General features: G+C 71.8%; 50 protein-coding genes (2 of these 50 cut by a window edge). 19 read left to right on the top strand and 31 right to left on the bottom strand.

What is annotated here, in order from left to right; translation table 11 throughout:
• Nucleotides 1–486: the end of a MarR family winged helix-turn-helix transcriptional regulator gene (locus tag K3769_RS20185; protein ID WP_267027805.1), read on the top strand. Its footprint begins 579 nt before the window's first position; only the last 486 of its 1065 coding nucleotides appear in the window; its start codon lies beyond the left edge, outside the window; it ends in the stop codon at nucleotides 484–486.
• 43 nt (nucleotides 487–529) lie between these two features.
• Nucleotides 530–1345, top strand: a complete 816-nt coding sequence (locus K3769_RS20180) for an SAM-dependent methyltransferase (protein ID WP_267027804.1) — start codon at nucleotides 530–532, stop codon at nucleotides 1343–1345.
• A gap of 287 nt (nucleotides 1346–1632) precedes the next feature.
• On the opposite strand, the gene K3769_RS20175 is transcribed toward K3769_RS20180, so the two are convergent.
• Genes K3769_RS20175 through K3769_RS40935 form a run of 6 tightly spaced genes read right to left on the bottom strand, consistent with a single transcriptional unit; the run spans nucleotide 1633 to nucleotide 8635 of the window.
• Complete coding sequence (locus tag K3769_RS20175) at nucleotides 1633–2883, bottom strand: vWA domain-containing protein (RefSeq protein ID WP_267027803.1); 1251 nt, start codon at nucleotides 2881–2883, stop codon at nucleotides 1633–1635.
• Nucleotides 2880–3779 (bottom strand): AAA family ATPase, encoded by a 900-nt coding sequence (locus K3769_RS20170; protein WP_267027802.1) that lies wholly within the window; start codon nucleotides 3777–3779, stop codon nucleotides 2880–2882. The genes K3769_RS20175 and K3769_RS20170 overlap by 4 nt, the downstream gene beginning before the upstream one ends.
• A complete protein-coding gene (locus tag K3769_RS20165; protein ID WP_267027801.1) occupies nucleotides 3776–4831 on the bottom strand; it encodes an XdhC family protein in 1056 nt (351 codons plus the stop codon). Before K3769_RS20165 ends, K3769_RS20170 begins: the two co-directional genes overlap by 4 nt.
• Entirely contained in the window at nucleotides 4828–7227 is a 2400-nt protein-coding gene (locus tag K3769_RS20160; protein ID WP_267027800.1) for an aerobic carbon-monoxide dehydrogenase large subunit, read from the bottom strand. The genes K3769_RS20165 and K3769_RS20160 overlap by 4 nt, the downstream gene beginning before the upstream one ends.
• The gene (locus tag K3769_RS20155) at nucleotides 7224–7739 is read right to left on the bottom strand and encodes a (2Fe-2S)-binding protein (RefSeq protein ID WP_267027799.1); all 516 of its coding nucleotides are present in this window, start codon (nucleotides 7737–7739) and stop codon (nucleotides 7224–7226) included. The genes K3769_RS20160 and K3769_RS20155 overlap by 4 nt, the downstream gene beginning before the upstream one ends.
• Nucleotides 7740–7744: 5 nt before the next feature.
• On the bottom strand, nucleotides 7745–8635 hold the full coding sequence (locus tag K3769_RS40935; RefSeq protein ID WP_267027798.1) for an FAD binding domain-containing protein: 891 nt from the start codon (nucleotides 8633–8635) through the stop codon (nucleotides 7745–7747).
• Nucleotides 8636–8820: 185 nt separating this feature from the next.
• Here K3769_RS40935 and K3769_RS20145 point away from each other — a divergent pair, with 185 nt between their 5' ends.
• The 4 genes from K3769_RS20145 to K3769_RS20130 all read left to right on the top strand — a co-directional run bounded on the left by K3769_RS20145 (nucleotide 8821) and on the right by K3769_RS20130 (nucleotide 12779).
• Nucleotides 8821–9780 (top strand): LysR family transcriptional regulator, encoded by a 960-nt coding sequence (locus tag K3769_RS20145; protein WP_267027797.1) that lies wholly within the window; start codon nucleotides 8821–8823, stop codon nucleotides 9778–9780.
• Between the two features lie 82 nt (nucleotides 9781–9862).
• Entirely contained in the window at nucleotides 9863–10954 is a 1092-nt protein-coding gene (locus K3769_RS20140; protein ID WP_267027796.1) for an SRPBCC family protein, read from the top strand.
• A 242-nt stretch (nucleotides 10955–11196) separates the two neighbouring features.
• The gene (locus K3769_RS20135) at nucleotides 11197–11730 is read left to right on the top strand and encodes a GNAT family N-acetyltransferase (RefSeq protein ID WP_267027795.1); all 534 of its coding nucleotides are present in this window, start codon (nucleotides 11197–11199) and stop codon (nucleotides 11728–11730) included.
• 398 nt (nucleotides 11731–12128) lie between these two features.
• Nucleotides 12129–12779: a DUF4360 domain-containing protein gene (locus K3769_RS20130; RefSeq protein WP_267027794.1), complete on the top strand. Its 651-nt coding sequence runs from the start codon at nucleotides 12129–12131 to the stop codon at nucleotides 12777–12779.
• 113 nt (nucleotides 12780–12892) lie between these two features.
• On the opposite strand, the gene K3769_RS20125 is transcribed toward K3769_RS20130, so the two are convergent.
• The 5 genes from K3769_RS20125 to K3769_RS20105 all read right to left on the bottom strand — a co-directional run bounded on the left by K3769_RS20125 (nucleotide 12893) and on the right by K3769_RS20105 (nucleotide 19977).
• Nucleotides 12893–14164, bottom strand: coding sequence for an alpha-glucoside ABC transporter substrate-binding protein (locus K3769_RS20125; protein ID WP_267027793.1), 1272 nt, complete (start codon nucleotides 14162–14164; stop codon nucleotides 12893–12895).
• Between the two features lie 71 nt (nucleotides 14165–14235).
• Nucleotides 14236–15420 (bottom strand): GlnX family signal transduction membrane protein, encoded by a 1185-nt coding sequence (locus tag K3769_RS20120; protein WP_267027792.1) that lies wholly within the window; start codon nucleotides 15418–15420, stop codon nucleotides 14236–14238.
• On the bottom strand, nucleotides 15417–17735 hold the full coding sequence (locus K3769_RS20115; protein ID WP_267027791.1) for a tetratricopeptide repeat protein: 2319 nt from the start codon (nucleotides 17733–17735) through the stop codon (nucleotides 15417–15419). The genes K3769_RS20120 and K3769_RS20115 overlap by 4 nt, the downstream gene beginning before the upstream one ends.
• Nucleotides 17736–17780: 45 nt before the next feature.
• The gene (locus K3769_RS20110; RefSeq protein WP_267027790.1) at nucleotides 17781–19280 is read right to left on the bottom strand and encodes a metallophosphoesterase family protein; all 1500 of its coding nucleotides are present in this window, start codon (nucleotides 19278–19280) and stop codon (nucleotides 17781–17783) included.
• A 244-nt stretch (nucleotides 19281–19524) separates the two neighbouring features.
• Nucleotides 19525–19977, bottom strand: a complete 453-nt coding sequence (locus K3769_RS20105; RefSeq protein WP_267027789.1) for a RidA family protein — start codon at nucleotides 19975–19977, stop codon at nucleotides 19525–19527.
• A 172-nt stretch (nucleotides 19978–20149) separates the two neighbouring features.
• Here K3769_RS20105 and K3769_RS20100 point away from each other — a divergent pair, with 172 nt between their 5' ends.
• From K3769_RS20100 to K3769_RS20080, 5 genes are all read left to right on the top strand, one after another.
• Nucleotides 20150–20632: a cupin domain-containing protein gene (locus K3769_RS20100; protein WP_267027788.1), complete on the top strand. Its 483-nt coding sequence runs from the start codon at nucleotides 20150–20152 to the stop codon at nucleotides 20630–20632.
• On the top strand, nucleotides 20629–21555 hold the full coding sequence (locus K3769_RS20095; RefSeq protein WP_267027787.1) for an acyl-CoA thioesterase: 927 nt from the start codon (nucleotides 20629–20631) through the stop codon (nucleotides 21553–21555). The genes K3769_RS20100 and K3769_RS20095 overlap by 4 nt, the downstream gene beginning before the upstream one ends.
• 82 nt (nucleotides 21556–21637) lie before the next feature.
• Nucleotides 21638–23332 carry an AMP-binding protein gene (locus K3769_RS20090; protein ID WP_267027786.1) on the top strand — a complete coding sequence of 565 codons (1695 nt, stop codon included), beginning with the start codon at nucleotides 21638–21640 and terminating at the stop codon, nucleotides 23330–23332.
• Between the two features lie 13 nt (nucleotides 23333–23345).
• Nucleotides 23346–25727, top strand: coding sequence for a bifunctional salicylyl-CoA 5-hydroxylase/oxidoreductase (locus K3769_RS20085; RefSeq protein ID WP_267027785.1), 2382 nt, complete (start codon nucleotides 23346–23348; stop codon nucleotides 25725–25727).
• A 187-nt stretch (nucleotides 25728–25914) separates the two neighbouring features.
• Nucleotides 25915–26985 carry a TolB-like translocation protein gene (locus K3769_RS20080; RefSeq protein ID WP_267027784.1) on the top strand — a complete coding sequence of 357 codons (1071 nt, stop codon included), beginning with the start codon at nucleotides 25915–25917 and terminating at the stop codon, nucleotides 26983–26985.
• An 11-nt stretch (nucleotides 26986–26996) separates the two neighbouring features.
• Here K3769_RS20080 and K3769_RS20075 read toward each other — a convergent pair whose 3' ends face one another.
• The 4 genes from K3769_RS20075 to K3769_RS20060 form a co-directional block, all read right to left on the bottom strand.
• On the bottom strand, nucleotides 26997–27419 hold the full coding sequence (locus tag K3769_RS20075; RefSeq protein WP_267027783.1) for a PPOX class F420-dependent oxidoreductase: 423 nt from the start codon (nucleotides 27417–27419) through the stop codon (nucleotides 26997–26999).
• Between the two features lie 130 nt (nucleotides 27420–27549).
• Entirely contained in the window at nucleotides 27550–28362 is an 813-nt protein-coding gene (locus tag K3769_RS20070; protein WP_267027782.1) for an SAM-dependent methyltransferase, read from the bottom strand.
• A 183-nt stretch (nucleotides 28363–28545) separates the two neighbouring features.
• The gene (locus K3769_RS20065) at nucleotides 28546–30000 is read right to left on the bottom strand and encodes a glyceraldehyde-3-phosphate dehydrogenase (protein ID WP_267027781.1); all 1455 of its coding nucleotides are present in this window, start codon (nucleotides 29998–30000) and stop codon (nucleotides 28546–28548) included.
• A gap of 115 nt (nucleotides 30001–30115) precedes the next feature.
• Nucleotides 30116–32302, bottom strand: coding sequence for a discoidin domain-containing protein (locus tag K3769_RS20060; protein ID WP_267027780.1), 2187 nt, complete (start codon nucleotides 32300–32302; stop codon nucleotides 30116–30118).
• A gap of 285 nt (nucleotides 32303–32587) precedes the next feature.
• Between K3769_RS20060 and K3769_RS20055 the strand changes: the two genes are divergently transcribed.
• Nucleotides 32588–32725 (top strand): hypothetical protein, encoded by a 138-nt coding sequence (locus tag K3769_RS20055; RefSeq protein WP_267027779.1) that lies wholly within the window; start codon nucleotides 32588–32590, stop codon nucleotides 32723–32725.
• Nucleotides 32726–32805: 80 nt separating this feature from the next.
• Here the strand turns inward: K3769_RS20055 and K3769_RS20050 are convergent, their stop codons facing one another.
• Entirely contained in the window at nucleotides 32806–36012 is a 3207-nt protein-coding gene (locus tag K3769_RS20050; RefSeq protein ID WP_308216374.1) for an AfsR/SARP family transcriptional regulator, read from the bottom strand.
• Nucleotides 36013–36318: 306 nt separating this feature from the next.
• On the opposite strand from K3769_RS20050, the gene K3769_RS20045 reads away from it, so the two are divergent.
• The gene (locus K3769_RS20045; RefSeq protein WP_267027777.1) at nucleotides 36319–37575 is read left to right on the top strand and encodes a hypothetical protein; all 1257 of its coding nucleotides are present in this window, start codon (nucleotides 36319–36321) and stop codon (nucleotides 37573–37575) included.
• A complete protein-coding gene (locus K3769_RS20040; protein WP_267027776.1) occupies nucleotides 37572–38108 on the top strand; it encodes a transcriptional regulator in 537 nt (178 codons plus the stop codon). The genes K3769_RS20045 and K3769_RS20040 overlap by 4 nt, the downstream gene beginning before the upstream one ends.
• On the opposite strand, the gene K3769_RS20035 is transcribed toward K3769_RS20040, so the two are convergent.
• Nucleotides 38015–40282, bottom strand: a complete 2268-nt coding sequence (locus tag K3769_RS20035) for an ATP-binding protein (protein ID WP_267027775.1) — start codon at nucleotides 40280–40282, stop codon at nucleotides 38015–38017. The genes K3769_RS20040 and K3769_RS20035 overlap by 94 nt on opposite strands.
• Nucleotides 40283–40431: 149 nt before the next feature.
• Between K3769_RS20035 and K3769_RS20030 the strand changes: the two genes are divergently transcribed.
• A complete protein-coding gene (locus K3769_RS20030) occupies nucleotides 40432–41673 on the top strand; it encodes an aminotransferase class V-fold PLP-dependent enzyme (protein ID WP_267027774.1) in 1242 nt (413 codons plus the stop codon).
• A 43-nt stretch (nucleotides 41674–41716) separates the two neighbouring features.
• Here the strand turns inward: K3769_RS20030 and K3769_RS20025 are convergent, their stop codons facing one another.
• Nucleotides 41717–42748, bottom strand: a complete 1032-nt coding sequence (locus tag K3769_RS20025) for a YihY/virulence factor BrkB family protein (protein ID WP_267027773.1) — start codon at nucleotides 42746–42748, stop codon at nucleotides 41717–41719.
• Between the two features lie 149 nt (nucleotides 42749–42897).
• Between K3769_RS20025 and K3769_RS20020 the strand changes: the two genes are divergently transcribed.
• A complete protein-coding gene (locus K3769_RS20020; RefSeq protein WP_267027772.1) occupies nucleotides 42898–43356 on the top strand; it encodes an SRPBCC family protein in 459 nt (152 codons plus the stop codon).
• 91 nt (nucleotides 43357–43447) lie between these two features.
• Here K3769_RS20020 and K3769_RS20015 read toward each other — a convergent pair whose 3' ends face one another.
• From K3769_RS20015 to K3769_RS19980, 8 genes are all read right to left on the bottom strand, one after another.
• Nucleotides 43448–44374 carry an anti-sigma factor RsbA family regulatory protein gene (locus tag K3769_RS20015; RefSeq protein ID WP_267027771.1) on the bottom strand — a complete coding sequence of 309 codons (927 nt, stop codon included), beginning with the start codon at nucleotides 44372–44374 and terminating at the stop codon, nucleotides 43448–43450.
• The gene (locus K3769_RS20010) at nucleotides 44371–44745 is read right to left on the bottom strand and encodes an STAS domain-containing protein (RefSeq protein ID WP_372514987.1); all 375 of its coding nucleotides are present in this window, start codon (nucleotides 44743–44745) and stop codon (nucleotides 44371–44373) included. The genes K3769_RS20015 and K3769_RS20010 overlap by 4 nt, the downstream gene beginning before the upstream one ends.
• 122 nt (nucleotides 44746–44867) lie before the next feature.
• The gene (locus tag K3769_RS20005; protein ID WP_267027770.1) at nucleotides 44868–45152 is read right to left on the bottom strand and encodes a zinc-ribbon domain-containing protein; all 285 of its coding nucleotides are present in this window, start codon (nucleotides 45150–45152) and stop codon (nucleotides 44868–44870) included.
• 39 nt (nucleotides 45153–45191) lie between these two features.
• Nucleotides 45192–46094 carry an STM4011 family radical SAM protein gene (locus tag K3769_RS20000; RefSeq protein ID WP_267027769.1) on the bottom strand — a complete coding sequence of 301 codons (903 nt, stop codon included), beginning with the start codon at nucleotides 46092–46094 and terminating at the stop codon, nucleotides 45192–45194.
• Between the two features lie 6 nt (nucleotides 46095–46100).
• Nucleotides 46101–47513 (bottom strand): STM4012 family radical SAM protein, encoded by a 1413-nt coding sequence (locus K3769_RS19995; protein WP_267027768.1) that lies wholly within the window; start codon nucleotides 47511–47513, stop codon nucleotides 46101–46103.
• The gene (locus K3769_RS19990) at nucleotides 47510–48316 is read right to left on the bottom strand and encodes an STM4013/SEN3800 family hydrolase (RefSeq protein WP_267031453.1); all 807 of its coding nucleotides are present in this window, start codon (nucleotides 48314–48316) and stop codon (nucleotides 47510–47512) included. The genes K3769_RS19995 and K3769_RS19990 overlap by 4 nt, the downstream gene beginning before the upstream one ends.
• Before the next feature lie 64 nt (nucleotides 48317–48380).
• Nucleotides 48381–49574, bottom strand: coding sequence for an STM4014 family protein (locus K3769_RS19985; protein WP_267027767.1), 1194 nt, complete (start codon nucleotides 49572–49574; stop codon nucleotides 48381–48383).
• 36 nt (nucleotides 49575–49610) lie between these two features.
• On the bottom strand, nucleotides 49611–50579 hold the full coding sequence (locus K3769_RS19980) for an STM4015 family protein (protein ID WP_267027766.1): 969 nt from the start codon (nucleotides 50577–50579) through the stop codon (nucleotides 49611–49613).
• 250 nt (nucleotides 50580–50829) lie between these two features.
• Here K3769_RS19980 and K3769_RS19975 point away from each other — a divergent pair, with 250 nt between their 5' ends.
• Both K3769_RS19975 and K3769_RS19970 read left to right on the top strand, forming a co-directional pair.
• Nucleotides 50830–51156, top strand: a complete 327-nt coding sequence (locus tag K3769_RS19975) for a DUF8820 family protein (RefSeq protein WP_267027765.1) — start codon at nucleotides 50830–50832, stop codon at nucleotides 51154–51156.
• A 108-nt stretch (nucleotides 51157–51264) separates the two neighbouring features.
• Nucleotides 51265–52338 (top strand): DUF6745 domain-containing protein, encoded by a 1074-nt coding sequence (locus tag K3769_RS19970; RefSeq protein WP_267027764.1) that lies wholly within the window; start codon nucleotides 51265–51267, stop codon nucleotides 52336–52338.
• A 25-nt stretch (nucleotides 52339–52363) separates the two neighbouring features.
• On the opposite strand, the gene K3769_RS19965 is transcribed toward K3769_RS19970, so the two are convergent.
• The 5 genes from K3769_RS19965 to ligA all read right to left on the bottom strand — a co-directional run bounded on the left by K3769_RS19965 (nucleotide 52364) and on the right by ligA (nucleotide 57482).
• A complete protein-coding gene (locus K3769_RS19965) occupies nucleotides 52364–53305 on the bottom strand; it encodes an endonuclease/exonuclease/phosphatase family protein (protein WP_267031452.1) in 942 nt (313 codons plus the stop codon).
• A 321-nt stretch (nucleotides 53306–53626) separates the two neighbouring features.
• A complete protein-coding gene (locus tag K3769_RS19960; RefSeq protein ID WP_267027763.1) occupies nucleotides 53627–54067 on the bottom strand; it encodes a hypothetical protein in 441 nt (146 codons plus the stop codon).
• Nucleotides 54068–54370: 303 nt separating this feature from the next.
• Nucleotides 54371–54517 (bottom strand): hypothetical protein, encoded by a 147-nt coding sequence (locus K3769_RS19955; protein ID WP_189767551.1) that lies wholly within the window; start codon nucleotides 54515–54517, stop codon nucleotides 54371–54373.
• A 138-nt stretch (nucleotides 54518–54655) separates the two neighbouring features.
• Entirely contained in the window at nucleotides 54656–55228 is a 573-nt protein-coding gene (locus K3769_RS19950) for a hypothetical protein (protein WP_267027762.1), read from the bottom strand.
• Nucleotides 55229–55343: 115 nt separating this feature from the next.
• Nucleotides 55344–57482 carry an NAD-dependent DNA ligase LigA gene (ligA, locus tag K3769_RS19945; protein ID WP_267027761.1) on the bottom strand — a complete coding sequence of 713 codons (2139 nt, stop codon included), beginning with the start codon at nucleotides 57480–57482 and terminating at the stop codon, nucleotides 55344–55346.
• A 73-nt stretch (nucleotides 57483–57555) separates the two neighbouring features.
• Between ligA and K3769_RS19940 the strand changes: the two genes are divergently transcribed.
• Nucleotides 57556–57671 carry the start of a GNAT family N-acetyltransferase gene (locus K3769_RS19940; RefSeq protein ID WP_267031451.1) on the top strand. It continues 448 nt past the right edge of the window, so the window shows 116 of its 564 coding nt (coding positions 1–116); its start codon is at nucleotides 57556–57558; its stop codon lies beyond the right edge, outside the window.

The following is a 57671-nucleotide window of genomic DNA, read 5'->3' as shown; positions in this document are numbered from 1 at the left end:
GAACTCCGTCTCCGGGGCAGGGGACTGCGGCTGATTCCCTCGTACTTCTGCTGGCGCAGGCCCATCACCCTGCTCGACGAGGAGCTGACCCCGGTCCTCGTCTATCCGGCCAACCGCGGTCTGCATCTGCTCACGGGACCCGGACGGCCGGGCAGGACGGCGCTCGCCCGGCTGCTGGGACGCACCCGGGCGACCGTGCTGGAGGAAATCGCCCTGACCGGCGGCACGACGGGGGACGATCTCGCGCGGCGGCTCGGGATGTCACCGGCATCGGCGGGCTCGCACACCGCCGTCCTGGCGAGCACCGGTCTGATCTCCACGCACCGGGGCGCCGACGTCGCACGGCACACCCTGACTCCGCTCGGCCTGGCGATGATCGAGGGGCACCTGCCGACCGACGGCCCGCCGACCGATGCCCCGCCGACCGACGACCCTTCGATCGACGATCGGCCGCCCGGTACAGGTCCGCCCGGCCCGCCGCACTGAGATACTCCACGACCGACGACGTTTGTCTGCAAGGAGGTTGCCGGTGAGTCAGGACTCGTCCGCCCCCCACACAGCGACATCAGCGAAGATCGACTCGACGGTGCCGCACTCGGCCCGGATCTGGAACTACTGGCTCGGCGGGAAGGACAACTACCCCGTCGACCAGGCGGCGGGCGACGCGTTCCAGGAGGTCTTCGCCCAGATCACCGACCTCGCCCGCGGCTCACGGGCCTTCCTCGGCCGGGCCGTGCGCCACCTGGCCGGCGAGACCGGGATCCGGCAGTTTCTCGACATCGGCACCGGACTGCCGACGGTCGACAACACCCACGAGACCGCCCAGCGGGTGGCCCCCGGAGCGCGCGTCGTCTACGTGGACAACGACCCCTTGGTCCTCGCCCACGCGCGGGTGCTGCTGACCAGCACCCCCGAAGGAGCGACGGACTACGTCGACGCCGACCTGCGCGACCCCGCGACCGTCCTGCGTGAAGCGGCGAGAACCTTGGACCTCACCCGGCCGGTCGCGCTGACACTGATGCAGGTCACCGGACACATCGCCGACTACGACGAAGCGCGCCGCGTCGTCGGCACGCTGATGGCCGCGCTCCCCTCCGGCAGCTGTCTCGCGTTCAACGACAGCGTCGACACCAACAAGGCCAACGCCGAGGCCACCCGCCTCTACAACGAGAGCGGCGCGGCGCCGTACCACTTGCGCAGCCCGCGGCAACTGGCCGGATTCTTCGAGGGTTTGGAGCTGCTCGCCCCGGGTGTGGTCCCCATCGACGACTGGCGCCCCGACCCGGAGGCGGCCCGTTCCTCGGGCGACGTGATCGCGCTGGGCGGGGTCGCACGCAAGTCCTGAACCGGGGAGGCCCCGGGGAGGCGCTAGGGTCTGTCTGACAATTCCCGTCTGCCGCGCGGCGCCATGCACGCACTCTCGCCGCACCGGGCGTAGAGCCAAGTACGTCCAGTACGAGGCTCTACGCCCGGCACACCGAGAGCACGCACCTGACGCCGCGCAGCCGCCCTACGGGCGACGACGGGAATTGTCAGACAGACCCTAGGAGGCCTGGGGAGACCCGGACCGTACCGGCGGGCCCCGAGCCCCGGGCCCCGCCGGTACGGTCCGGCGGACATCGGCGGCGCGGCTCACCGGCGGCGGGCCCGCCGGTCGCCGTCGTCCGCGATCGCCTCGATCACCTCGCTGAGAGCCCTGACGCTGTGGCCGCTCACGAACGCGTCGCAGTGGGGGAGCGCGGCGGCCATTCCGCCGGTGCGCGGGGCGTAACCGGGCGCCGCCCTGCGCGGGTTGACCCAGACGATCCGATGGGCGAGCCGTGCGAGCCGGGACATCTCACGCCCGACCGCGCCGGGATCCTCGCCCTCCCACCCGTCGGAGAAGACCACCACCACCGCGCCCCGTGCCATGCCCCGGCGGCCGTAGCGGTTGTTGAACTCCGCCAGCGCGTGACCGATCCGGGTGCCGCCCGACCAGTCGGACACCGCGCCGCCCACCCGGTGCAGCGCCGCGTCCACGCCGGACGCCCCGGGGTGCCGCAGCAGCGGCGTGAGCCGGGTGAGCCGGGTCGCGAAGACGAACGCCTCCACCGCGCCCCCGGCCGCCGCGCGTGGAAAGAGCCGCAGGTAGGCGCGTGTGTACGGTTCCATCGAGCGGGAGACGTCGCACAGCAGCACCAGCCGTCGCCGCCGGAGCCGGTCGCGGCTGCGCACGAGTGACAGCACCTCGCCGCCCGTGCGCCGTCCGGCGCGCAGGGTGCGGCGCAGGTCGACGCGGTGCCCCCGCCCGTCGCTCCGCCGGCGGCGACCTCGGCGCAACGGCGTCCGCAGTGCCAACAGGGCGAGCAGCCGGTCGACCTCGGCCAGTTCACCGGCGGTGAGGGCACCGAAGTCCTTGTGCCCGAGGACCTCGGCCGTACTGCCCGCGGTGGGCAGCGCCTCGGTCCGCGGAGCCGGGCCCGGTCTGCGGTCGCCGTCCGGCAGCGCGCCGAGGCTGCCGACCGGCAGCGGGGCGGTGACGGTGTCCGGACCGGGCCGGGGCGGCGCCGGAGCCCGCCCGCTCACGGGATCCGGCTCGACGCCCGCCTCCGGCACGGGCCGCCCGCGATCCCGGCGTACGGACAGCGACACCGCGCGCGGAAGGCCTCCGAAGACGGTGTCGAAGACCCGGTCGAACGGACCGACCTGCTCGCGTCCCGTCACGAAGGCCAGCCGTGCCGCCCAGTACAGCGCCGCACGGTCCACCGGCGGCAGCAGACGCAGCGCCTCCAGGAACCGCACGGACCGCTCCGGCGTCACCGCCACCCCGGCACGGCGCAGTTCGGCGCCCAGCCGGACACCGAACTCGGCCCGGTCGAAGAGCGGCACCCGCACCTCCGTCACGGCCGGAGGCCCGCGACCAGCCACTCCGGACCGCGCTCGCGCACCGACTCCTGGTCCTCCCGGTACTTGAGCAGCGAGCCCAGGGTGCTCGCGGCGCTCCCCGCGTCCAGCACGTCCACGCCGAGCAGCCGCAGCGCGGAGATCCAGTCGATGGTCTCGGCGATGCCCGGCGCCTTCTGCAGCTCCAGCGCCCGCAGGCGCCGTACGGCCGCCGCCACCGCGACCGCCAGCCCGCGCGACGTGCCGGGCACCCGGCGGCGCACGATCTCGATGAGCCGCTCGGTCTCCGGATAGTCGATCCAGTGGTACAGGCACCGGCGCTTGAGCGCGTCGTGGAGGTCACGCGTGCGGTTGGAGGTGAGCAGCACGACGGGCGGCACCTCGGCCCGTACGGTGCCCAGCTCCGGAATGGTGACGGCGGCCTCGGCGAGCACCTCCAGCAGGAACGCCTCGAAGTCGTCGTCGGCCCGGTCGATCTCGTCGATGAGCAGGACGGCGGGCGCGGGCCCGGGATGGCTGAGCGCGGCGAGCACGGGCCGCCGCAACAGGTACGCCTCGCTGAACAGGTCGTCCTCGCCGATCTGTTCGTGCCGTGCCTCGGCGAGCCGGATCGCGAGCAACTGGCGGGGATGGTTCCACTCGTACAGCGCCTCAGCCACGTCCAGGCCGTCGTAGCACTGCAACCGGATCAGCGGGCTGCCCAGGACCGCGGCCACCGACTTGGCCGCCTCGGTCTTACCGACGCCCGCCTCGCCCTCCAGCAGCAGCGGCTGGGGGAGGCGCAGCGCCAGGAAGAGGGCGGTGACCAGGCCGTCGTCGGCGAGATAGCCCAGTGCGTCCAGTGCCGCGCGCAGACTCCCGACCTCCGGCAGAGCGCGCTCGACGTACTCGCTCACGAATCTCCTGCCTCCGTACCGGTCCGCGTCCGCGCCCTCGTGTGGCGGACGGGGTCCTTCTCGTACGTCTCGCGGCAGGAGGGGCAGCAGAACCACTGCCTGCCCGCGCCGCCCGCGTCCGAATACGGCGTGGTGGCCGCCGAGCCGGCGACCTCCATCCCGCAGACCGGGTCGGTGGCCGTCACCGGGTCCGTCACGGGGGCCGTCCCCCGGACCTCTTCCACTGCCGGCGCCTCGGTCACCGGCGAGCGGAGCTCCTTGATCACCTCCGCCAGGATCGACACCGCGATCTCGCCGGGTGTGCGGGCGCCGATCCACAGGCCCGCCGGGGTGCGCACCCGGGCCCGCTGCTCCTCGTCCAGCTCGTGGGCGAGCCCGGCCAGGACCGCCGCCCCGCGCCGGAGGCCGGCGACCAGACCCACGTACGGCACCCCGGCCCGCACCGCCGCCAGCAGCACCCGTTCCTCGTCACGGCCGTGGGAGGCGATCACCACGGCCCGGGTCCCGGCCAGAGCCCCGGCGGCCGGGAGGCCGGACCCGTCGGCGCCGGACACCGGCGTGATCGCGTAACCGAGCGCCGGTCCGAAGTCGAGCAGGGCCCGTGCGATGGGGGATTCGCCGAACACCAGCACGCGGGGTGCGGGCCGCAGGGGTTCGAGGAAGATCTCCAGCTCACCGCCGGACAGACACGGGTTGCGGACGCTGACCGCGCCCTCCTCGACGACCGGTTCACCGGTGCCGTCGGCCGTCTCCCCGGGTGAGATGCGCAGCAGCAGGGACTCGCCGTCCCGCAGGGTCCGCAGCGCCTGGACCCGAACCGTGGCCTCCGCGCAGACGCCACCGACGAAACCCTCGATCCTGCCGTCGGCCAGGACCAGCGCGGTGTCTCCGGGGCGCGCGCTCGCCGGACGACGGGCGCGGACGACGGTCGCTTTCACGAACGGCACCCGCCGGCCCGCCAGTTCGGACATGCGTGCTTCCAGCGGCCCGGCCCGCGGCGGTACGACGGGGGCCACGGGCACCACGGGTACGGCGGGTACGACGCGACTCATTGCGGTGCCTCCACCTCGCCGCCCTGCAGCGCCTGCCACACCCGGCTCGGGGTCAGGGGCATGTCGGCATGGCGTACGCCGATGGCGTCGAGGACCGCGTTGACGACGGCCGGCGGTGAACCGACGGTCGCCGACTCGCCGATGCCCTTCGCCCCGAACGGATGGTGCGGGGACGGCGTGACGGTGTGGTCCAGCTCCCAGGCGGGCACCTCCAGCGCGGTCGGCAGGAGGTAGTCCATGAAGGACCCGGAGACACAGTTGCCGTCCTCGTCGAAGCCGATGATCTCCATCAGCGCCATGCCGACGCCGTCGGCCAGACCGCCGTGCACCTGCCCCTCGATGATCATCGGGTTGATACGGGTCCCGCAGTCGTCCACCGCCACGAACCGCCGCACCTTCACCGAGCCCGTGCCGGGATCGACGTCGACCACGCAGACGTACGCGCCGAACGGGTACGTCATGCTGGGCGGGTTGTAGACGGTCGTCGCCTCCAGATGGCCCTCCACGCCGTCCGGCAGCTCCAGCGACCCGTGCGCGGCCAGTGCGATCTCCTGGATGGTCCTCGACATCGCGGGATCACCCTTGATCGACCAGCGGCCCTTCGTCCAGGCGAGATCGTCCGGGGCGACCTCCAGCATCGCGCCCGCGATGATCCGCGCCTTGTCCCGCACCTTGCGCGCCACCACGGCCGCGGCGGCGCCCGACACCGGCGTGGAGCGGCTGCCGTACGTACCGAGCCCGAACGGCGTCCGGTCGGTGTCGCCGTGCACGACGTCGACGTCCTCGGGCGGGATGCCCAGCTCCTCCGCGACGATCTGCGCGAACGTCGTCTCGTGGCCCTGCCCCTGGGTCTGCACGCTCAGCCGGACGACCGCCTTGCCCGTCGGATGGACGCGCAGCTCACAGCCGTCCGCCATGCCGAGTCCGAGGATGTCCATGTGCTTGCGGGGCCCGGCGCCGACGGTCTCGGTGAAGAACGAGAGCCCGACGCCCATGAGTTCGCCCCGGGCCCGCCGCTCGTTCTGCTCCTTGCGCAGCTCCTCGTACCCCACGAGATCCATGGCCTTGCGCAGACAGGCGGGGTAGTCACCGGAGTCGTACGTCCAGCCGGTCTTGTTCTCGTACGGGAACTGCTCCGGCCGCAGCAGATTGCGCATCCTCAACTCGGCCGGATCCGCGCCCAGTTCGTCGGCCAGGCAGTCCACCAGGCGCTCGATGAGATAGACCGCCTCGGTGACCCGGAACGAGCAGGCGTAAGCGACACCGCCGGGCGCCTTGTTGGTGTAGACACCCGTGACCCGGCAGTGCGCGGCCTCGATGTCGTACGAGCCGGTGAAGATGTGGAAGAAGCCGGCCGGGTACTTGGTGGGCTGCGCCGTGGAGTTGAACGCGCCGTGGTCGGCGAGGACCTCGACCCGGACACCCAGGATCTTCCCCTCCCGCGTCGCCGCGATCTCGCCTGCCATGTGGTAGTCACGGGCGAAGGACGTGCTCATCAGATTCTCGGAGCGGTCCTCCATCCACTTCACGGGCCGCCCGGTGACGATCGAGCCGACGATCGCGCAGACGTACCCCGGATAGATGCCGACCTTGTTGCCGAAGCCGCCGCCGATGTCGGGGGCCACCACCCGGATCTTGTGTTCGGGGATGCCCGCCACCATCGCGTAGAGCGTGCGGTGGGCGTGCGGGGCCTGGGTGGTGGAGTAGAGGGTGAGCTTCCCGTCGACCGGGTCCATCGAGGCGACCGCACCACAGGTCTCCAGCGGCGCGGGGTGGACCCGCGGGTACAGCATGGTCTGCTCCACGACGACGTCGGCCCGCGCGAACACCTCCTCGGTGGCCGCGCTGTCGCCCGCCTCCCAGTCGAAGACGTGGTTGTCCGTACGCCCCTCCAGATCGTCCCGGATGACGGGAGCCTCGGCCGCGAGGGCGTGCCGGGCGTTGACGACCGGGTCCAGCGGCTCGTACTCGACGTCGATCAGCTCGATCGCGTCGCGCGCCGCGTAGTGGTCCTCGGCGACGACGAACGCGACCTCCTGGCCCTGGAAGCGGACCTTGTCGGTCGCGAGCACGGCCTGGGTGTCCCTCGACAGCGTCGGCATCCAGGCGAGCCCCAGACCGGCCAGGGTCTCGCCGGTGATCACCGCCTTGACCCTGGGGTGCGCCTCGGCGGCGGAGGTGTCCACGGAGAGGATGCGGGCGTGCGCGAACGGGCTGCGCAGGACCGCGCCGTGCAGCATGCCGGGCAACTGGATGTCGTCGACATAGCGGCCCTTGCCGCGGACGAAGCGGGGGTCCTCCTTGCGCTTCATCCGGCCGAAGCCGATGGGCCGCTCGGGCTGCTGTTCCTGGGCCGGCTCCTGCGGTGTCACCGGGGGTTCGTCGACGGCGGTCATGCCTGACTCCCCGTTGTCGTCGTCGTTGCCGCTGTGGCTTCCGGGGCTGCGGCGGCCTGTTCCCCGGCCGCCCACCGGATGGACCTGACGATGTTCAGATAGCCGGTGCAGCGGCACAGCTGGCCGGAGATGGCCTCACGGATCTCCTGGTCGGACGGATCCGGATTGCGGTCCAGGAGCGCCCGGCCGGTCAGCATCATGCCCGGGGTGCAGAACCCGCACTGCAGGCCGTGCTGTTCGATGAACCCCTGCTGCACGGGGTCGAGCCGGTCGCCGTCCGCCAGGTCCTCGACCGTACGGATCTCATGACCGGCCGCCATCACCGCGAGGACCGTACAGCTCTTCACGGGCTCGCCGTCCATCAGCACCACACAGGTGCCGCAGTTGCTGGTGTCGCATCCCCAGTGCGTGCCCGTCAGCCCCAGGTCGTCGCGGAGGAAGCGCACGAGCAGATGACGGGGTTCGACCTCCCCGGTCCGGTCCTCACCGTTGACGTTCACGGTGATCCGCATATGCCTCACGCCTCCCCTGAGGTGCCCTGGGCGGTCCGTGCCCTTGCGACGGACCGCCGCAGGGCCCGCCTGGTGAGTTCGCCGGCCAGATGGCGCTTGTACTCGGCGCTGCCCCGCCCGTCGGTGACCGGCGAACAGTGCGCGGAGGCCAGCCGACCCGCCTCCTCGTACAGCGCCTCTGACGGCTCGCCGCCGTTCAGCAGCTCCTGGACCGCGTCCAGATTCAGCGCGCCGGCACCCACCGCCGCGAGACCCACCCCCGAGTCCGCGATCCGCCCCTTGCGCAGGGCCAGGGCGACTCCGGCGGCGGCGACGGCCCAGTCGCCGGACTTGCGCTCGACCTTCTCGTACGCGCTGCCCGCCCCCGGCAGGACCGGGATCCGTACCTGGACCAGCATCTCGCCGACCCCCACCGCGGTCTCGTACGGGCCCTGATGGAAGTCGGCCATGGCCACGACCCGTTCGCCACCCTGCCCGCGGATCACGACCCGCGCGTGCAGCGCCCCGCACACCGCGGACAGGTCCTCCGAGGGGTCCGCCTGGCACAGTGAGCCGCCGATCGTGCCCCGGTTGCGGACCGGCGGGTCGGCGATCACCTTCTCCGCGTCATGGACGATGGGGAAGTACCGGCCGACCAGCGGGGACTCCAGGAGGGCGCGGTGCCGGGTCAGCGCGCCGATGCGCAGCTCGTTCCCGACCTGCTCGATGTGGTCGAGTTCGTGCAGATCGTTGATGTCGACGAGCAGTTCGGGTCCGGCGAGGCGCAGCTTCATCATGGGGAGCAGGCTGTGACCGCCGGCCACGACCCGGGCCTCCTCGCCGTAACGACGCAGCAGCTCCAGCGCCTGGGCCACGCTCGTCGCACGCCGGTAGTCGAACGAAGCGGGTACCTGCACGGCACGCTCCCTCCCCTTGAGGACCGGTCCTGTGCCCGGCGGTCCTGTGCCCGGCGGTCCGGCGCCCGGTCCGGGGGAACCATCGTGCGGACGTACGGGCCGGTCAACGGCGACTCAAGCGAATGCTTAAGTCGGTCGGCGACGGAACGGGTCCTACCGGCCGGACAGCCGTTGTAATGGCGGACATGACGCTCACTCAGCTGCGCGCATTCGTGACAGTGGCCCGCCTGGGTTCCGTGAAGGGCGCCGCCCGCTCGCTCGGAGTGACCGAGGCAGCCGTCTCCGGGGCGGTCGCCGCGCTCCGCCGTGAACTGGGCGACGTCCTCTTCATCCGGGCAGCGGGCGGGATCAGCCTCACCCCGGGTGGCAGCAGGCTGGCCGCGGGCGCCGCCGAGATCGTCGGTCTCGCCGAGGAGACCCGCCACCGGGTCCGCCAGGCGACCTCCGGCACCGCGCACCTGCGCGTGGCGTCCACCGAGGCCGGTGTGGAACAGGTGCTGCCCGCGCTGCTCACGGCCTTCGGGCGCAGACAGCCCGACCTGGACGTGGAGACCCTCGCCGTGCCGGTGGCGGTCTTCGGCGACCTGCTCCGCGACCGGCGTGCCGACGTCACGATCGGTCCGGCGCCGCGTCCGGCACCGGCCGTCGAGTCCGTACCGTTCCTGCGCTTCCAGCTGGCCGTCGTCGCCGCCCCCGACCACCCGCTGAGGCACCGGCAACGGCTGGCGCCCGCGCAACTGGCGCCCGAGCCCTGGCTGTTGGGCCCGGCCGGCCTCGATCCGGACACGCTGTCCGGCGCCTTCCTCGCCCACATCGGCGTCGAGGCGACCGGCGCGAAGGCCTTTCCCAGCGTCACGGCCTCGCTCAACGCGGTGGCCGCCGGGGCCGGGCTGTCCGTGGCCTTCCTGCACGTCGTGCGCGACGACCTGCGGCGCGGGTCGCTGGTGCGGCTCGATGTCACGGGCGCGCGGCTGGGCGGCGTGCTGTACGCGAGCGCGCTCACCGGTGAACGCCGCTCGACGACGGCCGCCGCGCTGTGCCGCTTCGTGACGACGCCGGCCGCGACGCAGGCGGTGCTGACGCGGTCCAACGGGGTTCCCATGAACGAGTTCCGTCCGCCGGTCCACGTCACGATCTGGAGCTGACGTCGGCCGGGTCCGGCCGTCTTAAGCAATCGCTGAAGAGCGCGTTGACGGTGCGGCGGGCCGCGCCCATCGTGTGTCCGTCATGGACTTCACCAATGAGTTCCGAGTGAACCTGCCGCCCGACGAGGCCTGGGCCCTGCTGACCGACGTGGAGCGGATCGCTCCCTGTATGCCGGGTGCCCAGCTCACCGGCGTGGACGGCGACGCCTACAACGGCGTCGTGAAGGTCAAGGTCGGTCCCATGACCATCCAGTACAAGGGGGTCGTCTCCTTCGAGGAGAAGGACGACGCGGGGCGTACGGCGGTGCTGCACGCGCGCGGCCGTGACACCCGGGGGCAGGGCAACGCCGACGCCCGGGTCACCGCCCGGCTCGTCCCGGACGACTCCGGAACGCGGGTCACGGTGGACACCCGCCTCACGATCACGGGCCGGGTCGCGCAGTTCGGCAAGGGGATGATCGAGGAGATCAGCGGGCGGCTGCTGGCCCAGTTCGTCGACAACCTGGAGACGCGACTCGCGACGGAGAGACGCGGGTCCCGCCCCGCGCCGACCGCCGCGAAACCCCTACCACAGGCGCCCACGCTTACGACCGCCCCGACGCCCGCCCCCGTCCCGGCCCCGACCTCGGCGCCGAAGCCCATGGAGGGGCCGGCCACTGGACCCGCCACCGAGGCGTACGTCGTGCCCGCGGCGGGGCCCGCGACCGGGCCGGACGCCGGACTGGACACGGGGCCGGACAGTGGGCCCGCGCCTGGGCCCGGCACGGGGCCGGAGAGTGGACCGGCCACGGGGCCCGCGCTTGGGCCCGGCTCAAGGCCGGAGGCTGGACGTGCCACCGGCCCGGAGGCTGGGCCTGCCAACCGGCCCGCCCCTGGACCCGGCGCCGAGGTCGCCGCGGCGGCGCCCGCGTCGAGCGCCGCCGCTCCGGCGAACGGCAGCGCGGCGGACGGTTCCGCGGCCGGAGCCGCGCGGGAAGCCGGTCCTGCGGGCCCCGCCCCCGCCACTCCCGGGGCGAACGGTGTCCGCCCCGCCGCCACGCCGACCGCCCCGGTGCCGGTGCAGCCCCTGGACCTGATGAGCGTGGCCCGCGGCGCCGTCCTGAAGCGGGCGCTGCCGGCGGTACTGCTGCTGGCCGTGCTGGTCATCGCCCTGGTCGTCTGGCTCACACGCTAGAACCGCCGTTCCCGAAGGTGGGCCGATCTGGGCAGTGGCGGTGTCCGCCGGTCGGCCGGCCGGTCGGCCCGGCGGCGGGGCGGTCCGGCTCGGTTCGGGAGCCGCCTTGCCCCGGAGGTCTCCCGCCGCGCGCGGCGTACGCACGGTGGCGCCCCCGTCCCGACGGTGCCGCGACCAAGCTCGCGGACCCCGCGGACCCCGCGGATTTCGCGCTCGCGCCCGCGTGTCGACAGGATGGGGGCATGAACGACATCCGTACCCCCCGCCTGCTGCTCCGCCGCTGGCAGGACGACGACCTCGTGCCCCTGTCCGAGATTCACGCCGACCCCACGGTGATGCAGTGGATCGGCGACGGCCGACCGCGCTCCCTGGAGGAAACCGCGGAGGACATCGAGGCCTGGGAGGAGGAGTGGGACGAGGAGGGTTTCGGGGTCTTCGCCGTCGAACTCCTCGGCTCGGGAGAACTCGCCGGAGCCGTCGGCCTGTACGTCGCCGACTCCCCGCCCGAGATCGCGGACCGGATCGCCATCACCTGGCGCCTCGGGCGGGTCTACTGGGGCCAGGGATACGCGTCGGAGGCCGCCCACGCCGCGCTTGAGTTCGCCCTCCAGGACCGTGGCATCGACCGCGTCGTCGCCGCGCCCCGCCCCGGTGACAGCGCCTCCGTGAACGTCCTGGAGAAGCTCGGCATGGAGAGGGAGGGGGCCGTGCAGGACCTCGTCCACGGACACGAGCTCCGGCTGTACACGATCGACCTGACGGAGTACGAGGGCTGACCGCGGAGAGGCGCGGCCGGCGGCCGGCGGAGCCCTTGGCGGACCCGCCGGCGCCCGGGCGCACAAATGGCCGGAGTTCGCCCTGGCTCGTCCGGGTCGGGGTACGTACGATGCGATCGCTCCCGGCCTTCACAGTCCCTTCATCGCTCCTTCACGGCGCCGGGTCCCCGAGCCCGTCCGAGGGGCGGACGTGTAGTTGATTGATTGACATGTGCATGACGACACGTGACGCATGTGTCACGGCGCCACGCCGTGACGCCTCTCCCGCGCTTCCCGCCCCACCGTCCGATCCACAGCACCTGGTCCGCGACGGCCCTCCCGGCACACCGGGGCCGCACCCCCCATTTCGCGGCGGGGCACGCTCCCGCCGGAACACCGACGCAACGGATTGGAGCACCATGACCGGTGGACTGCTGATGAGTGGCGCGATCGCCGCTCTGTTCGCCACCGCACTTCCCGCGCACAACCCGTCGGGCGCGATTGTCGACCCGCCCCCGGACAAGATCGTCATCAACGTCGCCACCGTGAACGGCTCCGGCTGTCCCGCGGGCACCGCCGCCGTCGCCGTGTCCCCGGACAACACCGCCTTCACGGTGACCTACAGCGACTACCTCGCCCAGGTCGGAGGCAACTCCGATCCCACCGCGTTCCGCAAGAACTGCCAGCTCAACCTGGTCGTCGCCGTGCCCGGCGGCTTCACGTACGCCATCGCCAGCGCCGACTACCGCGGCTTCGCCTCGCTCAAGGCGGGGGCGACCAGCACCGAGAAGGCCTCGTACTACTTCCAGGGCTCGTCGAACACGGCCTCCATCACGCACCCTTTCAGAGGCCCGCTCGCCGACAACTGGCAGGCCACCGACACCACGGAATGGGCCCAACTGGTCTGGTCGCCCTGCGGTGTGCAGCGGAACTTCAACATCAACACCGAGATCCGCGTCAACGCGGGCACCTCGGCCCCCAGCAGCACCAGCTTCATGACCATGGACTCGACGGACGGCGAACTCAGCACCATCTACCACCTGGCATGGAAGGAGTGCCCCGCCTCCTGAGGGCCTGAGGGCCTGAGGGCCCGAGGGGGCGTGATCGAAGATCCTGAACGGGTCCCTCGGCCGGCTCCTCCGCACCGGGAGCCGGCCGAGGCCGTACCACCGGCGTACGGGATTCAGCCGCCGGGGCCCGCGCAGATGTCCTCGGGCGGCCGGAACGAGCGGGCGTCGTCCGCGTCCTCGTCCACCTGGACCCGGATGGTCTCCAACTGCTCCAGCAGCGAGGCGAGATGCTTCTTCGCGGGGTCGCGGAAGAACTCCAGGACCGCCCGGTGGAAGGCGTCCCGCAGCTCGGGCGGCATCACGTCCGAGGCATCGAAACACAGGGTGCGGGCCGTCGAGTTGAGCAGCCCGTCGATCTCCTGCTCGACGGCGTTCGCGGGCTCCGTGGGCGGCAGCCCGGTCACGGCCGGGAACAGCGGACGCACCGCCGGGTCCGCCTCGGCCCGCCACCGCTTCCGCCCGGCCGGGCTCGACAGCCGCTCGACCAGTTCCTGGGCGTCCGGGTCGTCGCTGAAGACGGCGGCCATGTCACCGGCGACCTCGAACGCGTCACGGTTCTCGGCCCGCCCGCGCAAGAACCGGGCCGACGGTTCCACGCGGATGTCGTCGCCCGCGTACACGTACCGGATGAAGGCGCTCTGATGTTCATGGGTGCAGTCGAAGCCGGGGGAGTTCAGCAGCCCGCGCGGCCCGGCCGGTCCCGTCGTGCCCTCGTACGACGTGGTCAGTGACTGTTCGACGGATTCGTCGGTGCGGCCGGCCAGCAGCTGTGCCCAGGTCGTCCACGCCCGTACGACGTCCGGATCGCGCCAGCTGAGCCTGCTCGTGGCCCACTTCTCGTACGGGCCGGGACCCGCCTGGTGGAGCAGGATGTCCTCGATCCAGTCCGTACCGGGCCAGCCCGAGGTGGCCTGCGAGGCGAGCCCCACGCACCACGTCGGACGGTCGCTCGGCGTGCCCTTCTTGCTCCACACCAGGCTCTTCAGGTCGACTTTCAGCGGCACCCAGTAGGTGCGCTGGCTGCCGTCCACCAGGAGTTCGGGCGCCCACGGGGAGAAGGCGCGTTCGCGGGTCGGCTCGGCGAGCGGCCGCAGCTTGCCGCGGCGGGCGTACTCGGTGAGTTCGCCGATGCTGTTGAGGACCGCCACGTCCGGCGGGGTGTCCGCCTCCAGTTGTGAGACGAGGGTCTCGCGCAGGGAGCGGGTGCCCTCGTAGGTGTAGGTCCTGCCGGTCCCGTCGTCGAGCCGCTGGAGCGCGGCCTCGAAGGCCTCGCCCTCCTTGCCGGTCCACGGCCCGAGGACGACGAGGGGGTCGGGGGCGTCCGAGGCGCAGCCGGGAACCAGCGCGAGCAGACACCCGGCCATCAGGACACGCAGGCCTCGCACGACACGCAGGCCTCGCACGGCACTTGGCGCACGCGGCCCACGCGTTCCGGGCACGGCACGCGGCGGGCGGTTCATGAGACGGCTCCCGGGCGGGCGACGACGAGGTACTCGCGGCGGTACGCGTGCAGGGCGCCGCCGACGACAGCGGCGGCGAGCAGACCCGTGGGCAGGACGAAGGGCGCGACCCCGTCGAGGAAGGGGAGCCGGCCGTCGGCCAGCGTGTCGTCGAGCCGGGACTCCAGCACCTCGACGGCCTGCGGGTCGGGGTCGTCGAAGGGGCGTTCCTCGGCGGTCGTCTCCGTCTCCGGAGAGGTCCGCTCGGCGAGCGCGTCGGCCAGCGGAGCGGACCGCGTCTGGGCGTCCTGCGCGAGCAGCGCGTCAGCCGTCAGAAGCGGCACGGCGAGCAGCGGCAGGGCGGCTGCCGCCAGCGGAACGCTGAGCCGGATACGGAAGCGGCGGCGCAGGAACACCACGGTGCGCCAGAGCCCCACGGTGGCCAGGACGAGGGCGAGACCGCAGACCACGGCCGCGCCGCGCACACCCCCGCCCCAGGCGGCCCGCTCCGCGAGCCGTTCGCGCAACTGCCGCTGCAGCCCGGTGACGCGGTCCACGATCGAGGTCGCGCCGGACCCCGTCGCCGGCGGACACGGCGGGTAGCGGTCCTGCCGGTCGGCGGCGGCGACCGGCTCCGAACAGAGCATGCTGCGCGCGTACGTCAGCTCGGCGTCCCGCAGTACGGGGTCTTTCGCGTGGCCCTGGGACCGGCCGATCCACCCCGTGTAGTCGACGACCAGCGCGGACACCACCCGCAACTCCTGCTCCTCGGCCACGGTCAGGGCTCCGCTGCGGGTGACCTGGTTGAGGCTCTGCGTCGCCCGCGCCACCCGGGTGCGGTACCGCTCGCTGAGGCCGCCGAGTTCGGCCGCCCCCGCCTCGGCGAGGTTCTTCTCGGCCTCGCCCTGCGCGATGAACAGGGACGCCTTGGCGTTCGCGAGGCCCACCAGCGCGGGCGCCAATCGGTCGCGCAGGTACTCCGAGTCGTCCCGCACGTCCATGTACGCCCACCCGAGCGTGCCGAACGCCACCACGATGAGCAGGGGCAGCGCGATGAGCCGGTCCCGCAGGAACGCGCGGTTGCGGCGGCCGGTGGGCGAGGGCCACAGACAGCGCCAGAGCCGGCGGGCGAGTTCGGCGACGACGGCCACCGCTCCGCGCGCGCCCCGGGCCGTACGTGCGCGTCGTGCCGTTCCGGTCATTCGCGGGCCGTCCGGGGGTGCTTCTCCTGCGACGGCGCATGGGCGATCGTCCGCAGCCAGGCCGCCGCCCTCCTGCCGAGCCATGGGCTGTCGCGGTGGTGCCGGAAGGCCAGCGGGCGGACCGCGTAGGCACGGTCGAGCAGGGTCTCGGCGACGGCCGCGTCCTCGGCGGTGGCGGACCGGGCGGCCTGGTGCGCGAGGGTGAGATACAGCCGGGAGAGTTCTCTGCGCAGCCCGGGTTCGTCGGGCGGCAGCCCCAGCCGCGCGTCGGCGCCCGCGGCGAGCCCGGCCAGCCCCGCCCCGTCGATCGCACCCCGGACGAGGGCGCCCCGTACCGCCTCCCACACCTCCGCCGTCATACGGGCCCGGGCCTGCTCGTCCGTCAGGCCGTGTGCGTGGAACAGCCGGGCCAGCCTGGCCAGCAGCTCGCGGAGCCGGTCGGCCGCCTCGTCCGGGCGCTCGGCGGTGCGTACGTGCTCGACGCCGACGCGTACGGCGGCCGTCCGTGCGGCGGTCCGGTGCCGGGAGTGCTGCGGCACCGCGTCCAGCGCCCGTACGGCGTCGTCCCAGGCCGGTTCCCCGCCCAGCGCGAGCCGGGCCCGCGCCGCGCCGAACGCGGCGCTGCCGAGGGACGGGTTGCGCAGCCGGACCGCCTCGTAGAACGTCAGCGCCTCCTGCCAGCGGCCGAGGCGCTCGGCGCAGTAGCCGAGGGCCAGCTTCGGCGCGTACTCGCCCGGGATCGCCGCGAACACGTCGTCGAAGTGGCGGCGGGCCGCCCCGACCCGGTCCTGTCCGAGCGCGAGCAGGCCGCGGTGCCAGTCGAGCCGCCAGTCGTGCGGGGCGTGTTCGGCGCCGATCAGGGTCGCGGCGGACCGCAGTTCCCGTTCGGCGGCCGAGGAGCCGCTCCCGGCGCTGCGCAGCCGCAGCCGGCAGCGCAGCAGCAGGACCTCGGGGGAGTCCCGCCAGTCCCCGGTGTGCTGGAGCAGCGCCTCGGGGGCGGCGTCGGCCAGCCTGCTCAGCTCGGCGTGATGGAGGTCCTGCGGATCGGGTCGCGGCACGGGCAGCCGGCTGGCGACCTCGGCGGGCGACGGCGGTGCGTACGGGGCCGGTGCGTCCGGTGCGGCCCACCGGGTGACGGGCGGCGCCGAGCCGAGGGCCGCGTCGAGCGCGTACGGCGACTGGAGGAAGAGCGGGGACGGCTCGAAGGTCTCCAGTCCGGTCCGCAGCGACCGCAGCTCGCGGAAGACACCGCGCAGTTGTTCCTCCATCTCGCGCGCGGTGGCGAACCGTTCGGCCCGTTCGGCGCGGGTGGCGCGGTGCAGGACCCGGGCCAGCGACACCAGGCCGAGTCCGTGGGGAGGCGGCGCCGTCATGGGGGGCGGCCCAGGAGGCCGCGGGGTCTCGTCCTCTTCCGGTGGCTCCGGCGTGCCGCCCGGCGGACCGATCATGTCCAGGCGGCCCAGCTCCGCCAGGTCGCCGGGGCATCGCCCCAGTCCGCTCAGCCGCCGCAGGGTCTCCCCGAGGCTGAACAGGTCGTCCTGACCGGTGGACTGGCCGTTCGGGCCGACGGTCGGGGCCCGGAAGCCCTCCGTGGTGTGGCCGGGCAGTCCGGCCGTCCGGACGCTCCCCACATCGATGATCTTCGTGGCGGTGCCGTCGTGCATCACGTTGTCCGGCTTGAGGTCGCCGTAGACCTTGCCGGGCCGGTCGGCGTGCAGATACCCGAGAGCGGCCAGGATCCGAACCCCGTAAGCGAGTACGAACTCGTGGAAGCGTCCGCCGCCGAACTCGTCCGGGTTCACCTGGACGCGCGCCCGTACCTCTTCGAGCGTGAGGCCGTCCACGTACTGCAGGACGAGGAAGTCGCCGACCTCCGGATGGTGCCCGTAGTTGAAGACGCGGATGATGTCGCCGTGGCTGAGATCGACCAGGGCCCGCCGTTCCTGGGCCAGGGCGCCGGACGCCGCTGCCGCCTGCTGCGGGTGGAGGATCTTGATGGCGACCTCGCGGTTGTCGACCTTGGTGTCGAGCGCGAGATGGACCTCGCCCATGCCGCCGTAGCCCAGCGGTCTGATCAGCCGGTACTGCCCCGCGAGCAGCCGTCCCGCGGGCAGGGGCAGTTCTCCCCGGTCGCCGCCGTGGGACGCCGCCCGGTCCAGCAGGGTGATCGACGGCAGCAGCACCGGGTCGGGACTCTCCTCGGGCAGGACGACGTGGGCGGCCCGCAGAATCGGCGACGCGACCACGAGCGGGCCGAACGACGCGCTGGACTCCGACAGTTCACCGGTCACCCTGCTGCCCGCTGCCCCCTCCATGCGACCCCAGGATAGACGGGGCGGCTCCGAATGACCCCGATCCGGTCACACCAGCGGGATGGTCACCTCGTCCTCGACGGGCGGGTCGAGTTCCTGCGGCAGGTTCCCCGTCGCCGAGAAGCAGCGCAGCCGGACGGACTCCGGGGTGACGTCCAGGCGCAGGAAGCTCTTGAAGAAGGGCGGACTGTACGTCGCCGATCCCGGCGAGAAGAGCCGGGTGTGGGCCTTGCGCACCGGCAGGCGCAGCCGCGAGGTGCGGTCGGGACGGCCGCCCGCGCCGAGCAGGCTCGCGACGAGACGGGTGCGCGGGGTGACACGGGCGGACCCGGCGGGGGCCCGGGTCGGCGGGATGCCGAGACGTTCCGAGACGACGGCGGTCGCCTGGTCCTCGGTGAGCGTGAAAAACCGCCGCATGCGCAGCCGGCGCCCGTAGAGGCCGCTGTAGAAGGCCAGCGAGTCGCCGCGCAGCGGATAGCAGCGGAAGTCGTCCTCGGTGACACCGGCGACGGAGACACGCGGCATGGTGTGGGTGGCGTGCATGAAGGCCCCGCCGCCACCGGCGACCACGTACTGGATGGTGCGGCCGTCCACCGTCACCGGGTAGCGCTGGTAGTTGTGGATGTCACCGCCTATCGCGGCCACGTAGTGGTGGGCGGGATCGCGCACGATCTCGTCGACCGTGCCGCCGCCCTCGATGGGGCAGGGGTGGTGCTCGGCGTCCACGTACAGGGGGGAGCCGGTGACCAGGATCTTGGGGGTGTCGCCCCGGGAGACCTCGCGGAGCCAGCGGCCCTGCTCGGCGTCGATGGCCCCGAGCAGGCCGGTGTCGATGCCTATGATCCGCACCGGGCCCGCGTCGAGGGCCCAGTACGGGCCGGGCTGGACGGCCTGTTGGGCGGGGGCCGAGCGCAACTTCTGGGCTGCCGCGAGCCGTTGTTCGTCGGGAGCTCGCGGCTTGTGCCACAGCAGCGAGCGCCACCAGGCCGACGACAGGCGGCGGGGCGGGGGCGGCGGGGCGAGGGGCGGTGCGTCGCAGAAGACGCGCATGAAGCCTTCGAGGTCCTCGTACCAGTCGTGATTGCCGGGTATCGCGTAGATCGGCGCCTGATAGTCCTGGTACGGGCGGAAGAACTTCGTGCCGTAGTCGTCGGTGGCGCCGACCGGGTAGATCACGTCGCTGGCGAGTACGGCGAACTCCGAGTCCTGACCGGCTTTCAGGAAGCCCGGGACGACGGCGTACTGGGGGTCGTCGCCCTCGCCGGTGTCTCCGATGACCATGAAGGAGAAGTGGTCCGGGGCGGGGTGTCCGACGATCTTGTCGGCCGGGGCGTCGGCGGCCGTTCGTTGCTCCACCCAGCGGTTGCGGGTGTGGGCCGTGGGGTCGCCGAAGAGGGAGGCGAGGGTGCCGTTGCGGGCGGGCCACAGGGTGGTGGGGTTCAGCCAGGACAATTTCTCGGTCCGTTGCGGCATCAGGCGCTTGTACGCGCCGCGTTCCGTGCTGCCCCAGCCGGCGCCGGAGGCGGTGTCGCGTGAAGATTCAGACATCCGCGAACGGTAACAACGGGGTGATCGCGCCGTTCCCCGCGCCCCTTCGGGGACTTGGGGTGCGGGTGGGTTTCGCCTGCGGGGCGGTCGGTGCTGAGTGCGCCGTTCCCCGCGCCCCTGGGGGGTGGGGGTGGGGGCGTATTTCGCCTGCGGGTAGGCCGGTGTTGAGAGCGCCGTTCCCCGCGCCCCTTGAGGGCTTGGGCTGGGGGCAGCCCTCTAGGGGCGCGGGGAACTGCGCGATCTTTTACGGGGGCGGGGACTGCGCCTGCGGGTGCGAGGGGTGCGAGGGGTGCGTGAGGCGGTCGGGCGGGATCACCGCCACTCCCAGGATCTCGATCATCGCCTCCGGCTGCCACAGTGCCGTGCAGCCGATCCCCGCCATCGCCGGATACACCGGCCCCGCAAGCTCCCGCCACACCGCCCCGATCTCCTTGCCGTGCGCCTGGTAGTCGGGAATGTCGGTGAGGTAGATCGTCACGCTCACCAGATCCCCCGGCTCCCCGCCCACCTCCCGCAGCGTGGTCAGGACGTTCCCGAACGCCTGGCGGAACTGCTCGACGATCCCACCCGGCACGATCTTCATGTCGGCGTCGAGAGCGGTCTGCCCGCCCAGATGGAGCGTGTTCCCCGCGAGCGTTCCGTGCGAGTAGCCGCGGGGCGTCGGCAGCGCTGCCGGGTTCACGGCGATGGGAGTCACGTGGCCTCCGTGGGTTCGGGGAGGGCGGCCCGGCCGGACGGGTCGTCCCCGGTCGCGTCCTGCGCATGCTGTATTGACAATAAATGACGGTCGTGAAAAAAACGAGATACCACACGAACCGTGCCGTCGACCCCGCTCCCGAAGCCGTACGACCGGAACGGAGCCAGCCCTCATGGAGCCCGACCTCAGCAAGTACCGCCTGGAGGGTGACGCCTCGATGTACCGGCTGCCCAGCGGGATCGTTGCCCCCGTCGTGACCCGCGCCGGAGCGGAGAGCGCGAACACGGCCGACTCCGGCGGCGCCGTCCGCGTCTCGGGCGTCAGCATCCAGCACACCCCCGCCACGAAGCTGTGGTTCGGCAAGGTCGGCAACGAACCCGGCTACCGCTCGGTCACCCACCACCACGGCGAGGCCGAGACCGGCGGCTACGTCCTGTCGGGGCGGGCCCGCATCTACTTCGGCGACAAGTTCGAGGACTACGTCGACATGGCGGAGGGCGACTGGGTCTTCGTCCCGCCGTTCATGCCGCACATCGAGTGCAACCTCTCCCGCAACGAGCCGCTGACCTGGATGACCACCCGGACCCCGGAGAACATCGTCGTCAATCTGACCGACGTCCCCGACGCCGACCTGCGCGACTGGCTCGACCGATGACGCCGGGCCCCGCACCGGCACCGGGCGGTACGCCGCCGACCTCGGCCTTCTTCACCGACGCCGTCACGCTCACCCCCACCCCGCCCGAACACTTCGACCTGGCGTTCACCGCCGTCACCCAGCCCTGCCCCTGGCCCAAGGCGTACGGCGGTGACCTGGTCGCGGCGGCGGCAGCGGCGGCGATGCGGTCGGTGACCGACCCCAAGACGCTGCACTCGATGCACAGTTACTTCCTGCGCCCCGCCGACATCGGCGCCCAGGTGCGCTACGAGGTGGAGGTGCTGCGCGACGGCCGCGGCTACAGCACCCGGCAGGTCCGCGGCTACCAGAACGGCAAGCCGCTCTACGTCTGCCTCGCCAACTTCGCCGCGGGGGAGCCCGGCGGCACCTTCCACGCGGAGTTCGCGGAGGTCGTCCCCGACCCGGAGGACCTGCCCAGCTCGGCGGCGTACCTCGAAGAGCGCGGCGGCGGCTCGATGACCGACCAGTCGAAGGCCTACTGGTCCGCCGGCCGCAGCTTCGACATGCGCCATGTGCCCGGCCCGGTCTACCTCACCGTCGAAGGCAAACGGCTGCCCCAACAGGCCCTCTGGGTCCGGCCGTTCGACCGGCTGCGTCCCGTCGACGGACTGACCGACAGCCAGCGGGACCTGGCCGCGCTGGCGTACGTCTGCGACTACACGATCCTCGAACCCGTCCTGCGGGTCCTGGGCCTGGCCTGGGCCGACCCCGGGCTCGTCACCGCGAGCCTCGACCACGCCATGTGGTTCCACCGCTCCGGGCCGGTCGGCGACTGGCTCCTCTACGTCCAGGAAGCGGTCGCCGCCGACGCGGGCCGCGGAGTGGGCACCGGCCGCTTCTTCACCCGCGACCACCGCCACCTGGCCACCGTCGTCCAGGAGGGAATGATCCGCCCCGCCTGATCCGCCGCCCGGCACGGCCCCGCCACGTCCGGCACCGAGCGGCCCCGCCCGGCACCGGCGGGCTCCCGGAAGGACTCCTCCGTTGACTCTTCCGCCACCGCTCCCACCGCGCCCCTCCCGGCCGCCGTCCTCCTCGGCGTACGAGGACACCTTCGCCCGCGACCATCTGCCGCCCGCGCACCTCTGGCCGGTGATCGAGTTCGCCACGCCCGAACTGCGCCACCCGGAACGGCTCAACGCCGCCGCCGAACTCATCGACCGTCCCACCTCGGCGTTCGGGGCCGACCGCCCGGCCCTGCGCACCCCGGCCGGAGAGACCTGGTCCTACGGGGAACTGCGGACCCGCGCCAACCAGGTGGCCCAGGTGCTCACCGAGGACCTCGGCCTGGTCCCCGGCATGCGGGTCCTGCTCCGCGCACCCAACACCCCCTGGACGGTCGCGAGTTGGCTCGGCGTGCTCAAGGCCGGGGGAGTCGTCGTCACCGTCATGGCGGCCCTGCGCGCCCGCGAGATCGCGCCGGTCGCCGAGCGGACCCTGCCCGCCCTCGCCCTGGTCGACCACCGCTGTGCCGAGGACGTCCATGTCGTACGGGACACCGTGCTGCCCTCGCTGAAGGTCGTCGAGTTCGGCGGCAGCGGACCCGGCGACCTCGTGACCCTCGCCTCGGCGAAGTCCGGCGAGTTCACCGCCGTGGACACCACCGCCGACGACGTGGCCCTCCTCGCGCCCACCTCCGGCAGCACCGGCACCCCGAAGATCACCATGCACTTCCACCGGGACGTCCTGGCCATCGACGACACCTTCGGCCGCCATGTACTGCGTCTGCTGCCGGAGGACCTGGTCGCCTGCAGTGCCCCCTTCGCCTTCACCTTCGGTCTCGGCATGCTCGTCGTCTTCCCGCTGCGGGCTGGTGCCTGCGCGCTGCTCACCGAGGCCGTGACCCCGCAGGGCATGGCGGAACTCGTCGAGCGGCAGGGCGTCACCGTGCTCGCGACGGCGCCCACGGCGTACAAGGCGATCCTGCGCGAGGGGCGCGAACAGCAGCTCGCCGGACTGCGCGTCGGCGTCTCGGCGGGCGAACACATACCCCTCGGCACCTGGGAGCGGTTGCGCGACCGTGTCGGACTGCGGATCATCGACGGGATCGGCGCCACCGAACTGCTGCACATCTTCATCTCGGCGGCCGGCGACGACATCCGCCCCGGCGCCACCGGCCTGCCGGTACCGGGTTTCCGCGCCACGATCCTCGGCCCCGACGGCACGGAACTGGGCCCCGGCGAACCGGGCAGACTGGGTGTCATCGGCCCGGTCGGCTGCCGCTACCTCGACGACGAACGCCAGAAGGACTACGTCGTGAACGGCTGGAACGTCACGGGTGACGTCTTCCACCGCGACGAGGACGGCTACTTCCACTACCACGCCCGCGGCGACAACATGATCGTCTCCTCCGGCTACAACATCGGCGGCCCCGAGGTCGAGGCCGCCATAGACACCCACCCCGACGTCCTGGAGTGCGCCGTCGTCGGCCGGAGCGACACCGAACGCGGCGAGGTCGTCTGCGCCTTCGTCGTCCTGCGGGACGGCGTGGCCGGGGACGCCGCCAAGGCCGCGGAGATCCAGGATCACGTCAAACAGGTCATCGCGCCCTACAAGTACCCGCGGGACGTGCGGTTTAGCTCGTCCCTGCCGCGCAACGCCAGCGGCAAACTGCAGCGTTTCGCACTCCGCGCGGCCGTCGAGGACGAGCGGGCCGCCCCGGCCGCCGGCGAGCACTGAAAGAGGAACTCCCGTGAAGATCGCGATCGTTGGCGGTGGCCCCGGCGGCCTCTACTTCGCCGCTCTCATGAAACAGCTCGACCCGTCCCACGAGATCACCGTGTGGGAGCGCAACGCCCCGGACGACACCTTCGGGTTCGGTGTGGTGTTCTCCGACGAGACGCTCGGCGGCATCGAGAACGCGGACCGCGAGTTCGCCGACGCCATGGCCCGCCGCTTCGCGCGCTGGACCGACATCGACATCCACTACCGGGGCCGGACCCACACCGTGGGCGGCCAGGGCTTCGCCGCGATGGGCCGCCGGGAACTGCTCGCGCTGCTGCAGCGCCGCTGCCACGACCTCGGGGTGCGCGTCCGCTTCTCCACGGCCGCCCCCGACACCGGCGTCCTGTGTGCCTCGTACGACCTGGTGGTGGGCGCGGACGGGGTCAACTCGCGGGTCAGGGACGCCCACCGGGACATCTTCCGTCCCACACTGGACCAGCGGCACAACAAGTACATGTGGCTGGGCACGGACCGGGTCTTCGAGGCGTTCCAGTTCTTCGTCAAGCAGACGGAGTGGGGGACCATGCAGGTGCACGGCTACCCCTACTCCGAGACCGGCTCCACCTTCATCGTCGAGATGCACGAGGACGTGTGGCGCCGGGCCGGCTTCGACAGCGCCGAGGAGACCCCGTTGCCGCCGGGCGCCTCCGACGAGCGGGCCGTCCAGCGCGTCCGGGAGCTCTTCGCCGGGGAACTCGACGGGCACCAGGTGTTCGCCAACAACTCCAAGTGGCTCGGCTTCACCACCGTACGCAACGAACGCTGGCACCACGGCAATCTCGTCCTCGTCGGGGACGCCGCGCACACCGCGCACTTCTCGATCGGATCGGGTACCAAACTGGCGATGGAGGACTCCCTCGCCCTCGCCGCCTGTCTGCACGAACACCCCGACACCGAGGGGGCGTTGAGGGCGTACGAGGCCGAGAGGCGCCCGGTCGTCGAGTCCACGCAGCGGGCCGCACAGGCTTCCCTGGAGTGGTTCGAGAACATCGGTATGTACGCCCACCAGGAGCCGACCCAGTTCTGCTTCAACCTGCTGACCCGGTCCCGCCGCATCACGTACGACAACCTCCGCACCCGCGACAGCGAGTTCGCCGACCGGGTCGACACGGCCTTCGCCGCCTCCCAGGGCCTGCCGGAGACCGCTCCGGCGATGTTCCAGCCCTTCCGGCTCGGCGAGCTGGAGCTGAAGAACCGGGTGATCGTGTCCCCGATGGACATGTACTCGGCCGTCGACGGCGTACCCGGCGACTTCCACCTGGTCCACCTCGGCTCGAAGGCGATGGGCGGCGCCGGACTGGTGATGACGGAGATGGTGTGTGTGTCGCCCGAGGGCCGCATCACCCCCGGCTGCACGGGACTGTGGAGCGACGAACAGCGCGACTCGTGGGCGCGGATCGTCTCCTTCGTCCATGAGCGCAGCACCGCCCGGATCGGTCTCCAGCTCGGCCACTCCGGCCGCAAGGGCTCCACGCGGATCATGTGGGAGGGCATGGACGACCCGCTGCCGGACGGCAACTGGGAGCCCGTCGGCCCCTCGCCCCTGCCGTACGGCCCCGGATCGGCCGTCCCCCGCGAGCTGGACCGCGCCGGCCTGGACGCGGTGGTCGCCGACTTCGTCGCAGCCGCCCGCCGGGGCGCCGAGGCGGGGTTCGACCTGCTCGAACTGCACTGCGCCCACGGCTACTTGCTGTCCTCGTTCCTCTCGCCGACGGCGAACCACCGCACCGACGAGTACGGCGGTTCGCTGCGGGGCCGGCTCCGGTTCCCGCTGGAGGTCTTCGACGCCGTCCGCGCCGCCTGGCCCGCCGAGCGACCGATGATCGTACGGATCTCCGCGACCGACTGGGTTCCGGACGGCACCACCGAGCACGACGCCGTGGAGATCGCCCGCGCCTTCATCGCCCACGGCGCGGACGCCATCGACGTCTCCTCCGGGCAGGTCACCAAGGACGAGCGCCCCGCGTACGGCCGCTCCTACCAGACGCCGTTCGCCGACCGGATCCGCCACGAGGTCGCCGCCGCCACCGGCACGGCCGTCATCGCGGTCGGAGCCATCGCGTCCTACGACGACGTGAACTCGATCCTTCTCGCCGGGCGCGCCGACCTGTGCGCCCTGGGCCGCACCCACCTCTACGATCCGCACTGGACCCTGCACGCGGCGGCCGAGCAGGAGTGCCGGGACGGTGCCGGCCAGTGGCCGCTCCCGTACCGGGCCGGCGCCCGCAGGCCGCCGAGCGCGCGCACCGACGCCGTCCGGCCACGGCTCTCCCTGCTGCGGGCCGAGGACCCCGGACAGACCGTCCATCTGCGCTGGATCCCGCCACGGGAACGGGCCACCATCGCCTGAGGACGGACCGAGCCGCCGCAGACGTGTTCACATGACCGAAATTGAACCCCTTGATACGACGTGTGACGCATTGACCCCACAGCGCTGTCACGGTTGCATGCTCCTGGGTCACCGGTGGGGAGCCGGGGAGCGACCCTGTCCAGTGGGGGAAACGATGACGCGTACGGGCTGGAGCACCACCGGACGTGTGAGAGCCGCCGTGAGCGTGGCCGCCGCGGTCTGCGCGGTCACGGCGGGGTTACCGGGCACGGTCTCGGCCGGGACCGCGGAAGCCCTCGGAGCGGGTGTCGAGCGGATCAGTGTCGCGCCGGACGGCACCCAGGGGGACGGCGCCTCCTCCGGCGGCACGATCACGTCGGACGGCCGGCGGGTCGCCTTCTCGTCGGTGGCGCGGAACCTCACGGCCGACGGCACGGCCACCTACGAAAAGGTGTTCGTCCGCGACCGGCGGACGGGCCTGACGGTGCGGATGAGCACCAGTGCGCCCCCGATCCAGCGTCGCCCGGTGATCAGCGGTGACGGGGAGTACGTCGCGCACTGGGGGCTGATACAACGGGACACGAAGTCGTTCCTGTCCCAGGTGAGGTCGCAGGGCACGATCGGCGTCAACTGCTCGGGCCTCAGCTGCAGTCAGCCGTCGCTGAGCGCGGACGGCCGCTATATCGCGCAGGTCGGTACCTCGGGCCGGCCGTCGGTCCGCCAGCGCATCGAGGTGCGGGACTGGCAGGCCGACACCACGGAGACCGTCTTCGAGTTCGAGCACACCCTCCCGGCCAGGCCGTCCATCAGCGGCGACGGGCGCTTCGTCGCCTACGAGGACGGCCAGGCACAGGACGTCTTCGTGTGGGACCGGACCGACGACACCTCCGCCGGCCCGATCGAGGGCCCGTCCGAGGCGGCGACGCTCGTCCAGCTCAGCAGGGACGGCAGCGCAATCGTGTATCTCTCGGGCTCCGACACCCACGTCCAGGACGAGGGCTCGGGCGCCGAGCACGTGGTGCCGAACGCGCGGGGCCTGGCCATCGATCCGACCGGCCGCTATCTGCTGTACACGCCGCAGGACACGAGCGGCCCGTCGCTCGTGCTGCGCGACCTGGTGACCGGCACCGACGAGACCGTCTCGGACCGGCCCGCCTCGGCCGGGACCGACGCGGTCAGCGCGAGCGGGCGCGACGTGGTCTTCCAGTCCGCGGCCGACGACATCGTGCCCGGCGACACCAACGGCACGTCGGACGTGTTCGTCCGCCACTTCTACTGATCGCTGCGGTGTCAGCCCGAGGCCTGGGCGTTGTCCTTCAGGGCGCCCCAGCCGTGCCACCGGTCGACCTCGATGTAGGCGCTGACCCGGTCGCGGACGCGGTCGGGATAGGGCTCGCCGGTGTAGTGCCGGGAGAGGCGGTCGATGTCGACCAGGCCCTCGTCGTCCTTCATGTCCGTCACCTGGCCCAGAAGGGTGACATGGGTGTACCAGTCGTCCCCGTCGAGGACGGTCAAGGTCACCCGGGGGTCGCGACGCAGGTGTTTCAGGCGCACCCGTCCCAGGTCCATGCTGATCAGCGCGCGGTCGTCCTCCCACAGGTACCAGGTGGGCGTGGACACGGGCGCACCGTCCGAACGCACCGTGGCGATCACGGCCGCGTTCGGACGGCTCAGAAGTTCGACGGCCTCGGGCGGAAGCGGCGGCTTGGACATGTGCACTCCTCCATCTGGGCGGGCCCGCAGGGTGAGGACCTCCCGCGACTGCATCCTCACGCCCCGCGTGCACCCCCGCCACTCGACGCTCCCGCCGCTCGCCGCCGCCTCCGCGCCCGGCCCCTGACCGTCAGGGCTTGACGGCCACCGCGCCGAACTGGGGGACCGTGACGGGAGAGCCCGTACCGGGGTGCCAGTGCGTGCAGGAGACCAGGCCCGGTTCGAGGAACTCCAGACCCTCGAAGAAGGCGGTGACCTCCGCGCGGGTACGGGCGGTGATCGGCGGGGTGGCGTTCTCGTTCCAGAACTTCATCGCCGCCACGTTGCCCTCGCCCCCGAGGTCGGGGTCGGTGGTGGGGTGGGTGAGGACCAGGTAGCTGCCGGACGGGACCGCCGCCATGACCTGGCGCACGATGTCCTGGGCCTTGGGGGTGTCGAGGACGAAGTTGAGGATGCCCAGCATCATCACGGCGACGGGCCGGTCGAGGTCCAGGGTCGCCGAGGCACGCTCGATGATGCTCTCGGGGCGGTGGACGTCGGCGTCGATGTAGTCGGTGGCCCCCTCGGGAGTACTGGTCAGCAGCGTCCGCGCGTGCGCGAGCACGATCGGGTCGTTGTCCACGTACACGATGCGCGCGTCGGGTGCGGACCGCTGCGCTATCTCGTGCGTGTTGTCCAGGGTCGGCAGACCGGTGCCGATGTCCAGGAACTGCCGGACCCCGCGCTCGTCGACCAGTTGACGCACCGCGCGTCCCAGGAACTCCCGGTCGGCGCGGGCCACCTCGCGGATCACCGGGAACATGCCGGCGACCTGGTCGCCGACGGCCTGGTCGACCTCGTAGTTGTCCTTCCCGCCGATCCAGTAGTTCCAGACCCGGGCGTTGTGCGCCACCCCGGTGTTGAGCCTCCCGGAACCGCTGGACGGGGCCTGGCTCTCACTCATGTCTTTCCTCTCCCGGACACGTCCGGACCCGCCGTACGTGTCCTGGGCGTCTGCGGCCGCCGTGGCGGCATCGAAGCGTCGTCCCCGCCATTCTGCCGCGTGTGGATCACGCCGTCCCGGGATTCCGGCACGGCGGCCCAGGACCACGCGTACTGTCCCGCGCGTTCCTGGGCGGTGCCGTGGTCAGGCCGCGGGTGCCGGATACGTCGGGTACTCGACCCCCGTCACATGCTGGACGACCCGGACGACCTGGCAGGAGTAGCCGAACTCGTTGTCGTACCAGAGGTAGAGGATCGCGTTGTCGCCGTCGACCTTGGTGGCGCCGGCGTCGACGATCGAGGCGTGGCGCGAGCCCATGAAGTCGCTGGAGACCGCGTCGGGGGCGGTGGTGAAGTCGATCTGCCGCTTCAGCGGTGAGGTCAGCGACACGTTCCGCAGGTGGTCGAGGACTTCCTCCCGGGTGGTCTCCCGGCCGAGCCGCAGGCTGAGGATCGCGATCGACACGTCCGGCACCGGGACCCGGATCGAGCTGCCGGTGATCGGCGCGTCGAGATCGGGCAGTGCCTTGGCCACGGCGGAGGCGGCGCCCGTCTCGGTGATCACCATGTTGAGCGGCGCCGAGCGGCCACGGCGGTCGGCCTTGTGGTAGTTGTCCAGCAGGTTCTGGTCGTTGGTGAACGAGTGGACGGTCTCCACGTGCCCGCGCAGCACGCCGTACTCGTCGGCCATCGCCTTCAGCGGCGGGACGATCGCGTTCGTGGTGCAGGACGCGCAGGACAGGATCCGCTCGTCCGGTTTGATCATGTCGTGGTTGACGCCGTGCACGATGTTGGGCACGTCACCCTTGCCGGGGGCGGTCAGCACGACCTTGTCGATGCCGGGGCGCAGGTGCTGCGACAGACCCTCGCGGTCGCGCCAGATGCCGGTGTTGTCGATGAGGACGGCGTCCCTGATGCCGTACGCCGTGTAGTCGACCTCCGACGGGTCGTTCGCGTAGATCACCTTGATCGCGTTGCCGTTGGCGAGGATCGTGCTGCTCGCCTCGTCGACGGTGATCGTGCCCTGGAACTGGCCGTGGATCGAGTCGCGGCGCAGCAGCGAGGCGCGCTTCACGAGATCGTCGGCGGCCCGTCCACCGTTCCGGCGGACGACGACCGCACGCAGGCGCAGGCCGTTGCCGGAACCGGCCTTCTCGATGAGCAGGCGGGCGACCAGGCGGCCGATGCGGCCGAAGCCGTACAGGACGACATCGCGACCCGAGCGGCTCTCGATCTTGTCGGCGCCCGTGGCACCGGCGACGGCCTCGGCGGTGAAGGCCTCGACCGTGAGGCCGCGGTCGTCTCCGCGGTGGGTGGCGGCGAGCATCCCGATGTCGATCTGGGAGGGGCCGAGGTCGAGCGTGGTCAGCGCCCGCAGATAGGGCAGGGTCTCGGTGACCGACAGTTCCGCTCCGGCGATCTGCCGGGCGAACCGGTGGGTCTTGAGGATGCTGACCACCGACTTGTTCACCAAGGAGCGGCTGTGCAGCAGGACGGTCACGTCCCGCTCGCGGTGCAGCTTCCCGATGATCGGGATCATCGACTCCGCGATCTCCTCGCGGTTCTTCCAGTTGGTGAACGAGTCGTCATTGACAGTCACAGGTTTATCTTTCGAGCTAGGCGGTGCTCATATGATAAACCGTCGATGATCTCGCCCAGCACGCGGCCCGCCCTCCCGGTGGGAGGACGGGCCGCGAACGCTGTTCAGCCGGCTGTCACGGGAAGCTGGTGATCTTCGACGGGATGGTGTCCGACCCCGACGTGGGCGCACCCGTGTTGTTCACGACGTGCGCGTACTGGCCCTTTCCTCCGAGTGAGATCACCTGGATGCTGTGCAGCTTGACGCCCGACTTGACCGGCACCTGGAACCCGTGGTGCTGGACGATCGTCGAGTCCGTCGTGAAGTTGCAGTAGCTGCCCAGGCCCCAGGCCTCATGGGTGTTGACGCTGTCGGCCACCTTGTAGGCGGCGTATCCGACGATGCCGTCATGGGTGATGGCGGCGGAGTTCGGCACGTCGTAGGCCTTCTCGTTCTGGAAGAAGATCGTCCGGCCGCGTTCGCCGTTCCATACGACGTCGTACTTGTTGAAGTGCTCGACGAACAGGCCGGTGGCGAGCACGTCGTCGCCGTTGACCTCCAGCCCGTAGTCGGCGCGGTTGGTCTCCCAGCCGACGCCCGCACCGTGGTCCGCCCGCCAGATCCAGGTGTGGTCGACGATGGCGTCGTCGCTGTTGATGACCATGGAGCGGGTGGCGAGGCCGGGTCCTGCCCCGCCGATCCGGACGAACACGTCCTGCACGGTGGTCGGGTTGGCGGCGTGGTCGGCCGACGAGCCGGGCGCGCCGACCTGGAGCAGGGTGTCCGACTTGGCCGCACCGGCGTCGATGAGGAAGCCGGCCAGCCTGACCCCGTCGACGTCGGCGACGTGCATCGCGTCCACGCCGTTGTCGGGGACGATCGTGGCGAGGCCGAGGCCGAGGACGACGGTGTTGGCGCGGTTCACGTTGATGGTCTGGTCGAGGTGGTAGACACCGGGCGTGAACAGCAGGTTGAGGCCCTGCGCCAGTGCCGTGTTGATGGTGGCGGCGGTCGCGCCGGGCTTCACGACGTAGAACTGGCTGAGCGGGAGCGAGGTGCCGCCCGCGTTCGCCGGCCAGGACACACCGCGGGCGTTGGTCCGCTTCGCGGGCACGAACACCTTGTAGTCGTTGCCGTCCAGGTACAGGAACGGCTTCTCGCGCGAGACCGGAGTGGTGTCGAGCGTCGTGTACGGGCCGGAGTCGAAGTTCGTAGCCGGGGCGCCCTGCACACCGGAGAACGTCATGTTCCAGACGCCGTTGGTCCAGCCGCCGACCGAGCTCTCGCGGGTATACCACTGCTGCTGGGAGTACGGACCGACCGTGCCGTCGATCTTCGAGTCGGCGATGTAGCCGCCGGAGGCCCAGCCGTAGCCCGCGGGTGCGAGGTTGAGGCCGCCCTCGACATGGATCCTGCGGAACGGCGCGGCCTGCGCCACCGCCCAGCGGTCCGTGCCGCTCACGGGCCTGATCGACAGGTTTTCCGCCGAACGCCAGAAGTTCTGGGTGGCGTTGCCGTTGAACCAGCCCGCGTCCACGGTGATGTCACCGTTGATCTTCACGTCGTCGGGGTTGAGTCCGAGCCCGGAGATCGAGGTGTAGAAGCCCAGTTGCGCGTTGATGCCGTTGTACGTGCCCGGCTTCATCAGGAACTGGTAGCGGCCGGAGCCGAACTGGTTGGACTCCTGCTGGGTGAAGACCTGGTCGAACTTGGCCTGCAGGTTGGGGGTGTTCGGGTCCACGACGATGACGTTGGGGCCGAGATCGCCGCCGCCCTCGACGGGCGGGGTGCCGCCGCCGGTGCCGGTGTGCACCGCGACCTCCCACAGCGAGTAGCCCCAACCGGTGCCGCGGGCCGTCCCGTTGATCCGGACATAGCGGCCCGAGCCGCTGACGTCGTAGGAGGCGGTGCCGCCGGTGCCGTTGGTGACGGACTTCAGTGTTGTCCAGGTCTGGCCGTCGGCCGAGGCCTGGATGGTGAAGTCCTTGCCGTAGGCGGTCTCCCAGTTGAGGTCGACCTTGCAGATGTCCTGGACCGAGCCGAGGTCCACCCGTAGCCACTGGGGGTCGGAGGCCTGGCTGGACCAGCGGGTGCCCGTGTTGCCGTCGAAGGCGGACGCGGCGGGCGTGCCCGCGTTCTCCGTGGAGGACGCGGTGGCCGGCTTGCCCTGGGCGGCGTTGGCGGTCGAGCAGGCGGCGGCGCCGTCCTGCGAGAGCGGGGCCTGGGCCGCGACGGCCGGTAGTTGGGCGGGGAGGGTGATCAGCGCGGCAGTGGTGGCGAGCGCGAACCCCAGGGATCTGAGTCGCAGACGTTGACGTCTCATACGTTGACTCCGTGCGGGTGTGGAGGGAGCGGAGCGGTCGGCGGGAACCCCTACCCGTGCGGCGAGGAACCCAGGAGCGGTGCGGTGACGCTTAGTTCAGGTGTTGATTTAAGTAATGAATCAACTGCTCGGCAACCCGTCGGACATGACTTCTTTACGGAGGCCTCCGGCCGTCGGCGCGAGGGGGCGGCCGGAACGGTGCGCGAACCGGCATTAGCACGTGCAGACGACTCTCGAAAAGTGGAACCAGTGGGACCGCGGGGGCTGTACTTTTACGCCTGCCGCGTGATCATGCGCATCGGCCCGGCGTTGTTCAAACCCGCAAGGAGAACCAGAACCATGCTGCACAAGGTCTACGTCGCCGCCCTCCCCGTCCTGCTCGCCGCCTACACGGCGCCGGTGGTGCTCCGCTGGATGTGGTGATCCCACCACTGGCCCCCGTCAGCGCGGTTCGGGACTGACGGGGGCCGACGGAGTGCGGACGCCGGCTCCTGGGCTGATCCTCAGGAGCCGGTCGACCTGTGACTCTTCAGGAACTGAAGAAGCTTCGCGGCGTCCGCCTCCGCGCCCAGGCCGCGGTACAGAGCGACGGCACGCTCGCCGTGGTCGGCGCTTCGGTCGGTCGGGCGGGGGGACAGGGACGCGATCCGCGCGAGTCCCGCGAGCGCGTGGGCGGAGCCCATGGGGAACTCGATGCGCTCGGCCACCTCGAGGGCCTGCTCGTACCCCTTCGCCGCGGTGTCGAGCCGTCCCGACTCGCGCTGGACGTCCGCCGCCGCGATCAACGCCCGCATCCGCTCGTACGGGTTGTCGATGCGGGTGGCCACCTGCTCCGCCATCGTGAGATGCAGCAACGCCTCGCCCCGGCGCCCCGACCCGGCGTAGGACGTACCCATGCTGATCAACACGTCGGCCTCGCCCAGGGCGTCGCCACTGAACCGGTGGGCGGCCAGAGCTCTCTTGAAACAGCGCAGCGCCTGGTCCGTCTCGCCGACCGCCTGGTGCACCCTGCCGAGGTTGGTGTCGAGAATCGCCAGGTCGACACGGCCGCCGTGCTGCCGCATCAGGACACGCGACCTCTCGTAGCAGCCCTGGGCATCGGCGTAACGCCCCTGGAGGAAGGCCAGTTCCCCCCTGTTGTTGAGCGCCTGCGCGAGCCCGTACGGGTCGGGCAGGGCCTCGTATATGGCCTCCATGGCCTGGACCTTCTGGAGAGCCTCGTCGTAGCGCCCCGCGTAGTACAGAACCCCGCCCTGGACGTTGAGGCACTCGGCCTCGCCGGAGCGGTCGCCCACCTCGCGGTACAGCGTCAGCGCCTGGTCCAGGACACGTAGCGAGGTATCGCCGTGGCCCGCCGCCAGGTGGGCGCGGCCCGACTGGAAGAGGGCGTCCGCACGGCCGGGCGCATGGCACAGGTCCTCGTGGATCGCCAGCGCCTCGGTCGCACAGCGCAGGGCCGCACCATGGTCGCGCTGCGCCAGCAGGTCCGCGTGGTCGGTGAGGGTCTGGGCCAGCGCGGCCCGATCGCCGGACGCGCGCAGGACCGGTACGGCCGCTTCGAAGAGTTCGGCCTCGATGTCCCACGCGCCCCACAGCTTGAGGGATCTGGCCAGCACGTGCGGGAACAGGGCCGCGTACTCCGGATGTCCGGCGGCGGCCGTGCGCGCGACCGCCACGAGATTGGCGCGCTCCACGGTCAGCCACACCGAGGCCCCGTCCGCGTCCGCGAACGTCGGTGCGGACAGCGGCCGGGCCGGTGCGGGGAGGTTCAGGTCGACCACCCTGCGATGGGGGTGGCAGAGCCGGTCGGCCCGGTACGCGGTGGTGAGGTAGTGGGCGACGAGACGGCCGACCGAGGCGTGCCGGACCGCTTCCGGGTCCGTGCGCAGGCACACCTGCAGGGCGTAGGCCCGGGTGAGGTCGTGCAGCCGGTGGCGTCCGCGGACCGGCTCCTCCAGGAGGCTGGAGTCGATGAGTTCCTCGACGGATCGCTCCAGGGCCTCGGCCGCCCGCCCGGCCGTCCGCCCACGATCCGGTCCGCGATCCGGTCCGGGATTCTGTTGGGGATCCTCTTCGGGGTCCGGTCCGGCGAGTGCCGAGGCCGCCTCAAGGGTGATGTCGGAGCCGGGGTGCAGGGCGAGGCGTCGGACCAACTCCTGCGCTGGGGAGCTGAGTTCCGTGTACGAGAACCGGAACACCGCGCTGATCACCGTGTCGAACTCCTGTAACGGACTCGTCGCGTGTGCCAGCCGGTCGAGCATATGCTGCAGGTCCCAGGAGTCCCGGTGGCGGAAGCGGCTCGCCAGGACCTGCAGGGCCAGCGGATGGCATGCGCAGGCCTCCACGATCCGCCGCAGGCACTCCGGGTCGCCGGACACCCTCGACGCACCGACGATCCGGGTGAAGAGGGCCGCGGCCTCCTCCCGGGACAGGGTGTCCACGAACAGATGCGCGGCGCCGTCCAGCCCGGCCAGTCGGCCCCGTGTGGTCACAAGGACCCGGCAGGTGGGGGAGCCGGGCAGCAGAGGACCGACCTGAGCGGCGTCCCGCACGTTGTCCAGGACCACGAGCACCCGACGCCCGGCCGTCCACTCGCGCCACCTGGTCGCCCGCTCGTCCAGCGTGGCGGGCAGTTCACCGGTCCCGCCGGTGGCGTGCAGCAGATGGGCCAGGGCGTCCGCCGGGTCGAGCGGCTGCTGCCCGCTGTGGCCCCGCATGTCCACCCAGAACTGGGAGTCCGGATACACCGGGGACAGACGGTGCGAGGCATGTACCGCCAGCGCCGTCTTCCCGATGCCCGGCATTCCGTGGATCACGGTCACCGGCAGAGCGCTCGCGGCCGGCCGGCCGGCTTCGGAATCGGCGAGCAGGATGCGCAGTTCACCCGCCCGCCCGGTGAAATCGGGAATGTCCCGCGGCAGACAGTTGCGGGGCTCCGCACGCGGGGCCGGGTCACGGGGGCCCGACTCCGTCCGTAAGAGGTCCCGGTCCTGTTCCAGCATGCGCAGATGGAGCTGCCGCAGTTCCGCGGTCGGCTCGATGCCCTGGCTCTCGTGTAATCGTGTGCGGGTGTTCCGGTAGACGGCGAGTGCTTCGTCGTGACGTCCGGAACGGTACAGGGCCAGCATCAGGGAACCGATCACCTGCTGGGCGAACGGGCTCTGGCTGGCCAGCTCCCGCAGTTCGCCCACGAGGTCCGCGTGACGGCCCAACTCCAGCTCCAGAGCGATCCGTTCCTCCCGGACCCGGCGGTGGTCCTCGGTCAGCCGGGCCCGTGCGGAGTGCGCCCAGGAACTCTCACTGAACTCGGTCAGGGGTTCACTGCGCCACAGCGCTTCGGCGGTACGCAACAGCCCTATGGCCAGCGGGCGTTCACCCCGCGCCGCCGCGGCCAGTGCGTCCGAGCGCAGCCGCCGGAAGCGCAGCAGGTCGATGTCCTCCGGATCGGCGCGCAGTTGGTACAGCCGCTGGGAGGGCCGTTCCACCCCCACCCTGTCGTCACCGACCGCCCGGCGCAGCCGCCCCCTGAGCCGCGAGAGGTAACTCTGCAGTGTGTCCAGGGCCGTCAGGGGCGGCTCGCCGTCCCAGACCCGGTCCATCAGCGTGTTCGCCGACACCGGTTCACCACGGGCATGGATCAGAACGGCCAGCACGCGGCGTTCCTTCAGCGATCCGAGTTCGTGCTGTCGCTGGTCGTGCCAGAGTTCCACAGGTCCCAGAGCAAGAAGTTCCACCATGCCCCCCGACGGGTGCGCTTCTTCCCACGGCCTTCGCTGATGTCCGTACAAGTGTGTGAGCCATACCACTGTTCTACGGCCGTTCCATGGAGTCAGGGGTGGAGAGACAGGCGCACCGAAGCGTGCCGGGCGCACGGACTCGGGTTCCCCCGCCGTGCCACCACAGGAGTGCAGGATTCCTGCAGGCCCCCCGTCAGGTCGCGCGGGCATCCCTGTGTCATCGGCCGCGAAACAGCGCGGTCGCGAAGGCGATGCAGGAAGAACCGGGGGATTTCGACGATGAGCGTGACAGTGCCGGAGCCGCAGTGGCGGCATGTGCCGGTGCGGCTGGATGTCGAGCGCTGGGCCACCCGCCGGACCCGCAGGAGGGTCCTGGTCGTGGTGCACACCGTGACAGCGGGTCAGCGGCTGCTCGACACGATACGCCTGCTGGAGGGGGAGACCCGGGTGCAGCTCTTCTTCACCCAGGCACCCGACGTGTTCAGCAACGGGGTCGGTGAGTTCCTCGAACGGCTGGGAGGTCTGGTACTTCCCTGGAGTCAGGCGGTACAGACAGGTTTCGACCTGGCTCTGGCCGCCGGCCACGACGGCCTGCACGAACTGCACGCGCCCGTGGTCGTCCTCCCTCACGGGGCCGGGCACAACAAGTTCGTCCAAGCCGGGCAGCGCGGCCGGCCGGTGTCGCAGCGGGGCGCCTACAGCCTCAGCAGGCAACGGCTGGTACGGGACGGGGTCGTGGTGCCCGAGGCCATCGTGCTGGCCCACCACGAAGAGCTGGCCAGGCTCGGCCGCGCATGCCCCGAGGCGCTGGCGGTCGCCGAGGTGGTGGGCGATCCGTGCTTCGACAGGATCTCCGCGAGCCTCGCCTCACGGGCGCTGTACCGGGAGGCTCTCGGGGTCGGGACCCGGCAGCAACTGGTCCTCGTCTGCTCCACCTGGGGCCCCGACTCCCTGCTGGGGGAGGGGTGGGACACGCTGGAACGGCTGGTCACCGAACTGCCCAAGGACGAGTACCGGATCGCCGCGCTCCTGCACCCCCACGTCTGGAACGCGCACGGCGACTGGCAGGTCCGCGCCTGGCTCGCCCAACTGGTGCGCCGCGGCCTGATCCTGGCAGGCCCGTACGAGGACTGGGCCGGCACGCTCGTCGCCGCCGACCACATCGTGGGCGACCACGGATCGGTGACGCTCTACGGCGCGATGACCGGTGCGCCGGTGCTGATGGCGGGCCGCTCCGACGCGCCGGTCGATCCGGGCTCACCGATGGCCGAGCTGATGTCGTTCGCCCCGCGACTGCGGGAGGACCGGCCGGTGCGTCCGCAGCTGAAACGGGGTTCCGCGTTCCGCGGCGCGCGCCGCTACGAACGGGTCGCGGCCCGGATCACCTCCGAACCCGGCCGGTTCGCCCGCAGGATGCGCGCACTGCTCTACCGCAAGCTCCATCTGCGGGCACCGGCGGCCAGGACCACCACCGAACCGGCACGCCTCCCGCTGCCGGTGCGCTACGACGGACCAGGGAGCGTGCTGCCACGATGACGCTCCTCGCCGCGGTGTCCCGGAGGGCGCTCTCCCCGTCCGCGTACGACCGCGATCACGATGCGGTGGTGCGGGTCCGGACCGTACTGCTGAACACACGGTCCGGCGCCCTCTTCGTGGATGACCATGTCAGGGTCCGGACCTCGGCCCGGCACCCGTGGCCGGTGCTGGGTGACGTGCTGGTCGAACGAGGTGAGGGGGCGTGCCGGGCCGCCGCGCTGGCCGCGTCCTGCCCGGGGGCCCTGGTCGTGGCGGTGCATCACGGCCCACGCTGCTGGATGAGGGTGGGTTCGGACGGCCGGACGCTCGTGCTCACAGCGGGCGGGCCGGAACAGCCGGAGGGGTTCTGGGAGACCGTCGCCTCGCTGGCCCACTCATGGCTGGTGGCCGGGCTGTCGGCGGGGGGCGTCGGGTCCACGACCGGGTGCCGTCCGCCCGCTCACGACCCGTCGGGTCCGCCCCGCTCCAACCGCCGGAGCCGGGAGCGGACCGCCTCGGCCTCGTCGTACCCGGACCGGCCCACGGACGCATAGAGGTCGAGCGCCTCCTGGTAGTGGGTCCGGGCGAGGTCCGTCTGCCCGCGTCGCTCGGAGACCTCCGCCAGGCCTTCGACGGCGCGGGCCGTCTCGTAGTTCGCCGTCATGCCGCGCAGGACGGCCAGTGCGGAGGACAGCAGTTCCGCCGCCTGGCCGGGCCGGTTCGCGGCGAGCTGCGCACGGCCCAGAAGGGTGGCCGCGCGCGCTGCGTTGTAGGTGTCGCCCACGTCCAGCAGCGTGGTGCGGGCGGCACCGGCATGACGGATCGCCTCCTCGGCCCACACGATCTGCCTGGCTTCCCTGGCTTGCCTCGCCTCTTCGGTCTCTCCGGTCTGCCTGGCCTCGTCGGTCTGCCCGGCCTCCCCGGCCTGCTCGGTCGTGAGGGCGAGGTCGGCGAGGTTGAGGCGGGCCAGTGCTCCGGCCCGCCTGTCCCCATGGTCCGGCAACTCCGTGGCGGCACGCGCGAAGTACCCGGCCGCCTCGTCCGGACGCCCGAGTCCTCGCAGGGCGAGCCCCCGGTAGTTGAGCGTGCGGGCATGACCGAGCAGGTCACCGCGTCCGAGGAACAGCTCGGCCGCCCGCTCGAACATCGCCAGGGCGCGGCCGGGATGGCCGGCGTCGAGTTCCCCGAGTCCGCCCGAGGTCAGCATCCGGCATTCGGCCACCGTGTCCCCCAGGTCCCGTGCCGCCGCCAGCCCCTCCCGGTGTGCGGCGCACCAGTCGTCGTGGAACTTCCGCCGCAGGAAGAGCGGCCACAACGCGTCGGCGAGCTGCCAGCAGACGGTGGGGAGTCCGGCGGACCTGGCCTGGTGGACCACGGCCATCAGATTGGGCAGCTCGCGCTCCAGCCAGTCCAAGGCCGCGTCGGGGCCGGCTCCCATGTCCGCGACGAGCACCGGGACGGAGCCGTAGTCCCGGGCCATGGTGCGGTGCTGGGGGTCGATGATCTCCTCGGCCCGTGTCGCGCTCGCCAGGTAGTGGTCGGCGATCCGGCGCACGGCCTCCGCACGTTCCACCGGCGACTCTTCCTCCCTCGCCCGCTCGGCGGCGTGCAGCCGTACGAGATCGTGGAAGCGATGCCGTTCTCCCGGCGCGTCGACGAGGAGGCTCGCCTCGTGGAGTATGTCCAGGGCCCGTGCCGCGTCCGCCTCCGTGGTGAGCAGCACCGAGGCCACCGAGGCGTCGAACTCGCGGCCGGGGTGCAGCCCCAGTAATCGGTAGAGCCGGGCCGCCGGAGGCGGCAGCGTCCGGTACGACAGATCGAGCGCCGCTCGGACACTGTGGTCGCCGTCGATGGCCAGGGCCTCCAGTCGCTGATGCTCCGCGGCCAGCGAGCGGACCATCGTGGCGATCCTGCGCCCGGGGCGCGCCGCGAGCCGGGCGCCCGCGATACGCACGGCCAACGGCAGCCCCGCGCACAACGCGACCAGGGTGCGGGCGTCCTCGGGCTCGTCGCCCACCCGCCCGTCCGCGAGGGTGTCCGAGAGCAGTTCGACGGCCGCCTCGGGGGCGAGCGGTTCCAGGTGGAGGGGATAACAGCCGTCGACGATCAGCCCCGGCAGCCTGCTGCGGCTGGTCACCGCGACGACGCTGCCGCCGCCGGGCAGCAACGGCCGGACCTGGGCCGCGGTCGCCGCGTCGTCGAGCAGGACCACCAGGCTCCGGTCCGCGGTCAACGACCGGTACAGCACCGTTCGCTCGGCGAGCATCGCCGGGACCTGCTGGGCGGGAATGCCCAGGGCACGCAGGAAACGGGCGAGGATCTCTCCCGGGTGCTCCGGCCCGTCCGGCGACTGCGCCCCCAGGTCGGCGTGGAGCTGACCGGCCGGAAACCGGCCGCGCAGGCCGTGCAGCCATCGCAGGGCGACCGTGGTCTTGCCCACCCCGCCCAGTCCACTGACCGCGGCCAGCGCCGGCCGGCCGTCCCGCTCGGCACGGGCACGGTGACGCTCAAGGGCCGCCAGCTCCGACGACCGGTCGACCACCCGTACGAGCGGCGGCAACTGCCAGGGCGTCTGCCGGACGGCGGCGGGCGGCGCACCGATGTGGATACCGCCCTGTACGGAGCCCGCCTGGACGACCGAGCCGTACACCTCGCCGCGCACCTCGTTGTGGGACCTGTGCCCCTCGCCCGGCACTCGCGCCCTCCGCCCCGTGTACGTCGTACGCATGACGACCCATGACCTCTCATGCCTTCGAGGGATCCTTTCCGCGCAGGAGATCGATATCCGCGAACCCGGTGACCGACGGCTCTCCTCCTCGCGGGGCCGGGGAGTGCGGGGCAGGAGTACGAAGGGCGGACGGATGGAAACACCTCGTCATGGAATCCACCAGCCTTGGACACGGCACCGTGGAACACGGCAGCGTGGCACACCCCGGCCTGGACATCGAGGCGCTCCGTCAAGACACCCCGGGTACCGCACACCGGACGCACCTCAACAACGCCGGAGCCGGACTGCTCTCGCGGCGGACCCTCACGACGATGACCACCCATCTGGAGCTGGAGGCGGACATCGGCGGATACGAGGCCGCCCGCCAGGAACAGGACCGCATCGACGCCACCCGCACGGACATCGCCCGGTTGGTGGGCGGGCAGCCCGACGAGATCGCGCTCTTCGACAACTCCACGCACGCGTGGAACGCCGCCTTCTACTCGATGACCTTCGCGCCGGGCGACCGCATCCTGACCGGCCGGGCCGAGTACGGCAGCAGCGTGCTGGCCTATCTGCAGACCGCCCGGCGTTCCGGCGCGGAGATCGTGGTGGTCCCCGACGACAAGTACGGCCGGCTCGACACCGAGGCGCTGGCCGCACTGATCGACGAGCGCACCAGGCTCATCGGTGTCACCCACATCCCCACCAGCGGCGGCCTGGTCAACCCCGCGCACGAGATCGGCCGGATCGCGCGAGCCGCCGGCGTGCCGTTCCTGCTCGACGCCACCCAGTCCGTGGGGCAGTTCCCCCTCGACGTCACCCGGATCGGCTGCGACATGCTCAGCGCCACCGGCCGCAAGTTCCTGCGGGGCCCGCGCGGCACCGGCTTCCTGTGGGTGCGCCGCGAGGCCCTCGACCACCTCGACCCGTTCGTCAGCGACATCGAGGCAGCGACCTGGGACGGCGAACGGAGCTTCACCTGGCACTCCGGCGCACGGCGCTTCGAGACCTGGGAGGCGAGCTACGCCAACGTCCTGGGCCTGGGCGCGGCCGTCCGTCAGGCCCTGGACCTGGGCATGGACCTGATCGGGGAGCGGGCCATGGCCCTCGGCACGTATCTGCGCGAAGCCCTGGAGGCCCTGCCCGGCGTCAGCACGTACGACCTCGGGCGGGTCCGGTGCGCCATCGTCACCGCGAAGGTGGACGCCGTACCCACCGCGGACGTCGCCGCGGCGCTCGCGCGGCAGGGGATCAACGTCAGCACGACCGTCCCCGAACACACCCAGTTCGACACGGAGGTGCGGGACGTCCACCCCCTGGTACGCCTCTCACCGCACTACTACAACACCCGTGCCGAACTGGACCGGGCCGTGGCGGCTTTCGCCGAACTCGCGCGCACGGCCGGCTGAGACGACCGGCCGGCACGCTCGCTCCGACATTCCGCGCGGCCCCTCATTCCATCCGGCGCTGCTCCTCGTCGCTCCACGCGCGGGTGTCCCGGGGCGGCACATAGGGCTCCTCGGTGTCCGGCAGACCGCCCGCGATGGCGCGCTGCCGGGCCATCTCGGAGTCGAACTCCAGCCCGAGCAGGATCGCGATATTCGTGATCCACAACCAGACCAGGAAGACGATGACACCGGCGAGCGTGCCGTAGGTCTTGTTGTACGAGCCGAAGTTCGCCACGTAGAACGCGAATCCGGCCGAGGCGACCAGCCAGATCAACAGGGCCAGCACGCTACCGGGGGTGATCCACTTGTAGCCGCGGCCCTTGACGTTCGGTGTCGCCCAGTAGAGAAGGGCGATCATGATGGTGACGAGCACGACCAGCACCGGCCACTTCGCGATCGACCACACCGTCAGCGCCGTGTCGCCGATCCCCAGCGCGCCGCCCGCCTGGCGGGCCAGCGAACCGGTGAACACCACGATCAGCGCGCTGATCACCGCCAGCACCAGGAGGACGACCGTCACGCCCACGCGGATGGGCAGCACCTTCCAGACGGGACGTCCCTCCGGCATGTCGTAGACGGCGTTGGCGGAGCGGATGAAGGCCGCCACATAACCGGAGGCCGACCACACGGCGAGGACGACACCGACCAGGGCCATGAGGGAGCCGATGCCGCCCCGGCCCTGCAACTGCGTCACCGCGTCGCTGATGATGTCCCGCGCGGAGCCGGGAGCCAGCTTCTGGAGGTTGTCCAGGACCTCCTGGGTCGCCGACTTGCCGGCGATGCCCAGGAGCGAGACCAGGAGCAGCAGCGCCGGGAACATCGACAGCACCCCGTAGTACGTCAGTGCCGCGGCCCGGTCGGCCAGCTCGTCGTCCTGGAACTCCTTGACCGTGCCTTTCAGAACGGCCAGCCAGGACCGCTTCGGCAACTCGCGGAGGCTGTCCGGTGCCCGTTCCTCTATCTGCTCCGAGGGGCCCGGAGTCTCCTGCTCCGGCGGGCCCGGAGTCTGCTGCTCGGAATTCGGTGTCCTTGACATGGGGGCCGGGTATCCCGACCCGCCCCGCCCATGCGCCGACCGGCGACGACGGCCGCCGACCGGAAGCAATGGCTCCATCGAGTTGTAGGAGGACGCTCTTCGGGTACCCGCCGCGCCGAGACGAGATCCACAGGGAAAGGAGCCACCTGATGAGCACGGTCAAGGAAGCGGTCGAGGTCGAGGTCCCCGTCAGCGTCGCCTACAACCAGTGGACCCAGTTCGAGGAGTTCCCCAAGTTCATGGAGGGCGTGGAGGAGATCAGGCAGGTCGACGACCGCCACAACCACTGGACCACCAAGATCGGTGGAGTGAAGCGCGAGTTCGACACGGAGATCGTCGACCAGTTCCCCGACGAGCGCATCACCTGGCGCACCACCAGTGGTGACACCCGGCAGAAGGGCACGGTCAGCTTCCAGCGGCTGGACGACACGCGTACGCGGGTCCAGCTCGTGATGGACGTGGAGCCCACCGGAGTGGCCGAGCAGGCCGCCGACCTGACGGGGACGATCGACCGCCGGGTCAAGGGGGACATGAAGCGCTTCAAGGAGTACATCGAGCAGGGCGGCGGCGCGTCCGGTTCCTGGCGCGGTCGCATCACCCCCGGCTGACCGGCCGCACCCCACGGGCGTCCGGCAGGGCGACCTCGCCCGCCCTGCCGGCTCCCTGGCCCCTGAGGGTCCCCAGGTCGCCTGAGGGCCCTCAGACGTCCACGTAACAGCGGACGACCGTGCCGTCGGGACCGGTGTGCACACGTACCAGATCCATGAGGTAGTTCACCAACAACAACCCGCGCCCGCCCAGTTGCGCGGGCGGTGAAGGGCGCCGCCCGGCGAGCGGATCCGTCAGCTGTCCCTTGTCGCGCACCTCGCACACCACTTGGCCGTCCTCGGCCCACACGTACACCGTGCCCGAACCGCCGCCGTGCACCACGCTGTTGGTGGTCAGTTCGGCCACGGCCAGCGCCAGGTCGTCCAGCCGCACGCCGGACAGGCCGAACCGCGCGGCCCGCTCGCCCACGAAGTACCGGGCCGCCGGCAGCTCGTCCGCCCCGAAGACGTACCCCTCCGTGCCCTCCGTGACCGGCAGCGGTTCGTTGTACCGCTCGACCACCCGCTCGGGCGCGTAGGACGGGCTGGTGCGCCGTCGGCCCTCCGATATGACCACCGGATGGGTCGCGTACGCGTCGGTCAGCACCCGCTCGTCGAGTCCGGCCTCGTCGTACGGACACAGGATCGTCGCGTCCCGGCCCTCGAACGCGGAGTTGATCAGTGCCTCGTGCTGTACGCAGGCCGGGTACTCCACTCCGGTGCGCTCGGGCCAGATCGGCTCACCGATGATCCGGACGCGCGTCGCCGGGTGGGCGTCGGCGAACACGCGCAGCACCCGGGGAATGATCCGTCCGGGGTTGCGTCCCGCCCGCGTCATGTCGATGAAGCGCACGTCCGGGGCGGCGTCCCCCAGCGCGGACCGCACGACGTCCAGTCGCGGTCCGGGCACGGCGACCGCGACCGGTTCGCCGGCCGCCAGCCCCTCGCGGATGAACGGCACGGTGCCGTCCACGTACTCCTCCTCGTCCCGGTAGAAGAGGGCGGGATGCAGGAACGATTCGGAGGGCGGGGCCGTCATCGCGCCACCACCTCGACGCCCGGCAGGCCGGGCCAGAACATCTCCAGTACACGTCCCACGGCGGCGGGCGGCTGTTCGATCATGATGCGACGTCCTTCGGGAAGACCTTGAACCGCCACCGCGAGGGCGGAGACACCGGCGACGTCGACGAAGGTGATCGCCGACAGTTCCAAGTGGCACACCTCCGCTTCCTCCCGGGCCAGCCTGTCCAGGGCCCGTTCCCAGGCCGTGCGCGTGCTCAGGCTGATCTCGCCGGCGGCCCGCCAGCCCGGCCGGTCCGCCAGTGGGCGCACCTGGAGGGTGTCCGTGGACCGTGTGGACGACACGTCCGGCAGGCCGCCGACGAGGTCCGCCTCCCACGCTCTGTCCACGCTGACCACCCCTGGAGTGTCGTCGTTTCCGGCCCAGTATCCCCCGGTCCGGCACTCCCGTGACACAGAAGTCGGGCACAGCTGTCGTTCGAGCCCGCCCCGGCCGGGACCCGGCGGCCGGATCAGCCCTGGTAGGGCTGCTGCTGCGGCTGTTGCGCATGGGCCTGGCCGCTCGCGCCCTGCGCCTGCAACTGCTCCGCCTGCTCCTTGCCGATCTTCTGCTGTGCGCCGCAGAACGTGCACTGGGTCGCGTACTTCGTCGAGACGGGGAACAGCGGGACGAAGAACAGGGTGAACTTCGTGACGCGCTTGCTGAGCGTGTGCGCGGCGGGGTTGCCGCACCGGCCGCACACCAGCGTCAGTATCGCCAACTGGTAGAGGTATCCCTTGGTGCCAAAGATGATCATGGGGTGGTTCCTTTCGGGGCGAGCGGTGTCCGGCGGCGATCAGCCGGGCCCGGCGCCGAGCCCGGCGGTGGGGACGAGGGGCAGCAGCGGGCGGTCCGGAAATGCGGACGGTACACGTTCCAGGATGCCGCCCGCGAAGACGTCGTACAGCGGCAGCGTCTCCAGGTGGACGTATCCGATGTGGCAGTCGCACAGTTCCTTGGGACAGGCCCGGGGGCCGAGCGCGGCACGGTAGGAGCCGTCGTAGAGGTTGCCCAGCTCGGTGCGCACGAAGTGGCAGCGGCGGACGGTGCCCTCGCCGTCGACGGACAGCACCGACTCGCCGGTGCGGCACGGCATGCCCGCGGAGCGGTGCGGATGCCGGCTGAACGGGAAGAGCGGATCCAGTTCGGTCCACTCGGCGGCCTGGGCGTCCGTATAGGTGTGGCCCTCGGCGGCGTTCACCCACAGGTAGACGTGCCCCGGCAGTTCCGCGCGCAGCCGCCGCGCGTGCTCCAGGTGGTCGGGCACCCCGACGATCCCGACACTGAACCGCACGCCGAGACCGGCCAGCGCGTGGGTCTTGGCGAGGAAACGCTCGTACGGTGTCTGGCCGGGGTGGTAGGTGCACCACAGGGCGACGGTGTCGGGATCCGCGTCCCGCAGCCAGTCGGTGCGGCAGCTCAGATTGGTCTGGATGGCGACCCGTCGCACATGCGGCTCGTTCGACAGTTCCACGAGGGCGCGGCGGTACCAGGAGCGCACCAGCCCCTCGCCCCACGGGGTGAACAGCACGGAGAGACTGTCCTGCCGCTGTTCGCGCGCCCAGGTGCTGAAGCGCTCAAGTGCCGTGCGGTCGGCGCGCAGCTGGGCCGTGGAGTCCCGCCGCTTCGCGAACGGGCAGTACGGGCAGTCGTAGTCGCACGAGGAGAGCGGGCCGCGGTACAGCAGTGTGAGGTCCACCGGCGCTCACTTCGTCTCGTAGGCGGCCATGGCCTCACGCACGGCCGGTGAGAAGAGTTCGGGGCCGATGGCGTCCGAGTGCGCGAGCCCTTCGGCGGAGAGACGCAGCAGCTCCGGCCGTGCGTCGTCGAGCCAGCCGCGGCCGACGAGGGTGCCCAGCTCCGCCGGGAAGTCGTCGCCGGGGTCCGTACCGAACCGCGAGCGGTAGTCCGCGAGGGGAAAGCCCTCCGCCTGGAGCAGCGACTGCAGCAGATGACGGCGCCGTGCCTCGTCCTCGTCCACCCACCTGCCGTGCAGCGCGCGGGAGAAGTCCTCGGTGGCGGTGTAGTCGTCGATGATGCCGCGGATCTCCCGCATCGACACCGCGTAGTCGAAGGAGTAGTGCAGCCGTGAGGTGTACGAGCGCGCGCCGCAGCCCAGGCCGATCATGCCGTCGGTCTGGCACGCGTAGTCGTCCGGCCCCTGCGGCGGCGCGTCCGCCCGCCGGAACATCCGCATCGACACCTGCTCGTACCCGTGGGAGAGCAGATGGTCGCGGCCCTCCCGGTAGCGGCGCAGCCGGTCCTCGTCCCACTGCCGGTCGGCCGTGCGCCGGTCGGTGTGGCGGCCGAGACCGGTGAGCGGACGTATGTAGAGGGGATAGAGGTAGATCTCCTCGGGGCGCCAGGACAGGGCCGCGTCGAGGGAGTAGCGCCAACTGGCCGCCGTCTGGCCGTCGATACCGTAGATCAGGTCGATGTTCAGGACCGGGATCGCGGCCTCGCGGATGCGGGCCAGCGCCGCCTCGACGACGCTCCTGCGCTGGGGGCGGACGGCGGCGCGCGACTCCTCCTCGACGAAGCTCTGTACCCCGAGGCTCAGGCGCGTGGTGCCCCGTTCGGCCAGGACGGCCAGTCTGTCCGCCGTGGCCGTGGACGGTGAAGCCTCCACGGAGAGCGGGACGGCCCGCAGGTCCACGCCCATCTCCCGCTCGGCGATGTCGCACAGCCGCTCCAGCTCGGCGGCCTCCAGATACGTCGGTGTTCCGCCGCCGAACGCCGCGTTGGCGAAACGCGGCGGTTCCTCGTCACCCAGGGCCTCGCGCACGGCGGCGGCCTGGCGCCGCACGGCGTCCAGATAGCGGCCGGTCAGCCCGTCCGGCGCGCCGATGCGGGTGAAGAGGTTGCAGAAGCCGCAGCGGATCTCGCAGAACGGGATGTGCAGATACAGCGAGAGCGCCTGCCGGGACTCCCCGGCCCACAGGTCCGCGAGCCGCGGCGGCGGGACGAGCGGCCGGTAGGCGGTCTTGTGCGGATACGCGTACGTATAGCTCTGGTAGGGGCGCGGCGGAGCGGCGGAGGTGTCCACGGAACTGCCCGAGGCGGTGCTCGTGGTGTGCGTACTGCTCGCGGTGCTGCCCGCGGAGGTGATGACGGTCATGCGGGCGGCTCCAGGAAGAAGTGGCCGTAGGGCACGGTCCACACGGATTCGTGGCCGAGGCGGTGGCCGGTGTAGCCGTCGTCCCCGTAGGCGGTGCCGTGGTCGGAGCAGACGATCGCGAAGCAGCGGCGGCGCGAACTCATCGCGCTGAACAGCCGCCCCACATGACGGTCGATGTACTCCAGCGCCGCGGCGTGGGTGAGGCGGCTGTCGCCCGCCTCCCGGGTCGCGCCGGGGAGGTGGAACCAGTTCGGCTGGTGCAGCGCGGAGGCGTTCAGGAAGAGGAACAGCCGCTGCTGCGGCGGCAGTTCGGCGATAGTCTGCTCGGCCCGTGCCACCTGCGCCTCGAAGGAGGTCGGGGAGGACACGGAGAACTCCGGCTCCCAGTGGCTCTCCTGGAAGTAGCCGGGCAGTACGTCGCCCAGGGCGCCCTGCTTGTTGAAGAAGCCGACGCCGCCGACGCACACCGTGCGGTAGCCGTGCGCGGCCAGGGCGGACACGAGATCCGGGGTCTCGAAGACGAAGGTGCCGTCCGCCGTCGTCTCGCTGCCCGCGAACCGGGCCGCGAACAGGCGTGGATGCGGCCCCGGTCCGGCGGGCGTGGGAAGGAAGCCGGCGAACATCGCCTGGTGGGAGGCGTAGGTGAAGTTCCCCGGCGCGTGCCGCTTCTCCCAGGTGCCGCCCGGGAGACGGGCGGTGAGGTTGGGCAGCCGGCCGGCTGCCGCGAGCTCGACGGCCACGTCGTGGCGGAGGGTGTCCAGGGTGAGCAGGAGCAGATCGTCCCGTCCCACGACCTCGTTCATGTCGGGTGCGGTGGTGGACGTGCTGAGCGTGGCGTCGGTGCGGTCGCCCGGGGGTGGTACGGGGTCAGGCTGTGGCATGGGCTGTCCTCGGCAGGTCGTGCGGTGACGCGGGCGGGCCGGGCTCCCGGGCCGGTGGGGCGGGAGCCCGGCGCGGGTCGTGGTGGAAGGAGCCGGCCGCGGCGATCTGCGCCGCGTACGTGTCCCGGCCCTCCGCCCCGCTGCCCGGCAGACCGGTGAGGCGGGGGAGCAGGTCGCCGAACGCGTTGACCTCGCCGACGGCGAAGCGGCGCCAGCCGATGGCGGGCAGCAGGTCGACACCCACGCACAGCGTGCCGGGAAAGCAGGCGGCGGCCCGCTCGCTCACCTCGATGGCCGTGGCCCACCGGTCGCCCGCCAGCGCGCGCACCGCCGCCAGATCGCCACGCGTCCCGCCCAGATGCAGATTGGTCAGTGGGGAGCGGCTGGTGCGGGCCACGGCGTGGGTGGCCCGGCCCGCCACGACCACGACGCGCAGATCGGCCGACCGGCCGCCGAGGGAGGCCTTCGGCAGCCAGCGTTCGACATGCAGCCCGTCGGGCGCCAGGGCGTCCACGATCGCGGCGACCTCCGCCTCCGACGTGTAGCGCCGCACCCGCAGTGAGTTGTACAGCCGGCCGTCGGCGGCGCGCTCCACCGAGGTCGTCGCACGGACCCGGCCCGAGGCGGCGGTCTCGACGGCCAGGACACCGGAGGCGGACGAGCCGTGGGCGAGCTTCACGAAGGCGCGCCGCAGGCCCGCCGCCGCCATCAGGTCCCGTACGTCCGACCACCCCCGGACCGGCCGGAGGTCGCCGGAACCGGACGTGGGGGACGGCGGCACCGGCACGTCCGCGCGCGTGAGCCGGTCGTGGCAGCGCCTTTTGTCGAACATCACGGCCAGCTCCGCCGGGTCGTCGAGCCTTACACCGCCGCGCAGCGAGGCCACGCAGTCCAGGAACCGCGCGTACCACCGCGCGGAACCCTCCACCCGCGTCGGATCGGCCACGCCCCGCAGCAGGGCGTCCACACCGGCGTCCTCACCGGGGGAGTCGAGGCGGACGATCTCGTCGTCGGCGAAGGTGTGTCCGCCGTCGCGCAGGACGTCGAGCCACTCGACGACCCGGGGCGTGCCGTGGCCCGCGGCCTCGGCGGCCGTGGTGAACAGCCCCACCCTGCGGTTGTCCCCGTTGGCGACGACCACCCACTTCGGCGGTGCGTCCGCCGATCCCGTACGGCGCATGCCGTTCCCCCTCCCTGGTCCGGACTTCGCGGTGCGCTACTCGCCGACCGCGACGAAACGCCAGACCTCGCCGTCGTCGTCCTCGTCGTCCTCGGCGTCGTCCGCGTCGACGTCGACCTGCACACCGGCCGGTTCGAGGGTCTCCAGCAGTCGGGTGCGCAGGGCGGGGCTGAGGTAGTTGTGGTGGAGGTCGAGCACTTTGAGGTGCGTCAACGGCTGACCCGTCAGCAGCGCCGTCGCGCCGTCGTCGGTGAGCACGCCCATGGAGACGTCGAGTTCCTCCAGACGCGCCACCACGGGAGCGGACGCGAGGGCGGAGCAGATGGCGTCCTGGATCTCGCTGTTGCGCAGGGCGAGCCGGGTCAGGGCCGGCAGCCTGGTGCCCGCGAAGAACGGTTCGAGGTCGGCGATGTCGCAGTCGCCGCCGTACTCGGAGGTGCCGAGCCACAGGTCGAGGTCGACGAGGGCGGGCAGGTCGCTGGCGGCGATCGCGCGCACCACTTGGGCGGGCAGGCCGCCGGATTCGACGGTCAGCTTCCGCAGCCGCTCGTGACGGGCGGCGGGGAAGGCCAGTCCGTTGCCGCCGCGGACCCCGAACTCCTCCAGGTCGGGGAAGGCTTCGAGGAGCGGACCCATGTCGCCCTGGGTGATCCAGGAGATCTCGGCCTCCTCCATCACGATGTCGCCGACGAACAGACCGCGCAGGGCGGGGAGCCGGTCGCGGGCCGCCACCAGCGTCTTTATCACCTCGTCGGGGGCGGAGTCGTACACGTCGCTCCACGCGCCCACGACGATCGCCCGGACCCGCTCGGTGTCGACGGCCGCCATGAATCGGCCGAAGGCCGCTTCCCACTGCTCGTCGGAGTCGTACGCGTTCACCGCGATGCGCCAGGCCACGGACTCGGGCGACGGAAGCGAGGACGCGTCGGGCGTCGGCTCGTCGACGCCAGGAAAGTTGAAGGCCGGCAGCCCGTGGAACTCCGTGAGGTGGTCACCGATGGTCATGCGCGCCTGCTCCTTCGTGCGGAAGTCGGGTGGATCGGCAGTCGTGGATCCTGATCCCGGCGCGCGCCGACCGCATCCAGGTACCGGAGTTCTACCAAGCCCCACTGACAACGCGTGGGTCAGGGGTCCTCCCGCGACGCCCCTCGCCGCACACAGGCCGTGCGACCTGCGGTCGAGAGCGATTGTCAGTGCCCGCCTCTACGGTCTTCCCCATGACACACGCACGGTGTGTCACAGCGGGAGGAGACCCATGTACCGGCAAGGAGACGTCCTGATCGTGCCGCTGGCCGAGAGCGCGGTGCCGAAGATCGCGGCCGACGTGGCGTCCGAACCACGCGACGGCCGCGGCAGGCTCGTCCTGGCCCTCGGCGAAGTCACCGGCCACGCCCACGCGGTGGTCGGTCCCGGACGGCTCGTCCGCGAGGCCGGCCTGTTCGGGCCGATGCTGCTGCACGTGCCCGACGGCGCCCGCGTCGTACACGAGGAGCACGCGGCGATCTCCCTCCCGAAGGGCTGGTACCGAGTGATCCGGCAGAGGGAGTACGTGCCGGGCTCGGTGCGCATCGTCGCCGACTGACGACGGAGATATGTCGGACGCGCGGGGAGCGCGAAGCAGGAGAGTGCGACGCAGGACCGGGCGGCACGGGGGTGCGGCCCGGAACGGAACTTGGGGAGAGGAACGGCGTTGACGAATCAGGGCGGTTGGCGGGCGACGGCGGCGGCGACGGGGCCGGGGGACCGGGCGGCGGCCGAGGAGGGCGTCCGGCTCGCCTACCGGCGGGCGGGCCTGGCCGAACCGGAGCGGATCATATGGACGCGCTCACCGCGCGAGGCGGTACGCACACTCATGGCGGCGGCGCGTCCGCAGGATCCGGAGCAGGACGTCTCCGACCCGGATGTCTCCGACCCGGACGTCTCCGGTCCGGACACCTTCGGTGCCAGTGTCCGCGACGCCGTGCTGGGCGCCCCCTGGGCCCGCGAACGGGCGCGACTGCACGGGGAACTGGGTCCTCACGGGTGGAGCGGCCACTGGCGTGCCACGGGAGCGGGCCTGTGGGAGTCGACCCGCACCCTGGTCGACCGGGTGCGGGCGGGCATCGTCGACGAACTCGCCGCCGACCGGGCCACGGAGACACAGGTCCGCCTCCTCCTTCTGGACGCGGCACTGGGGCAGCACGACGCGGCCTGGCTGTGCGCGTTCGACTCCGCGGACGGAAGCCCTCTGGACGGCCTGGCGGCGGTGGCGCGGCACGCCGGCTGGTGGTGGCCCTACGAGAAGGCGGCGGTCATCAGTGAACGCCCCCTGACACTGCACCGGGACGAAGCCGGACGCCTGGACCGCGGAGACGGCCCGGCCCTGGGGTACGCGGACGGGTTCGAGCTGTACGCGTGGCGTGGAATGCCGGTCCCACGCGACTTCCTCGACGAGCTGACCCGGCTGACACCGGAGCGGATCCGCGGCGAGGAGAACGCCGAACTGCGCCGCGTGATGCTGGAGTTCTACGGCTACGACCGCTACCTGGACGAGTCCGGCGCGGTCCCCGTCCACCGCGACGAGACGGGCGTGCTGTGGCGGGTCCAGCTAGTGGGCGACGAGGACGTGGTGATGGTCGAGGTCGTCAACTCCACCCCGGAACCCGACGGCACGAGCCGTACCTACTGGCTGCGGGTGCCGCCGTCGACCCGTACGGCCCGCGAGGGCGTGGCCTGGACGTTCGGCGTGGGGGCGGAGGCGTACGAACCGTTGCAGCAGACGTAGGAGCACGGGCGGGGGGCTACGAGTGTCAGGGACTCGGCGGTGCGTCCTCCGAGCCGCGCCCAAGCGTGATGTCCACGGCGACCGGGAGGTGGTCGCTGCCGGTGGCGGGCAGGGTCCGCACGTTCGACACGGTGGCCGAGCGGGCCAGGATCTGGTCGATCCGGGACACGGGGAAGGAGGCGGGCCAGCTGAAGGCGAAGGCCTGCCTCGTCGAGTCCGTACGGTCCATCCGTGAGGTCACCGGAGCCAGACCCCGGTCGTCCAGGGTGCTGTTGAGGTCACCGAGCAGGATCACCCTCTCCAGCTTCTCGGCGGCGAGGGCCGCCCCCAGCAGGCCGGCGCTCTCGTCGCGAAGACCGGAACCGAGACCGCCCGGGCCGAGCCGCACCGAGGGCAGATGGGCGACGTACACCGCGATGTCGCCCCATGGCGTGCGAGCCGTGGACCGCATTCCGCGGCTCCATCCTTCCTCGATCGCCGCCGGCTTGATGTCCACCCGGCGAACGTCCGACAGGGGATGCCTCGACCACAGCCCGACCGTTCCCTCGACCGCGTGGTGGGGGTACTCCGACGCCAGGGCCTTCTCGTACGCCGGCAACGCGGCCGGGGTCACTTCCTCCAGGGCCACGAAATCCGGTGCGGCCTCGATCAGGGCGATCGCCGTGCCCGTGGGATCGGTGTTCACGTCACTGACGTTGTGCTGGACCGCCGTGAGGTCGTGTGCGCCGCGGTCCTCCGGCAGGAGCCGTCCGCCGAACGACTGCCCCCACACGGCCACGGGCAGCACCAGGGCCACCAGCGCGGTCGCCGAGCGGCGCAACAGAGCGAGCACGAGCAACAGCGGTACGGCCAGGCCGAGCCAGGGCAGGAACGTCTCCAGCAGGCTGCCCAGGCGGCCCACCGTGTTGGGCACCACCGAGGGGAAGGCCAGCAGGACGGCGGTCAGGACGGCGAGCGCGGCGAGCACATGCCCGCGCGCCCAGGGCGACCGGCCGTCCGCGTCCCGGCTACGCCGCCGCCCGGAGAGGGGTCGCCAGGAGAGGGTGCGCTGCCATCGGCCGGGTGCCGTGGTCTGCGTCCTCGTCACCGCGCTGTCGTCAGCCGTTCGCTCCACCAGGCCCCACCCCGTATCCGTCGTGCCCGTAACGACGCACGGCACGGTGATCGGGTTCCGGCGGTGATGGTCCCCGCGGGCCGGGGAGGGCGCTGCCGCCGCACGCCGACAGGCCCGCCGGAGCCGAAAGCTCCGACGGGCCTGCGAGCAGGTGCCTCGGCGGCGTCCTGTCGCTCAGAGACGACCGCCGCTGAGACGGGAAAGCGGGCCGCGCTGCCGCAGACCGGCACGCCGGCCGACGGTGTAGGAGCAGAGGACCACAACCGCGGCCCCCGCACCGGCGCCGGCCGCGATGGCCTTCCTGGCCTTCAGGAGGGTCCAGGCGACGCCGGCCTTGCCGACCGTCTGCTGAGCGGCCGTGGAGACACCGCCCTGCACCGTCCTGGCCGTTTCCTTGGCCTTCTGCGACGCGACTCCGCCGAGGTTCACCAGGGCTTCCCTGCTGCCACGGCCAACGGCCCCGGCAGCGTCCCCGGCACTCTTCACCGCCTCGGTGGCGGCCTTCTGTGACTCCTTCGCGGGCGCCGTGGCACCTTCGGTCACGGTGGTCTTCGCCGCTCGCGCATGCGCGGTGGGCGACTGTCCGTTCGTGGTTTTGTTGTTCGCTCCAGCCATGAACACCGGGTATCCGGCTCTGCGTTCGGCAAACGGGGATGGTGTTCCACACCTTCACAGCCTTCACGGCCCATCCGCTCTACATCTCGCACGCGTGTGCAGAGCGGGCTCAGAAAGCTGCTAGACTCGATCTTGAGCGAGCCGCCCGGTACGGGCTCGCCTCGCGTCGGTGGTCCAAGGAAAGACGCCCCGCTTCCTGCGGGGAAATGCAGGTGCAAGGCCTGCCCGGCGCTCAACAAGACCCCACCCGGATCCTTCGGGTGGGGTCTTCGCGTTGGCCGCGGGCAGGCCGCTCGGTCGAGGTCAGCGCCGTCCGCGCAGTTTGCCCAGCAGCCGCTGGGCCTGGGCCCGGCGGCGCGGATCGGCGGAGGCGCGGCGTGCCTGCTCGATGGTGCGCCGTCCCTGCGGGCTCCGGGCGAACTGCTTGATCTTGTTCATGATGCCTGCCATGGCTCTACTCCTGGGCCGGGGGCGGTGGTGCGGTCCGTGCACAGCTTCGTATACCCCGTCACGGGAAGACCACAACGGCAGCCGGCCTCGGCTCTTGCGCGGAACCTCGTGGCGACAGCCCGGCGCGAGACCCCCGGGTCACAGGGCGAAGGTGTCGGTGAGGTGCACGGCGTAGCCGTCGTCCTCCATGAGAAGGACGGTGACGCCGAAGGGGGAGGGGTGGTCGAGATCGAGCGGAGTGAAGGAGTACGTGAGGGCCGCCTGGACCGGCGGGGCCAGCTCGCCACCGGGCTGCGGCCCCGGCGCGGACAGCCACCGGGGTTCAACCGGGCCCCGACCCTCGGGCGATGAGTCCCCGGACTCGTACGCGCAGGGCAGCTGGTGCAGTACGTGGCCGTCCTTCGTGGCGTGCACCAGGTTCAGGCAGGGGGCCGGGCCGACGACCGGAAGCCCGCATTCGGCCGCGACGTTCTGGGTGTCCCAGGCGAGCACGACCTCGTCCGCGCCCGCCGCCGCGGCGACGTTCGAGAGCTCGACGATCGCGGTCACGGCGTCCTGGCCCACCTCGGCCGGCCGCAGCCGGATCAGCCCGACCAGTTCGCCGCGGACCAGCGGCATGATGACCGGGCGGGGCGCACTGCCCTGAGCCAGATCCGCGGCGTACGCCTTCTTCATCGATGCGACCAGTGCGTCCCACGTCTGCGTGTCCACGGATTTCCCCTCACCAACAGCCTGTTCACGAGCGACGCAGAGCCTGTCACGGCGGCCCGCTCCCGCGCCAACCGCCCCGGCCCGGAGCACGCGGGGCACGGGCGGCCGGGGTGAACTACTGAGCGGACTGTTCGAGGTGGTCGGTGACGAGCTCGGCGAACTCGTCGGGGGTGGCCAGGCGGATGCCGAGGGTCTCGGCCTTGGCGCGCTTGGATCCGGCGCCCTCTCCCGCCACCACCAGGGTGGTCTTCTTGGAGACGCTGGAGGAGGAGCGGCCCCCGGCCCGTTCGATCAGTTCGTTCATCTGGTTGCGGCTGAGCTTCTCCAGTACGCCGGTCATCGCGCCGGTCACCACCACCGTCATCCCGGTGAGCGGCCCGCCGGACGCCGCCGACCCCTCTGCGTCCTGGGAGCTGCCCTCAGAGATGCCAGAACCCACAGACCCCTCGGCGTCCTCGGCCGTCGGTGCGCTCGGGGGAGTGGCGCCGGGCTCGGTCATGTTCACCCCGGCGGCGACGAGCTTGTCGATGAGCGGGGCCAGCTCGGCGAGTTCGGAGACGATGGACGGCGCCTTCTCCGTACCGATGCCCTCGACCTGCTGCATCGACCCGGCGTCGGCCGCGCGGACGTGGTCCATCGTGGCGAAGTGACGGGCGATGCGCCGGGACATCGACCGTCCCGTGCCCCGTACACCGAGCGCGCACAACACCCGCGACAGCGGGCGCTCCCTGGCCGTGGCGAGCGCCGCGAGGAGGTTGTCGGTGCTCGTCTCCCCCATCCGCTCCAGACTCAGGAGCTGGTCGCGGGTGAGGATGAACAGATCCGCGAGATCGGCCACCAGCCCCGCTTCGACGAGCTGGACGACACGGGTGTGGCCGAGACCCTCGATGTCGAGCTGATCGCGGCCGGCCGCGTACGAGAGGGAGGCGACCAGATGGCAGTTGCGGCCGTTCTCGCAGCGCCAGCGCTGCTCGCCGGTGTCGATGCCGCTCCCGCACCGCGGGCACATCTCGGGGAAGACGATGGGCTGTTCGTCGCCCGTGCGCAGATGGGCGACGGGTGCCTCGATACGGGGGATGACGTCACCGGCCCGGTGGACCATGACATGGTCGCCCAGACGCAGGTCGCGCCGGGTGATGTCGGCCGGGTTGTGGAGGGTGGCGTAGGTGATGGTGGCTCCGTCGATGACGACCGGTTCGAGTACGGCGCGCGGGGCGATGATGCCGGTACGGCCCACGTTCCATTCGACCGCGAGGAGCCGGGTGATCTTCTCCACGGCGGGCAGCTTGTAGGCGATGGCCCAGCGCGGGGCACGTGAACCGGATCCGGCGGCGCGCTGGTCGGCGGCCAGGTCCGCCTTGATGACGATCCCGTCGATGCCGAACGGCAGTGAGGCGCGCAGCGCGGCGATCTCCCGCACCCTGGCCAGTACCTGCTCGGCCGTGTCGGCGGTGGTGCCCGGTACGGCGGTGCCCGCGGTGGTGTTCACCCCGAGCCCGGCGGCACGGTCCATCAGCTCGCTGTGGGACAGCTCCCGCAGCCGCTCGGCCGGCTCGGCGTCCGTGTCCGGCAGGGGCAGCAGACCGTAGCCGAAGAACGTCATCGGCACGGTGTAGGCACGCTCCTTGGCTCTCAGGGTGCCCGCCGAGGCGCCGCGCGGATTCGCGAACGGCTGCCCGCCGTGCGCGGTGCGCACCTCGTTGGCGTGCTCGAACTGGGCCGTGGTCATCAGCACTTCCCCGCGCACCTCCACCGTCAACGGCTCGGCCAGGACCGCGGGCAGGCCCTCGATGGTGCCGATGGCGTGCGAGACGTCCTCGCCGGCCGTCCCGTCCCCACGGGTGATCAGCCGCTCCAGACGGCCGGCGGTGTAACGGGCCGCGATCGCCAGACCGTCGAGCTTCGGTTCGACGCTGAACCGCTCCACGTCATGGCCCACCCGCCGCGCCAGTGACGCCGTCCAGGCGGTGAACTCCTCGGCCGAGAACACGTTGTCCAGACTGAGCATCGCCACCGTGTGCGGCACATCGCCGTCCACCGCGCCGCCGGCGACCTTCCCGCTCGGCGAGCCGGGCAGCACCTCGTCGGGGTGCTCCGCCTCCCACGCGGTGACGGCGCGCACGAGCCGGTCGTAGGTGTCGTCGTCCATGGGCGAGGTGCCGCCCGTGTAGTAGGCGGCCGACGCCTTCACGGCGTCCTCGACGGCCTGTGCGTAGGCGACGGCGTCCACGATCACTGCAACTGGTGAGGTCATGGGAGTCATCCTGCCCGCCACCACTGACAACGGCTCCGGCCCGGACTCCGGACCCGGCGTGCTCCAATGGGGGATGGCTTCGTTTTGGACCGGTGAACGAGTACGGCTGCGTGGTGTCGAGCCCGACGACTGGACGGCGCTCATGCGCTTCGAGGCGGACGAGGAGCGGCTGGGCGACCTGGTGCGGGC

This window comes from Streptomyces ortus, from assembly GCF_026341275.1.
In the GTDB taxonomy this organism is placed as follows: Bacteria; Actinomycetota; Actinomycetes; order Streptomycetales; family Streptomycetaceae; genus Streptomyces; species Streptomyces ortus.
Note: the sequence above shows the minus strand (reverse complement) of the source record. Positions and strands in the feature narration are given on the sequence as shown.

Coding starts and splice junctions, on each gene's coding strand:
- K3769_RS19990 (WP_267031453.1), bottom strand. CDS start 48,316: ATGAACGAGGTCGTGGGACGGGACGATCTGCTCCTGCTCACCCTGGAC.
- K3769_RS19955 (WP_189767551.1), bottom strand. CDS start 54,517: ATGGCAGGCATCATGAACAAGATCAAGCAGTTCGCCCGGAGCCCGCAG.
- K3769_RS20095 (WP_267027787.1), top strand. CDS start 20,629: ATGACGCCGGGCCCCGCACCGGCACCGGGCGGTACGCCGCCGACCTCG.
- K3769_RS19980 (WP_267027766.1), bottom strand. CDS start 50,579: ATGACCATCGGTGACCACCTCACGGAGTTCCACGGGCTGCCGGCCTTC.
- K3769_RS19985 (WP_267027767.1), bottom strand. CDS start 49,574: ATGCGCCGTACGGGATCGGCGGACGCACCGCCGAAGTGGGTGGTCGTC.
- K3769_RS20140 (WP_267027796.1), top strand. CDS start 9,863: ATGGACTTCACCAATGAGTTCCGAGTGAACCTGCCGCCCGACGAGGCC.
- K3769_RS20165 (WP_267027801.1), bottom strand. CDS start 4,831: ATGAGTCGCGTCGTACCCGCCGTACCCGTGGTGCCCGTGGCCCCCGTC.
- K3769_RS20130 (WP_267027794.1), top strand. CDS start 12,129: ATGACCGGTGGACTGCTGATGAGTGGCGCGATCGCCGCTCTGTTCGCC.
- K3769_RS20025 (WP_267027773.1), bottom strand. CDS start 42,748: ATGTCAAGGACACCGAATTCCGAGCAGCAGACTCCGGGCCCGCCGGAG.
- K3769_RS20115 (WP_267027791.1), bottom strand. CDS start 17,735: ATGGAGGGGGCAGCGGGCAGCAGGGTGACCGGTGAACTGTCGGAGTCC.
- K3769_RS20060 (WP_267027780.1), bottom strand. CDS start 32,302: ATGAGACGTCAACGTCTGCGACTCAGATCCCTGGGGTTCGCGCTCGCC.
- ligA (WP_267027761.1), bottom strand. CDS start 57,482: ATGACCTCACCAGTTGCAGTGATCGTGGACGCCGTCGCCTACGCACAG.
- K3769_RS19960 (WP_267027763.1), bottom strand. CDS start 54,067: ATGGCTGGAGCGAACAACAAAACCACGAACGGACAGTCGCCCACCGCG.
- K3769_RS20110 (WP_267027790.1), bottom strand. CDS start 19,280: ATGTCTGAATCTTCACGCGACACCGCCTCCGGCGCCGGCTGGGGCAGC.
- K3769_RS20005 (WP_267027770.1), bottom strand. CDS start 45,152: ATGATCATCTTTGGCACCAAGGGATACCTCTACCAGTTGGCGATACTG.
- K3769_RS20135 (WP_267027795.1), top strand. CDS start 11,197: ATGAACGACATCCGTACCCCCCGCCTGCTGCTCCGCCGCTGGCAGGAC.
- K3769_RS20145 (WP_267027797.1), top strand. CDS start 8,821: ATGACGCTCACTCAGCTGCGCGCATTCGTGACAGTGGCCCGCCTGGGT.
- K3769_RS19975 (WP_267027765.1), top strand. CDS start 50,830: ATGTACCGGCAAGGAGACGTCCTGATCGTGCCGCTGGCCGAGAGCGCG.
- K3769_RS20075 (WP_267027783.1), bottom strand. CDS start 27,419: ATGTCCAAGCCGCCGCTTCCGCCCGAGGCCGTCGAACTTCTGAGCCGT.
- K3769_RS20070 (WP_267027782.1), bottom strand. CDS start 28,362: ATGAGTGAGAGCCAGGCCCCGTCCAGCGGTTCCGGGAGGCTCAACACC.
- K3769_RS20045 (WP_267027777.1), top strand. CDS start 36,319: ATGAGCGTGACAGTGCCGGAGCCGCAGTGGCGGCATGTGCCGGTGCGG.
- K3769_RS20155 (WP_267027799.1), bottom strand. CDS start 7,739: ATGCGGATCACCGTGAACGTCAACGGTGAGGACCGGACCGGGGAGGTC.
- K3769_RS20020 (WP_267027772.1), top strand. CDS start 42,898: ATGAGCACGGTCAAGGAAGCGGTCGAGGTCGAGGTCCCCGTCAGCGTC.
- K3769_RS20100 (WP_267027788.1), top strand. CDS start 20,150: ATGGAGCCCGACCTCAGCAAGTACCGCCTGGAGGGTGACGCCTCGATG.
- K3769_RS20160 (WP_267027800.1), bottom strand. CDS start 7,227: ATGACCGCCGTCGACGAACCCCCGGTGACACCGCAGGAGCCGGCCCAG.
- K3769_RS20030 (WP_267027774.1), top strand. CDS start 40,432: ATGGAATCCACCAGCCTTGGACACGGCACCGTGGAACACGGCAGCGTG.
- K3769_RS20120 (WP_267027792.1), bottom strand. CDS start 15,420: ATGACCGGAACGGCACGACGCGCACGTACGGCCCGGGGCGCGCGCGGA.
- K3769_RS20015 (WP_267027771.1), bottom strand. CDS start 44,374: ATGACGGCCCCGCCCTCCGAATCGTTCCTGCATCCCGCCCTCTTCTAC.
- K3769_RS19995 (WP_267027768.1), bottom strand. CDS start 47,513: ATGACCGTCATCACCTCCGCGGGCAGCACCGCGAGCAGTACGCACACC.
- K3769_RS20035 (WP_267027775.1), bottom strand. CDS start 40,282: ATGCGTACGACGTACACGGGGCGGAGGGCGCGAGTGCCGGGCGAGGGG.
- K3769_RS20040 (WP_267027776.1), top strand. CDS start 37,572: ATGACGCTCCTCGCCGCGGTGTCCCGGAGGGCGCTCTCCCCGTCCGCG.